Origin of the sequence: Larkinella arboricola, assembly GCF_003259745.1 — a bacterium.
Lineage (GTDB): Bacteria > Bacteroidota > Bacteroidia > Cytophagales > Spirosomataceae > Larkinella > Larkinella arboricola.
On record NZ_QLMC01000006.1, the window covers coordinates 1 to 51249 of the forward strand.

Annotated in this window: 34 protein-coding genes; 12 read left to right on the forward strand and 22 right to left on the reverse strand. The window is 53.0% G+C overall.

Features of this window, described 5'->3' with window-relative positions; translation table 11 throughout:
* Positions 1-263 (reverse strand): IS66 family insertion sequence element accessory protein TnpA (gene tnpA, locus LX87_RS22280; protein WP_146624531.1); only part of this gene is annotated, 263 nt, incomplete at its 3' end.
* A gap of 525 nt (positions 264-788) precedes the next feature.
* On the opposite strand from tnpA, the gene LX87_RS22285 reads away from it, so the two are divergent.
* Positions 789-1361, forward strand: a complete 573-nt coding sequence (locus LX87_RS22285) for a hypothetical protein (RefSeq protein WP_146624532.1) — start codon at positions 789-791, stop codon at positions 1359-1361.
* Positions 1362-1440: 79 nt separating this feature from the next.
* Here the strand turns inward: LX87_RS22285 and LX87_RS22290 are convergent, their stop codons facing one another.
* The 14 genes from LX87_RS22290 to LX87_RS22355 all read right to left on the reverse strand — a co-directional run bounded on the left by LX87_RS22290 (position 1441) and on the right by LX87_RS22355 (position 14601).
* Positions 1441-3693 carry a xanthine dehydrogenase family protein molybdopterin-binding subunit gene (locus LX87_RS22290; RefSeq protein WP_111630520.1) on the reverse strand — a complete coding sequence of 751 codons (2253 nt, stop codon included), beginning with the start codon at positions 3691-3693 and terminating at the stop codon, positions 1441-1443.
* Between the two features lie 10 nt (positions 3694-3703).
* Positions 3704-4183: a (2Fe-2S)-binding protein gene (locus LX87_RS22295; RefSeq protein WP_111630521.1), complete on the reverse strand. Its 480-nt coding sequence runs from the start codon at positions 4181-4183 to the stop codon at positions 3704-3706.
* 38 nt (positions 4184-4221) lie between these two features.
* Positions 4222-5355 (reverse strand): XdhC family protein, encoded by a 1134-nt coding sequence (locus LX87_RS22300; RefSeq protein ID WP_111630522.1) that lies wholly within the window; start codon positions 5353-5355, stop codon positions 4222-4224.
* Between the two features lie 208 nt (positions 5356-5563).
* Entirely contained in the window at positions 5564-5965 is a 402-nt protein-coding gene (locus LX87_RS22305) for a cupin domain-containing protein (protein ID WP_229310771.1), read from the reverse strand.
* Positions 5966-6104: 139 nt separating this feature from the next.
* The gene (locus tag LX87_RS22310) at positions 6105-6830 is read right to left on the reverse strand and encodes a carboxymuconolactone decarboxylase family protein (RefSeq protein WP_229310772.1); all 726 of its coding nucleotides are present in this window, start codon (positions 6828-6830) and stop codon (positions 6105-6107) included.
* Between the two features lie 22 nt (positions 6831-6852).
* Positions 6853-7818 carry an alpha/beta hydrolase gene (locus tag LX87_RS22315; protein WP_229310773.1) on the reverse strand — a complete coding sequence of 322 codons (966 nt, stop codon included), beginning with the start codon at positions 7816-7818 and terminating at the stop codon, positions 6853-6855.
* A gap of 152 nt (positions 7819-7970) precedes the next feature.
* On the reverse strand, positions 7971-8438 hold the full coding sequence (locus LX87_RS22320; protein WP_229310774.1) for a putative quinol monooxygenase: 468 nt from the start codon (positions 8436-8438) through the stop codon (positions 7971-7973).
* 50 nt (positions 8439-8488) lie between these two features.
* On the reverse strand, positions 8489-9472 hold the full coding sequence (locus LX87_RS22325; protein ID WP_111630525.1) for an aldo/keto reductase: 984 nt from the start codon (positions 9470-9472) through the stop codon (positions 8489-8491).
* A 10-nt stretch (positions 9473-9482) separates the two neighbouring features.
* Positions 9483-10133, reverse strand: coding sequence for a flavodoxin (locus tag LX87_RS22330; RefSeq protein WP_111630526.1), 651 nt, complete (start codon positions 10131-10133; stop codon positions 9483-9485).
* Between the two features lie 111 nt (positions 10134-10244).
* Positions 10245-11360 (reverse strand): aldo/keto reductase, encoded by a 1116-nt coding sequence (locus LX87_RS22335; protein ID WP_229310775.1) that lies wholly within the window; start codon positions 11358-11360, stop codon positions 10245-10247.
* A 61-nt stretch (positions 11361-11421) separates the two neighbouring features.
* A complete protein-coding gene (locus LX87_RS22340; protein ID WP_111630528.1) occupies positions 11422-11904 on the reverse strand; it encodes a nuclear transport factor 2 family protein in 483 nt (160 codons plus the stop codon).
* A gap of 48 nt (positions 11905-11952) precedes the next feature.
* A complete protein-coding gene (locus LX87_RS22345; RefSeq protein WP_111630529.1) occupies positions 11953-12414 on the reverse strand; it encodes a cupin domain-containing protein in 462 nt (153 codons plus the stop codon).
* Between the two features lie 104 nt (positions 12415-12518).
* On the reverse strand, positions 12519-13655 hold the full coding sequence (locus LX87_RS22350; RefSeq protein WP_111630530.1) for an alpha/beta hydrolase: 1137 nt from the start codon (positions 13653-13655) through the stop codon (positions 12519-12521).
* A 94-nt stretch (positions 13656-13749) separates the two neighbouring features.
* Positions 13750-14601: an aldo/keto reductase gene (locus LX87_RS22355; RefSeq protein ID WP_111630531.1), complete on the reverse strand. Its 852-nt coding sequence runs from the start codon at positions 14599-14601 to the stop codon at positions 13750-13752.
* A 155-nt stretch (positions 14602-14756) separates the two neighbouring features.
* Here LX87_RS22355 and LX87_RS22360 point away from each other — a divergent pair, with 155 nt between their 5' ends.
* Positions 14757-15659 (forward strand): helix-turn-helix domain-containing protein, encoded by a 903-nt coding sequence (locus LX87_RS22360; RefSeq protein WP_111630532.1) that lies wholly within the window; start codon positions 14757-14759, stop codon positions 15657-15659.
* A gap of 188 nt (positions 15660-15847) precedes the next feature.
* Here LX87_RS22360 and LX87_RS22365 read toward each other — a convergent pair whose 3' ends face one another.
* From LX87_RS22365 to LX87_RS22375, 3 genes are all read right to left on the reverse strand, one after another.
* A complete protein-coding gene (locus tag LX87_RS22365) occupies positions 15848-17110 on the reverse strand; it encodes a PQQ-dependent sugar dehydrogenase (RefSeq protein WP_111630533.1) in 1263 nt (420 codons plus the stop codon).
* Between the two features lie 79 nt (positions 17111-17189).
* The gene (locus tag LX87_RS22370; RefSeq protein ID WP_111630534.1) at positions 17190-18785 is read right to left on the reverse strand and encodes a carboxylesterase/lipase family protein; all 1596 of its coding nucleotides are present in this window, start codon (positions 18783-18785) and stop codon (positions 17190-17192) included.
* Between the two features lie 412 nt (positions 18786-19197).
* Positions 19198-22272: an ATP-binding protein gene (locus LX87_RS22375; RefSeq protein WP_111630535.1), complete on the reverse strand. Its 3075-nt coding sequence runs from the start codon at positions 22270-22272 to the stop codon at positions 19198-19200.
* A 289-nt stretch (positions 22273-22561) separates the two neighbouring features.
* Between LX87_RS22375 and LX87_RS22380 the strand changes: the two genes are divergently transcribed.
* The 3 genes from LX87_RS22380 (at position 22562) to LX87_RS22390 (ending at position 29573) form a co-directional block, all read left to right on the forward strand.
* Positions 22562-23752: a serine hydrolase domain-containing protein gene (locus LX87_RS22380; RefSeq protein ID WP_229310776.1), complete on the forward strand. Its 1191-nt coding sequence runs from the start codon at positions 22562-22564 to the stop codon at positions 23750-23752.
* A gap of 238 nt (positions 23753-23990) precedes the next feature.
* Positions 23991-25562 carry an insecticidal delta-endotoxin domain-containing protein gene (locus LX87_RS22385; RefSeq protein WP_111630537.1) on the forward strand — a complete coding sequence of 524 codons (1572 nt, stop codon included), beginning with the start codon at positions 23991-23993 and terminating at the stop codon, positions 25560-25562.
* 321 nt (positions 25563-25883) lie between these two features.
* Positions 25884-29573: a hypothetical protein gene (locus LX87_RS22390; protein ID WP_146624533.1), complete on the forward strand. Its 3690-nt coding sequence runs from the start codon at positions 25884-25886 to the stop codon at positions 29571-29573.
* 208 nt (positions 29574-29781) lie between these two features.
* On the opposite strand, the gene LX87_RS22395 is transcribed toward LX87_RS22390, so the two are convergent.
* Both LX87_RS22395 and LX87_RS22400 read right to left on the reverse strand, forming a co-directional pair.
* Positions 29782-30117, reverse strand: coding sequence for a T9SS type A sorting domain-containing protein (locus LX87_RS22395; RefSeq protein ID WP_170139423.1), 336 nt, complete (start codon positions 30115-30117; stop codon positions 29782-29784).
* 188 nt (positions 30118-30305) lie between these two features.
* Positions 30306-30758 (reverse strand): DUF6934 family protein, encoded by a 453-nt coding sequence (locus LX87_RS22400; RefSeq protein WP_111630540.1) that lies wholly within the window; start codon positions 30756-30758, stop codon positions 30306-30308.
* Positions 30759-31330: 572 nt separating this feature from the next.
* Between LX87_RS22400 and LX87_RS22405 the strand changes: the two genes are divergently transcribed.
* The 5 genes from LX87_RS22405 to LX87_RS22425 all read left to right on the forward strand — a co-directional run bounded on the left by LX87_RS22405 (position 31331) and on the right by LX87_RS22425 (position 42178).
* Entirely contained in the window at positions 31331-35311 is a 3981-nt protein-coding gene (locus LX87_RS22405) for a hybrid sensor histidine kinase/response regulator transcription factor (RefSeq protein ID WP_111630541.1), read from the forward strand.
* 365 nt (positions 35312-35676) lie between these two features.
* On the forward strand, positions 35677-36255 hold the full coding sequence (locus tag LX87_RS22410; protein ID WP_111630542.1) for a hypothetical protein: 579 nt from the start codon (positions 35677-35679) through the stop codon (positions 36253-36255).
* 283 nt (positions 36256-36538) lie between these two features.
* Positions 36539-37636: a hypothetical protein gene (locus LX87_RS22415; RefSeq protein ID WP_146624534.1), complete on the forward strand. Its 1098-nt coding sequence runs from the start codon at positions 36539-36541 to the stop codon at positions 37634-37636.
* Entirely contained in the window at positions 37633-37854 is a 222-nt protein-coding gene (locus tag LX87_RS22420) for a hypothetical protein (protein WP_111630544.1), read from the forward strand. The genes LX87_RS22415 and LX87_RS22420 overlap by 4 nt, the downstream gene beginning before the upstream one ends.
* Positions 37855-38137: 283 nt before the next feature.
* Positions 38138-42178: a cellulose binding domain-containing protein gene (locus tag LX87_RS22425; protein WP_111630545.1), complete on the forward strand. Its 4041-nt coding sequence runs from the start codon at positions 38138-38140 to the stop codon at positions 42176-42178.
* 459 nt (positions 42179-42637) lie between these two features.
* Here the strand turns inward: LX87_RS22425 and LX87_RS22430 are convergent, their stop codons facing one another.
* Entirely contained in the window at positions 42638-43615 is a 978-nt protein-coding gene (locus LX87_RS22430; protein WP_111630546.1) for an HD domain-containing protein, read from the reverse strand.
* Between the two features lie 468 nt (positions 43616-44083).
* On the opposite strand from LX87_RS22430, the gene LX87_RS22435 reads away from it, so the two are divergent.
* Both LX87_RS22435 and LX87_RS22440 read left to right on the forward strand, forming a co-directional pair.
* Positions 44084-44404 carry an ArsR/SmtB family transcription factor gene (locus tag LX87_RS22435; RefSeq protein WP_111630547.1) on the forward strand — a complete coding sequence of 107 codons (321 nt, stop codon included), beginning with the start codon at positions 44084-44086 and terminating at the stop codon, positions 44402-44404.
* Positions 44401-44889 carry an SRPBCC family protein gene (locus LX87_RS22440; RefSeq protein WP_111630548.1) on the forward strand — a complete coding sequence of 163 codons (489 nt, stop codon included), beginning with the start codon at positions 44401-44403 and terminating at the stop codon, positions 44887-44889. Before LX87_RS22435 ends, LX87_RS22440 begins: the two co-directional genes overlap by 4 nt.
* Before the next feature lie 396 nt (positions 44890-45285).
* On the opposite strand, the gene LX87_RS22445 is transcribed toward LX87_RS22440, so the two are convergent.
* On the reverse strand, positions 45286-51249 hold a 5964-nt coding region (locus tag LX87_RS22445), incomplete at its 5' end, for a putative Ig domain-containing protein (RefSeq protein ID WP_211325354.1).

The following is a 51249-nucleotide window of genomic DNA, read 5'->3' on the forward strand; positions in this document are numbered from 1 at the left end:
CACTTTTTTCCCAGAACCTCCTTAATAATTTCGTTTTGCAGACTCAGCTCGGCATACATCTTCTTCAGCCGGCGATTCTCTTCTTCCAACTCTTTAAGCCGCTTGACTTCCGAAACCTGCATGCCGCCGTATTTGGCCCGCCAATTATAAAACGTGGCCTCACTAATGCCATGCTCCCGGGTAATCTGGGCGACGGTTTGACCGCTATCCTGTTGTTTAAGGATCGCTACAATCTGCGATTCGGTAAATCGATTTGCTTTCATTCCCCTTTTCAATTACAGTGAAAGTTATGTTTTTTACGCTACTTTTCACTGGCTCATTTTTAAGGGTTCAGGACACTACGGTATCAGTATGCAAATCCAAGTTTTATGTCGGTTTTAGGGTTATACCGGTATTGGTCCTTAAAAAGCCAAAACCGGATTTAACGGACCCAAGTAGTTAATAGGTACAAAAGAAGACATTCATAGTTGCTTTTACATCTTCTTCCAATAACTAGCATTTATGACTTAGTTATCGAACCTCCTATCTGGAATGATGATTGTATGGTTCAAAAAGCCATTAAATTTTGGTCTAATAAAGGCATTGCTTATTTCTTCCCCTTTCCAATAATTATAGCTTTTAACAGGACCGGTTCTACTAACTGAGCAGGTCAGTTATTGATCAGAAAGCCAGCCAAATTCTAATTTGAAAAGCTAACGGTCAGCTCATTACGAAAGCATACTTTCAAACTAACAGTTCTGGTTTAGAGTTGAAACAAGTTGACTTGCCTGTTTTAAATTGAATGCCCTATGCAAACAAAGCTCTTCTCATCTCTATTCACACACGCGCTTTTAGCGATTTGTCTTCTGGCCTGCAATTCGACTGACAAATCAGAAAATCAGCCAACCAACCAAACGTCTACTAGCGTCAACCCATCAGACACGACACTCAATACCGAGACGGTGATGGAACATCCCACTCCACCCCCACCGGCGTTGCTTAGTTCGCAAAAAGGCCCTGACGACTCGCAGGTTGATCTACTAAAAGCCCAGGTGAAAGGTAGTATCCTAACCGTGGAGTTGCAATACAAACCGGGATCGGAAGACAAACCAGTCTCGTCAACCTACGCGATTAATCAGGTAAGCGTAACTGATGAAGTGACCACTAAAACCTATAGCGTTATGAAAGATGGGTCTGGTCACTACATGGCCTCCCCGATGCGGACGGATCAGGGAAAGCAACTGATTAATATTGCTATTTCTTCGTACGATAAGCCGGTTGCGGTTTGGTTTAAGTTTCCGGCTCCACCCGTCGACACCAAAACCATTGCCATTAAAATTCCGGACGTTGGCACCTACAAGGGTATACCGATTAGTCGATAACTCCCTGTACTGACTAGAAAGCCAAGAGCCGGAACCAAGTTGATGGGTTCCGGCTCTTATCCTTTGGCACCAGCTTTTCTCAAATTCGTTTGTCCAGTACGGACTTAAACGGTTGATCATACTGGCGTTTACCCGTGGTTTTATACAAGGCGTTAGCCACCGCACCAAAGACAGGAGGAAAAGGAGGTTCCCCTAGTCCGGTCGGGTCAAGATCATTTTCGACAAAGTGAACTTCAATCTTCTTAGGAGCCTCATTATGCCGAATCAGGCGGTAGTTATGAAAGTTGCTTTGCTGGGCCGCACCCGCTTTATGCGTTAAGGACCCGTAAAAGGCATTGCCGATGCCGTCGACCACGGCCCCCTGCACCATATTGGTGGCCGCATCAGGGTTGACGACGATGCCACAGTCCATCGCACTAAATACCCGCTCGACGTAGGGCTGTCCATCGCGGGTGACCATATCGACCACGTGGGCCGCGTACGAGTTATGACAAAAATAAGCCGCCACCCCCCGGTGGTATTTCTCATTGCCAGGCTTGTTCCAGCCCGACTTGTCGCGTACCAACGTCAGTACGCCCGCATACCGGTCCGCATCATACTCATTATTTTTGCCGACCGGGGCCTCTTTGGCCCGTTTCAACAGTTCCAGCCTGAATTCGATGGGGTCTTTCCCCATCGCCTCGGCTACTTCATCCAGGAAAGATTGTTCAGCGGCCGCGTTGAAGTTGGAGCGCGGGGCCCGGAACGCACCAATGGTGATGTTAGAGGGAATCTCCCAGCCTTCGGCCAGGTAGTTCTCCACCGCTCCGGCCGGAAACCGGTTGGCGTGAATGGCATGCTCGGGGATGCCGCCCCCTTTGACATGGAACCCAATCAGATTTTTGTTCGCATCCAAAGCCGCGCGGTACGTCGCCGTGTACATGGGCCGGTAGATGCCGTAGGTCATGTCGTCTTCGCGGGTGTAGATCAGTTTGATCGGTGCTTTGGCTCGTTTGGAAATCAGGGCGGCTTCGATCAGATAATGTCCATACGCCCGGCGGCCAAAGCCGCCCCCCATCCGCGTCATCTGAATCTCGATCTTGTCGGCTGGAAGGCCTAATCGTTTGACCAGCGTCGGCTCCGTCCAGCCCGGTGCCTGCAAGGGGCCCACCAACAAGGCTTTTTCATCGGTCACATGGGCGAAAAAGTTCATCGGCTCCATGCAATTGTGGGCTAAGAAGGGGGCATTATAGGTACGCTCGATCACCTGGGCTGCATTCTTAAACGCCGTTTCGGGGTCCCCGTCTTTTCGTAATTGCTGCGCTGGTTTTTTGGACCATTCCTGCATTTTTTCCAGCTGAGCTGAGGTACTTTCCAGTTCTCCTGGAACCGTGACCTCCCGTTTTCCGCCCCGGCCCGTCATGGTATCTTTCGTATCGCCAGCCGGCTCCCACTCCACCTTTAGCTTTTTACGGGCATTCATGACCTCCCAGGTGGTCTTACCCACCACCACCAGCAAATCGTTGAAGGTACGGGTGTCAAAACCGCCCTGTTCGAAACCGTCTTCGTACAGTTTCAGGCTGAAGACGTCCTTAATACCCGGCATCTTAAGGGTTTGCGAGGCATCGAACGATTTGAGTTTCATGCCGAAGGCCGGTGGATGCTGAATCATGGCGATGAGCATGCCTGGGGCCCGGTAGTCCAGTCCGAAAAGCGGTTTGCCGGTGACGATCTTCGGACCTTCCACATTTTTCTTCGATTTTCTAACAATCGAAAAATCTTTCGGGGCTTTTAATTTGGTGCCTTTGGGCACCGGAAGGGTAGCGGCTTTCGAGGCCATCTCGCCGTATTTGGCCGATTTGCCGCTCGCATGACGCAGTACCCCGGCTTTGGTCGTTACCTCATCGACAGGAACCCCCCAGCTTTGGGCGGCTGCTTCCCGCAGCATTTGCCGGGCGGCCGCCCCGGCTTCCCGCAGGGGTTTCCAGTACATGCGCACGGAATTACTCCCGCCGGTGAACTGCGGCCCTAACTTCGTGTTATCATGTGGCCCCATTTCAACCACAACCCCCTTCCAGTCGACGTCTAATTCTTCGGCGACCATCATGGGCAGGGACGTCATCACATTCTGACCAAATTCAGGATTGGGACAGATCAGTTTGACCAAATTGGTCGCGGTGATCTGAATGTAGCCGTTAAGCTGGCTCCACTGCTCGGGCACGTTCAGGGCCTTGAGTTTGTCGGCGGCTTTGGCGCTGGACAACCAGCTCACACTGAGCATCATGCCACCCCCTGCCAGCAGCGAAGCCTTTAAGAACGAACGCCGGTTATGGGTTGTTTTGTCTGTCGTCATGGTCTGGGAGTCATTTACGGGTTGATGAGCCAGCGGTCTCCTTTGCTGCCGATTTGATCGCTTCTTTAATGAGCAGGTAGGTTCCACAGCGACAGATGTTGCCGCTCATGGCCGCGTCGATGTCTTCGTCGGTCGGCTTGGGATTCTGTTTCAATAACGCAGCCGCCGTCATAATCTGGCCCGCCTGACAGTAGCCACACTGCGCTACATCGTGTTCGATCCACGCCTTCTGGACCGGGTGATCGCCCCTGGCCGACAGGCCTTCGATGGTGGTGATGGCCTGCTTGCCAACGGCCGAAACGGGCAGCTGGCAGGACGGGACGGCAACGCCGTCTACGTGCACCTTGCAGGCTCCGCACTGGGCGATACCACAGCCGTACTTGGTACCGGGTAGGTCCAGATGATCACGTAATACCCACAGCATGGGCGTGGACGGATCGACATTCACCGGCCGGATTTTTCCGTTAATTTTTAGATGATACGTAGCCACAGGGATAGGATTTAATTCGTTCTATAAAGTTAGTCGTTTTAATCTAATACTTGCTGATAATCAATGGGTGATCGCTCATGAATGGGGCCTAATTTGTCGGTCAGAAAACCAGCGTTCCGCCCGCTGAAAAAGGCTTTTATCTCACCCAGAATCGATAGGGCGATTTCATCAGGGGTTTCCGCACCCAAATCCAGCCCAATGGGAGAATGAACACGTCTGAGCGCCTGTTGAGAAAAGAATTGACCCGTCTTGATCCACGCAGCCTGCATTTTCTCGTAGCGTTTACGGGGCCCCAGCAGGCCGATATATGGTACATCCGTCGACAGCAGCCTGGTTAACACGGCCAGATCGTAGTGGTAGTTGTGCGACATGAGCACGGCCGCGGTCCGATCCGTCCAGGAAAGTTTGTCCGTTATTGCCTCGGCATCAGCGTAAAGCAAACAGGTCGCCTGGGGAAAGCGTTTGGGCGCTAAATGAGCGATGCAATCTTCGGTCACGGTAACCCGCCAGCCGATTTCCGTAGCCAGCCGAGTAAGCGGAATTGTATCATAGCCCGCCCCAAAAATAACGAGTTCAATGCCCGAATCCATCCGTTCGATAAACACGTCAACGGCACCGCCGACCAGCCAAATCGTCGTTGTCAGGGGCTTACCGACTTCCATCACCCGCTCCATATCGGGCCGAAGCCAGGCCGGAATTTCGTCCGTTTGCTGCCCTGTGAGTACAAAACGACTCCCCTCCCGCAAGTCTATGCCGGGCGTCTTCCGGCAAATCGTGGCGATGACGCGTCGGTCACGAACCCGGCTGAATTCGCGCAACAAGGTAATGGGATTGACCGGATCAGCGGTATCAATTGGCTCAATAAACACATCGATAATGCCGTTGCAACCCAACCCAACGCCCAGGCTATTGGCCTCATCGTCCATGGTATCGTAGCGCACGACCATCGGTTTACCATTCAGCATAACCTGACGGGCTTTGCGCAGGGCGTCGCCTTCCAAACAGCCACCACTGATGGCCCCTTCCCAGCGGCCGTCGTCACTCACCAGCATGCGGGCACCGGGACGGCGGTAGGCGGAGCCTTCGACGTAAACAACCGTAGCCAACGCCACTTTGCGGTGAGAATGGTCTAGTTGGTCATATATAGCCAGAATACGATTAATCTCTTTCATATTCGTGCGCGCTCAATGGGAGTCATCAAAAAATTGCAAAAGCCAAGCTCAGGCGAGTAACCACCTGCTAGGTCGGGTGTTCTAACAAAGATCCGGTTTATACGTCTATCGGATGGTATACAGATTCCGGATATTACTACCAATATTCCGGATTATATCGGCGTAGACCAGCAATTTACCTGTTACGGATAGACTAGATAGAGTGGAATTATTTATCTAGGCTGTTGTATTCTTTGTCGCTCACCGGTTGTAGCCAGGTCACTCGACCCGTTGCGGTATTGGGCGTAATGGCGACCTGTCTAAATTCGACGGTTGGCGAAGCGCCATGCCAATGCGGCACATTCGGAGGGCATTTTACCGCGTCGCCTTTCCGAAGAATTTGGATGGGTTTTCCCCGCTCCTGGTAGTAGCCAATGCCGCCCAATGCCAGCAAAACTTGGCCACCCGCGTGGCGATGCCAATGGGAGCGTGCCCCTGGTTCAAAGGTTACATAGCCCACCGGGATGTTGAAGGCGCTGTCGGCTTCGATCAACGGCTGCACCCAGACGGTTCCGGTAAAATTACGAGCGGGTGCCCGCTGACCTTTAGGAAAAATAGGGCTCGTATCCATCTTCGTTTTCCCATGGGGTTGGGCGTATAGCTGACAACTGGCAAAACCAATGAGTAGGATAGCTACAAGGCTATGTGCAATTCGTTTATTTTTCATAAAGTTGGCTACGAAGGATTTGTGCTTATGCATCAAAAAGTTTTTACCGCTTTGACGATATAACCTGAGTTAAAACCGTACGACCGGCTTGGGCTTCCGCATTACCAACGGCTGTTTCGATCAGATCAAACGCTTGCTTCAATTGCTCTTCACTCAGACCTACGTGCAAACAAATACCCAGGTGACTTTGCAGCATGGGCTCCACGCCTCCTAGGCTGGTGAGCACCGAAATGGTGGTCAGTTCCCGGTCGGCATAACTCAGCACGTCACGCTCAAAAATGTCGGCAAACAAATGCTCTTTCAGAAACACGTCAATCTCCGGGCTAAAGGCCGAATATCCTCGCTTGGGGCCGGTTTCGGGCTGGCCGGTTAATTGCTGGAGCACTTTTTTACCGCGTTCGTACTTAGGTTCCTGGCTCGTAATGGGCGAAGCTTCCTGACCTACCTGGTCGGTAATACCCCTCTTCTTTCGCTCTTCCAGCACCGTCATCAAGGTCTGTAACCCCCGAATACATCTTGGGAAACCACAGTACGCGTATAAGTGGACCAGCACTTCCTTGATTTCGGCCACCGTCAGGCCTGCGTCTAAGCCGTTGTTGAGGGCGAGCTGTAGTTTTTGCAGATCCCCTTTGGCCGTGAGGCCAGCTATGACAACAATACTCCGTTGCTTAGGCGACAAGGTGGCTGATTGATCCATCGGGCTTTGTGCATTGAGTTGGTTAAAACCGATGAGCCAACTAAGCAGTACACTGCTAAAAAAGAGCCGCATTGATTTGACTGAACGTGTTCGGTTAATCCAAGCCATTGTCTTTTAGAAATTTAGCTAGTAAGTCGGCTATTTCGAGGTTGTTCAGATCGGAAAAGGGAAAATGGGTATTGCCTTTAATGCCAACTTCGGGCAGGTGCACCACCTGGGCATTACCGCCATGTTTGTTGATGGTGGCGGCCCAGATTTTGGCCATCGCAAGCCCGGCCCGCCAATGATCTTTATTCCACACGGTAGACGGCTCTTTCGCAATGTTGTCGCCGTAGTAAACGATAATTGGAATTTTAGTGAGCTTGTTGAAATCCGATACAGAGACCTCTACGCCTTTCAGCTCGCCAAAAAGAGAGGCTGACGGGATGGGCCTTGGCAACTCACCCGGCGGAAATACAAAACTGCTGAAGGGTTCATAGGCGATAACCGCCTTCACGTTGGGGTTTTTGATGGCGGTAAACCAGCCCGGCCCTCCCCCCTGCGAATGCGTAATTAAAATTCCGGCCCCGATTCGATCAAACAAGCGGGAGCAGGCATTGGAGACAATGGTTGGGTCAAAACTCCCTGTGTTCGGCGTCATTTGCCGGAAAAACTGCTCCAAAGAAGCGGTATCGCTGGGGAATTGAACCCCGTCAAAATAATCCGGATAGTTGCCGATTCTGAACTGGGTAAACCAGAACTGTTCGTCAGGCGTCGGCGTGATCGTTGTTGCCACCAGACTTTTTCCTGCTTCGCCCCGTCGGGGTTGGTCGAGTAAATAAACGCCATAACCCCGCCGGAGGAATATCGTTTGAAAACCTTCCCGTCCATCGGGCGTAGACTCCCAGGTCTTTTTGGACTCCCCAGCCCCGTGTAGAAAAATAAGTGGGTATTTACGGGATTGGGGCGGAATCTGATAAAATACATACGCATGATCGCCGTGCAAGGTTTGCCCCTGGGGCTTTAATGCATTCGTCAAATCGAATTGCCCCGGTTCGGCAAGGGTCGTTCCACTGACCATAAAACTACCTTGCTGTTGAATGATTAACGAACCTGTAGGGGTGCTCTTTTTCGTTGATATACAGGCCGTCAGAAGTACAAACGAGACGACCAACAACCGAGCAACGTATCCTTTCGAATTGTTTACCGGATTGGATTGATTAACAAGGCTCCTCATTTTTCTTCGGTTAATTTCCTGAATAGTAAAGGCATTGAAACCGCATCAATTAATCCCATCTCGACTAGCTTCAATGATTTTACCATGTTCAGCGTAGTCGTTTTATACTTCTGGAAGTGGGGTGTTTTCAAGTGCTGCTCGTAAGCAGCTTTGCTGGCGTATATTTCCAAAATCCTCACCAACGCAGGGTTTTCTTTTTGATACATGGGAAAGATGGCAATGACCCCTGGCTCCCGTTTTACCGAGGCCGTTGCTTCTTCCGCCAGAATAGCTTTGTACTTTTCCAAATCAGCCGGGGCTATTTCAATTTCGGCCATACGCACCATCATTTCCGGTTGCTGTGCTGAAGCCAGGTGGTGACTGAGCAAAACGAATACCAGAACTAAAAAAGAAACCAGTTTACCCGTAGCCTGGGCACGGCAAGCGGCGCATTGCTTGTTCATTCTGTGCGGAGATAAGTTCATGGTTTATTAGCTGCTGCCATAAATCAAAGACGCTAATTTAAGGCATCGGCCTAGCGACCCACCCGTTTTTGAAGGTGGGCCGGGTAGCGGTCGCCCTGTATCGGAATTTGGGAAAAGGCCGTATCGATCTGGCTAATATCATCAGCGGAAAGGTTAATAGCCGCTGCCCCGATATTTTCGTCCAACCGATGCAGTTTAGTCGTGCCGGGAATCGGCACAATCCAGGGTTGCTGGGCCAGTAGCCACGCCAAGGCAATCTGGGCGGGTGAAGCCTCTTTTTCTTTGGCAATGTCACCGAGTAAATCGACCAACGCTTGATTGGCTTTCCGGTTCTCTTCTGAGAAGCGAGGAACTACATTTCGAAAATCGGCCTGGTCAAACTGCGTGTTCTCGTCAATTTTTCCGGTCAGAAATCCTTTCCCCAGCGGACTGAACGGAACAAACCCGATGCCTAATTCTTCCAACGTCGGTAGTATCTCTTTTTCCGGCTCCCGCCACCAGAGTGAATACTCGCTTTGCAAGGCGGTGACCGGCTGCACAGCATGGGCTTTTCGAATCGATTCCACACCGGCTTCGCTCAGGCCGAAGTGGTTCACCTTGCCTTCTTGGATTAGCTCCCTGACCGTTCCCGCTACTTCTTCCATCGGCACCGCCGGATCAACCCGGTGTTGGTAAAACAGATCAATCCGGTCGGTTCTTAACCGCTTTAGGGCTTCTTCGGCCACCTGGCGAATCCGTTCGGGGCGGCTGTCCTGCCCTTTGGTGGAATCGCCGTTCTGAAATCCGAATTTAGTGGCGATTACCACCTGATCCCGAAAAGGTTGCAGGGCTTCCCCTAATAGCTCTTCGTTGGTAAAAGGACCGTATGCCTCCGCCGTATCGAAGAAAGTAACGCCTTTTTCAAAGGCGGCACGTATTAATCCAATGGCATCCTGCTTATCGGTTGCCGGACCATAACCATAGCTTAAGCCCATGCAACCCAAGCCCAGTGCCGACACGGGCAGGCCACTTTTTCCTAATCTTCTTGTTTCCATAATCGTTGATTTAGTTTAACAGGTTAAGGGTACGTAACCACTTCACGACGGCCGTTTTGGCTTCTGCTGCCTTATCTTCTTTGATAACCAGCAGTTGACCATCCCGTTCGGAGCCACCCCGCATCGTAAAACCCTCCCGCACGGTGCTGTTAGGGCACAGCTCCTTGACGGTCTGGAAGGTACTGCCAATCCCGTAGCCCCCATTAGTATTGAACGGAATGACCGTTTTACCCCGCAAATCGTACTGGCGCAAAAAGCTTTTCATGGGTGGGGGGAGTTGCATGCCCCAGGTGGGGAAGCCGACGAACACTACTTCGTATTGGCCCATGTTGTCAATTTTTGTCCTTAACGGGGGCAAAAAACCGGTTTCATTTTCTCTCGCTACCTGTTCGACCGTAGCCCGGTAATTTTCGGGATAAGGATTCTCTACTTCAAGGGCCACCAGTCTGCCACCAACCTGATCCTGAATGATTTCCGCGATGGCCTTCGTATTGTTGGTACGCGACAAATACACGATCAATATGGTACTGGAATCCGCGGTAGGGCCACTACCGGTGACGGATGTTGTATCCGTGGCAGGCACGCTCTCCGTAGGCGACGATGAACAAGCCGAAATAAGCAGAAGAAGTGCGGCCAACAGATGGTTCAACGATAATGTCATAGCTATATATTTGTTATGGGACAGGTCTTTCGCGTTGCATCAGAGTAGGTGTTGCCACCCACCTACTTAATCTGACGACTACCAGAGCCAAAAACCCATTGCTTTTCACTATTAATGCCTGGGTGGTGCTTCGACATCAGAGAAAGCAAGCACCATTGCTGGTAGCCGCTCGCCTTTAACCTCGATCTTGGCCAAGTCGGCATTGAATTGCCTTAACTCTTCAGCCGTAAATCGTACGTCAGTGGCACCCGTGTTCTCCAGCAGGTGTCCCAGCTGGGTGGTGCCCGGAATGGGTACAATCCAGGGTTTCTTGGCCAGCAGCCAAGCCAGCGCTATCTGAGCGGGTGTGGCCGGCACTCCGGAGGCTTGTTTCTGCACGGCCCACCGCTTTACCAAATCCACTAAAGCCAGATTGCTGGGTAGATTCTCTGGAGAAAAACGGGATTCCATACCGCGGATGTCGCCGGGCGCGAACCGGGTAGCCGCGTCGATGGCGCCGGTCAGAAAACCCACGCCCAGCGGGCTCCAGGGAACAAAGCCGATGCCCAGTTCTTCGCAGAGCGGAAGGATGACGGCTTCCGGACCCCGCCATAGCAACGAATATTCATTCTGAATAGCCGTAACCGGATGAATGGCGTGGGCTCGTCTGACGGTTTGTGGTCCCGGTTCGGACAGGCCGTAGTGCAAGACTTTGCCTTCGTTAATCAGCTCTTTAATGGCTCCTACCACGTCTTCAATCGGAACTGCCGGATCGACCCGGTGTTGATACACTAAATCAATATGATCGGTGCGAAGCCGTTTCAGCATCCCGGCCACGACTTCCTTGATGTGCTCGGGACGGCTGTTCAAACCGGGTAGCCGCTGACCGGTTTTTTGGTCGATGTTCCAGCCAAACTTCGAGGTGATCACAACCTTCTTTCGGAATGGGGCAATCGCTTCCCCAAGAATCCGCTCACATTCAAACGGGCCATACGCTTCAGCGGTGTCGAAAAACGTAACGCCACGATCATAAGCCGTTCGGATAAGATTGACCATTTCGCTCCGGGAGGGAATCGTCGTTTGATAGGTACGACTCATATTCTGCACGCCCAGACCAAGGCTGGAAACGTCCAGCTTTCCCAGCTTGCGACGGCCCAGCGAGGCGTTGGCCGAAGTATCTTTTTTCGACGTTCCCTGGGTTAATTTCTGAGCATTGGCTGGTGAGGCCAGCAAAGAGCTTGTGGCCAAGCTCAGACTGCTTTTTAAGAGGTTACGACGATTCATAACACGGAAGGGAGTGTAGGAGTAATTATTTAGTAACCTTAACGGGTCTCATCAACCGGGAGAAGGTAAGTGAGCCCAGCTTCCATATGCCGTTTTGGTTGGTATATACCTCCGTCACCATAAATGGGTTGATGACCTCGTTTCCGCCAACGACGGCCACTAAGTCAATGTCATTCAACAGGATAGCCGTGTTGCCAATCCTATTCACCGAAGCCCCGTAGACTTCAGCTTTCTTGTACCAGATGTTTCCGGATTTAATTACATTAAGTTCCTGGTCTTTGCCCCAGCTTCCCCCCATGTGAACAAACACCGATTTTTCATCAAATAAGGTGGCTAAGGAATCGACCTTTTTGTCGGCCATCCAGCGCCACTTGTCTTTGGAGAGTTGGAGGACTTCCTGTTCTGCTTTCGTGGTGGCGGTTGATGTGGTAGTTGGCAGGTTCGCCTGGGCATACGATAGCTGCACACTGGCTAAGCACAAACACAAGCCTAACATTACTTTGGTCATGACGTATAAAGTTTACAGGGTTATTATCCTTACAGGAGTACGAACCGGTTACTTTTTCGCACCGTACTCTTCATCCGTTACCCGTTTAAACCAAATGGTTTTTCCTTTTGCCGGGCTGGTCGCCAGGTAGGTAACGCCACGGGTTGGGGTAGCCCCGTGCCAATGCTCCACACCCGGTTGACATTTTACTAACTCCCCTTTACGGACGGTTTGTCGGGGCTTCCCCCGCTCCTGGTAATAGCCTTCCCCGTCGGTAAACAGAAGGATTTGTCCACCGGGATGGGAATGCCAGTCGAGTCGAGCACCCGGGGCAAAAACGGCCTGCGCAATGCTGAACGTGAAAGTGCTGTCATGACCGCTAACCTCGCTTAGCCAGACATCGCCCACGTGAGTTTTGGTGGTTGCTAATTCCCCTTTGGGAAAGATTGGTGCGTTTTGTGCCATCGCCTGCGACGACAGTACGCTTAGGACCCCAAAAAGGATCAGTTTATGAATACGTCTGATTGTCATTGTCGTGGTGTTTTATAAAGTCTAAGCTGCGCCCCAGCCAGTTGGCCTTCGCCGGGTTGCAGGGATCGACACAAGAGCCCCGCTTCCGTTTCTTGATGGCTTTTTTAGTTGAGGTTCTTGCCGAAAAAATCAGTTAGCTTCGTTACGGCCTGTTCTACGTATGGAGGCTTCCAGTAGCTTTGTATATGGGTGGCTCCGTCAAGGAAGAAAAGTTCTTTACTTTTTGCCCCGGTTGCTTTCCCAAACGCTTCATCGGTCATGTATTTTGTATCGGCTTTGCTGCCAACGATCATCAACAGGGGTTGATTGATCAACTCCATGTTGGTGGTGGCATCCCAACTCATTAAGTCGAGCAGGCTGCTTCGGGTGTAGAGGAACGTTGAATTGGGGTGGGCGTGCGTTCGATAATAGTATACGTAGCCTTCGCGGTAGAGATCGGTGGGCGTTTTCGCAATTTCTTCATCGGTTATGCTGGCTACACCCGCATACAGGATTTCACCACCGGCTGCTTCCTGGGCACGGGCATCCGAGGCTTGCTTTAAGCGTTCCTGGATTGTCGCTACCTGGGAGTTCTGAAAGCCATTGCGTCTAACCTCACCGGAGTTAAACATGCTCAAGGTGGCGACGGCTTTAAAACGCTTGTCCGATTGAGCTGCTGTTAAGGTATACCCACCACCCCCGCAGATACCCAATACCCCTAAACGGCTTGCATCAACTCCGGCATACTGGGTAATAAAGTCAGCCATACCATGAATATCGTCAATGCGGCTGGCGGGTTTATCGGTATGTCGTGGCTCCCCACCGCTGGCTCCCTGGTAGGCAGCATCGGCAGCAAGGGTAATATAACCCGCTTCGGCCAACCGCTGTGCGTACAATCCTGCGGTCTGCTCTTTTATGCCGCCATTCGGATGCGCTATGACTACGGCCGGAAACTTCTTTGACCCATCGTAAGTGGCCGGTGTGTACACATTGGCCGCAATGTCGATCCCGTTGAGTTTATACCTCACCGGGTGGATGGCTACTTTACCGCTTTCATTTTTGGTAATGGCTCCTTGGTACACCAGCGTCCAGGGATTTTGTCCATATCGCTGCTGAACGGATGTTTCTTTTGAAGGGGTTAACTGCTGAACGCCATGGCCATTTTTTGCTATTCCCAGGCGACTTAGGGCTTGTGCTTTCACCGAATTATGGGTGGCTGTTGATAGCGTTAATGCGATTAGTAAGAAGGCTATCGTTTTCATTTTCTTAGGTTTTAATGGGTTACTCCGAAGTCCATTCAGCCCGTTTGGTTGAACGGACTTCGTTACATTTTGCCGACTTGATCTTGAAAGCGCGTTAATCGTCAAGCGTTCTTTCCCCCAGCCATTTGACCATGGCCGGATCACGGTGGTCAAAGAAAAGGCTTGCCTTGGTATCCAGGGTTTTGATGGCTTCCATCTCCTCCGCACTCAACTCAAAATCGAGGCTGTTGAAGTTTTCTTCCATCCGCTGCTTGCGAACGGATTTGGGAATGGCCACCACATTTCGTTGGGTTAGCCAGCGCAGGATGACCTGCGCGATGGATTTATCGTACTTGGCACCGATTGAACCCAGTAGCTCGTTATGGAAGATGTCGTTTTTGCCTTCTGCGAAGGGCCCCCAAGATTCGATCTGTACGCCATTTTCAACCAGAAATTGCTGCGTCTCGACTTGCTGGTGAAACGGATGGGTCTCGATCTGGTTAACCGCCGGAACAATCTCATTGTGAACGATCAGGTCGATGAGCCGGTCGGGATGAAAATTGCTCACACCGATGGCTCGCACCCTACCTTCTTTATATAACTCCTGCATGGCTCGCCACGCCCCGTACACATCCCCCATCGGCTGGTGAATCAGGTAAAGATCCAGGTAATCCAGTTGCAACTTTTTCATTGACATCTCGAAAGCCTTTTTAGTGCCTTTGTAGCCGTCAGTCTGAATCCAGAGCTTAGTGGTGATAAATAACTCCTCACGAGGCACACCACTTTTTTGAATGGCCTGCCCCACCGCTTCTTCATTGCCGTAAGAGGCTGCCGTATCGATCAGCCGATAGCCGGTAGCAATGGCATCCAGTACGCTTCGTTCACATTCCGCCGGATCAGGCACCTGAAACACCCCAAATCCGAGGAGGGGCATTTGAACGCCGTTGTTTAAAATAACTTGTTGCATAAGTAATTAACGTTGACAGGACAAAGGTCCCCCTATTTCTTCGCCCAAATGGTATACAGATTACGGGAGTTACTACCAATATTCCTGATTTGGATCTATCCAACTGGCAGAGTAGTAGGAAAGCGGTATTTTTGAATAGATAAACCAAGCGCACTATGGATACGCTGCGACGATTTGAGACCATCAGCGATTACAACGCCTTCAATAACAATGAAACCCTACATCCCCTGGTTAGTGTAGTGGATTTGTCCAAGGCGGCTCCCCGCCAGGGTTCCCGTATGTATTTTGGCTTTTACACCGTCTTCTTAAAAGAGGTAAAATGCGGGGATTTAGTGTATGGCCGGCATACGTATGATTACCAGGAAGGAACGCTGGTTTTTCTGGCACCGGGCCAGGTAGCGGGCATGAATAGCAATGGCGAAACCTATCAGCCCAAAGGCTACGCACTGGTCTTTCACCCCGATTTGATTCATGGTACGGCCCTGGGGCGGCATATTCAGGACTATACGTTCTTCGGATACCAATCCTTCGAGGCCCTGCACCTATCAAGCCGCGAACGGGACATTGTGCTGGATTGCTTTGCCAAGATTCAATACGAGCTGGAACACGCCATTGACAAGCATAGCAAACGGTTGATTGTATCCAACATCGAACTATTTCTGAACTACTGCACCCGGTTTTACGACCGCCAGTTTATCACCCGTAATCATGTACATGAGGGGGTTTTGGAGCGGTTTGAGCAGTTGCTCAACGAGTACTTTCAGTCGGACAAACCGCAGCTGATCGGGTTACCTTCGGTAGCCTATTGTGCCGGGGAGTTAAACCTGTCAGCCAATTACTTTGGCGATCTGGTCAAAAAAGAAACTGGCAAAACAGCGCAGGAATACATTCAGGCGAAAGTCATCGATGTGGCGAAAGAACGAATCTTCGATCAAAGCAAATCCGTTAGCCAAATCGCCTATGAGTTAGGATTTAAGTATCCCCAGCACTTCAATCGCTTATTTAAACAACGCGTTGGCGAATCGCCTAATGAGTACCGGATGCTGCATAACAATTAATCACCTGTAGTTTTCCGGTAAATAGTACTTGTTGCCTAAGCCAATCATCTATGATGAAAAGAATGATTTCACCCGCTAAGTACGCTGGTCGATTTCGGCTGATTTGGGGCTGACATGAATGGGTCCTGCTAAGCAAAAAAGTGCTTAGCAGGACCCATTCATATTTTAGGTAACGGAGAACTTGGCCCCTATCGTCTATCAATCCGATATAACCTACCGCCGTCGGTAATGGCGTACAAAGCTCCATCCGACCCCTGCGTTATATCCCGAAAACGCTGACCCTCACCCACGAGCAGTCGTTCTTCACCGACAACGCGGTTATTTTCGATCACCAGCCGAACAATGTGCATGCCACTCAATGCACCGATAAAGAGGTTATTTCGCCATTCGGGAATTCGATCACTGCTATAGAAGGTCATGCCACTGGGTGATACAACCGGGTCCCAGTAATAAACGGGTTGCTCGAGCCCTTCCCCTTGTTGAATCCCTTCTCCTACCCGGCTTCCACTGTATTCAAGACCATACGTGATAGTTGGCCAGCCGTAGTTGGCTCCGGGTTGAATGCGATTGAGTTCATCTCCCCCTCGTGGGCCATGTTCGCTTTGCCACACCTCTCCCGTCACTGGATGAATGGCCAGCCCCTGCGGGTTTCGGTGTCCATAGGTATACAATTCAGGGCGAGCGCCCGCCTGGGTGGCGAGGGGATTGTCAGCAACGGGCAAACCCTCATTGGTAATGCGAACAATTTTACCCAGCCCGGAACTAAGCGATTGCGCCTGAAACCGGATCGCGTTATCGGCCCTCTCCCCCGTGCTAATCAAGAGGTATCCCGCCGGATCGATAACAAGGCGACCGCCATAATGCGCCGTGCCCCGGTAAGCCGGTAAAGCGCGGTGGATGACCCTTACGGCTTCGAACCGGGTTTCATCCGGCGACAGTTGTCCTTTGGCCACCGCCGTTAGATTGCCTTCCGAAGTGGATTCCGAAAATACCCAGTAAATGGTTCGGTTGGTCGCAAATGCCGGATCAACGCGCACGCCCAACAGCCCGCCCTGGCCCGCTGGATTAACGGTCAGAATACCGGAGATGGGTTCTCCCAGTTGCCCCGTTGTGGTGGCAATGCGCATAGTACCGGCTTTTTCCGTGATCAGCAGTCGGCCATCTGGCATATTGGTGATGCCCCAGGGACTTCTGAGTGCTGTCGTCAGGACGCGGCTCTCATAGTCGGTGGTGGTGCGGACCCCAGCCGTTCGGGTTTGTCCCGCAAAAGCAGGGCTATAATTGGTATTGGGTGGACTGGCTTCGACGGGGGACGTACCGGTGGTCGGTGTACCACTACCGGGAGGCGTTGTACCGGTAGTGGGAGACGTTGGCGTATCCATTACATTCGATTTACAGGAAGCCAGTGACAGCACCGTGCTGGCGATACTAATCAGCAGTTGATTTTTCATAGCCCGTGTATGGTTAGCGTCTATTAATTGGTATTACGCTGAAGTAGCGTCTCAAGCTAGTATGGCTGCATACGTTCCGTTAATTGGTCTTGGCTGGCTGAGCGGCTTTCTCCATCACATCCAACCTGGCTTTTCGTCCATCGGAGGTATTAGCCGCCGATCCATCTTGTTTAAACTCGAAGACCTCATTCTTTTTTGGGTCAAAAACGGGCCAGATCGGGAGTCCCTGGCCATTAGGATCGCCGGTCTTGGCAAAGTTTACCCAGTAAGTGTTTATGATCTTAGCCACCTCTTTGTCTTTCGGGGTGGCCGTGAAACCATTTCGGTCGACAAGGTTGTCGAACACGTACGGAATTTCCGATGCGTGCGCTGCCCCAAACCGCATCCTTTCCTGCATGGAAGGGGAAACATAGGAAAAAAGATATAGGTAGGCGGGAGCACCTTTGGCGACAAAGGCTTTGGCCGTAAAACGGGCTGGCTCGGCCCATACTTTATCGGTGTTAATCAGGGTGAGCGTTTTGGCAAAATCCGTGTTTCCATCCAGATCATAGGCTGCCTTTAGCTTGTCCTTCACTCTTTCGTACTGGGCAAGCAATTCGTCCTTCGAGCGGGCATTGACAAAACCCGCCGGCACTTCGGCACTGTTGGATCCAATAATTAACGGAATCCGCGGTGCCTTTCCATTGGTATAAGCTCTCTCGGCCGTCTCTACCACCAATTTTCCATCGAGAATTGGGCCCGGATACGTTGGGAGACCTCCGGGTCCCGCCGTTTCCTGCCCGTCATCCACAATTTCAGCGGCACTCAGCGCCCGCAGTTTGGCCAGTGCAGCGACATCAGTCCCCTCGATGGCATAGCGCCGGGCGAAGTTGACGCCGATGGTTTGAGCCGAAACGGGATAGTTTGCATCCGTATTGTCTTTGCTCATCGGTCGCCCGGTAAGCACACCATCCCGACCGCCACCGGATTCGATAATCGCTTTATGGAAGAGCCCTTTTGCTGCGGGGATGGTCAGCAGCGATTGAACCGAGACACCACCCGCCGATTCCCCAAACAAGGTTACGTTGCTCGCATCGCCCCCAAACTGAGCAATGTTTTGCTGAATCCATTGCAGGGCAGCGATCTGATCTAAGTAGGCATAGTTACCCTTAGGCTCAGCCGGATTCTCCTGAGTCAGGGCGGGGAAGGCGAAAAAACCCAGACGTCCCAACCGGTAGTTAATGGACACGAGTAGAACGCCTTGTTTTGCAAACGCAGCTCCTGAAAAATCGGGACCACCCCCACTACCGAACACGAAGGCCCCACCGTGAATCCAAACCATCACCGGAAGTTTTGATCCCACGCTGGCACTAGCCGGTCGCCATACATTCAGAAATAGGCAATCCTCAGACGAGTTTTTTGACATGCCGGAGCCGCGAGGAAAGCCCGCCTGCGGGCAATCCGCACAAAATTTCGTGGCGTCGCGTTCGCCGGTCCAGGCGGCCACCGGTTGGGGTGGCCGCCAACGATTGGCCCCAACCGGTGGCGCAGCATACGGAATACCTCTGAAGATGGAGACATCTCCTTCCGTTACCCCGCGCACGACACCGGAAGCGGTACGAACTACAGGTGCTGTTGGCTGTGCCTGCAAAGCGTGGGTGATCAGGAAGGCAATTCCCAGAATTATTTTTTTCACGGTGCTCCAGTTTAGATGAGTTCGTTGTTGTAGGCAAACACAATTCACGCCGATAAGCCCTTAATAAGCCATACCTGTTTAGACTTAAACGGCCGATTATGCTCCTTAACAAAGGTCCCGTGTATTGGTGTATTGAAGGGTATACAGATTACGGGAGTTACTACCATTATTACTGATCGCGTCGGGCAATTCACACTGTTTACTCTTAAAATCTTCTTACATCTGGAGTACAGCTACGCTACATTAATTAACGCTATTTGTTTATAACTGATCGAATTTTTGAACGGTCATGTTGACCCTTTACAGGGTGTGAATGGGGAGGGAAAAATTGTTGGATCAGAAAGCCATGCTTTTGTGACAAATTTAGTTGAGAAGGTAATAATAAGAAGCAAATTGGCTGGCTCAACCTACTTTAAAGCGCATTGTGTTTACTGGGCGGATAACCATAGTGTTCCTGGAACAGCTTGCTGAAGTAGGATTGCGAGTTATAACCCAACGCTTGGGCAACCTGAGCCACGTTCAACTTGCCTTCCTGTAGTAAAACCACGGCCTGGCTCATTCGCACACTATGAATAAAACTCGTGGTATTCATGTTGGTTAAAGCCGTCAGTTTACGGTGGAGTTGCGCCCGGCTCATGCCAGCCTGCTGGCTCAACCAGTCGACATCTACCTGCTCGTCGGTTAGATGGGCCAGAATCTGGGTTCGTAGCCGGGCCAAGAAACGCTCTTCTTTCTCCAGCCGCGGATTGGGCGATTGTTCCGCCTGACCCGTCTTCTTTTCCGACGTGAGCTGCCGTTGCCAGTTCTGACGGGTACGCAGCGAGTTGCCAATACGCAGGATGAGTTCTTCTACGCTAAAGGGTTTGCTCAGGTAGTCGTCGGCCCCAGCGCCGAGTCCTTTCAGTCGGCTATCATAGGAAGACCGGGCTGTCAGCAGTACGATCGGAATGTGGCTCGTTCGCTCGTCCGCTTTTAACCGCTCAACCAGTTCGTAGCCGTCTAACTCGGGCATCATCACATCACTCACAATCAGGTCAGGCACTTCTGCCAGGGCTTGCTCCAAACCCTGCCGACCGTTATCAGCCGTGATCACCCGGTAATGAGCCATGAGCGATTCTTTCAAAAACAGGCGTAGTTCGGGGTTGTCTTCTACAACCAGCACTAAGGGCCAGCTTGCTTCCTGGGGAAAAGCCTGGTCGGGGATTGCTTTCAGCACCGGAGGAGTGGCGGGTAATGAAGTCTGCTGAAAGAACCCGTTTGGCTCATCCACGGTTGCCTGGTCAGCCTCTGTGGCTGGGATGAGCGGTAGCGTTAGGGTGAACACGCTACCCCGACCCACCGAACTCTCCACCTCAATGGTGCCCCCCAGCCACTGGGTCAGTTCTTTCACGAGCGCCAGCCCAATGCCCGTGCCCGAGTAAGCACGGGTGGAGGAGCTGTCGACCTGGTAGAAACGGTCAAATAAGCGCGCCAAATGCTCGGCTGGAATACCCATTCCCGTATCCGCTACCCGAAGCCACAGTACGTGCTGGTCGGTCATCCAACAGTCAATCCGAACGACTCCTTCGGCGGAGGTAAACTTAAGGGCATTCGAGAGCAGGTTATACGTAATCTTGCCGAGACTATCAGCATCAAAGCGGTAAAGTGACGAGTTCTCCGATTGTGTTATCCAATCGAGGTTAATTTGTCGATGTTGCGCCAGCCCCCTAAACTGGTCGACCACCTGCCCCACAAAGGCTACCGGGTCACCAACCTGCTCGCGGTGGTCGAGTTTTCCAGCATCAAGTTTGGCCATATCGAGCGTTTGATTAATCAACCGCATCAACTGGTGGGCATTATTCCGGATCGACTGGAGGCGATTCTGGTCCGATTCCGCCAGGCGAGAGGGGTTTATGTGCTCAGCAGCATTGAGAATAAGGGTCAAAGGGGTGCGCAGTTCGTGGGTGATGTTGGTAAAGAAACGGCTTTTTAATTCATCGAGCTCACGCAGCGTAGCGGCTTCGAACTCCCGGCGGGAGAGTTCCCGTCGAAGTTTTTGCCGTCTCCTCCCACCTTGCAGGAGTGTTCCGCTCACCAGCCCCACCACCGCCAGCACCAATACCCAGAACCAGCCGGTTTTCCAGAACAACGGCCGGACGATAATAGTCATCGTTGACACATGCCTGGCCCAGCCCGATGGTTTTGTATATGCATTGAGTACCAGCGTATAGCGGCCAGCCGACAGTTGATAGGCCACCTGGTTAACCGCGTCCTCGACAACGTTCCAGTTTTGATCATGGCCTTCCAGCCGTATCCGGAAGGCATGTGCCAAGGATTGGATAAAGGGCGAAACCCGCAAGCTGATTAAATCCCCGTCCTGCACCGTCAAGGTAGGGTGACCCAGCGAATCCCGGACCAGATAATGGTTCGTACTTGCTTCTTCCAGCCGGTCCTGATTGACGACTACATCGATGAGATTTAACGATGGAATCGCGTGAATCCGCGTTAGATCGTAGGCCAGTAGGGTTTGACCAGCCGTTACCCAGAGCCGATGATCCCGTCCGGGATACAGGAAATAAACCCGGTGGCGAAGGTCACTGAATTCCAGTTGCTGTAACTGGCCCTGTCGCGTGTAGCGAAAGCAGCTGGTATGATTTTTAAAATAGGTATTGCCCTGCCCGTCGTCGAAGAAATCGCGTACTGTCTGGTCGGCATGAAACCGGGAGGGCGTCAATACCAGTCGATCGATGTGGCCGCTAGCCGGGTGAATTACATCAACTTCGCTGGGCAATCCGACCAGGATGCTCCCATCCGCCCGGGCATGAATGCCAATCGCACGCAGCTCTTTCGAAACGGGTCCGGGCGGACCCAGCCCCTCCCGGTAACGCTTCAGTCGCCGGGTAGGAGGATCATAAGCATACACGGCCAGGTTGGTGGTGAACCAGATGGTTCCCTGGCGGTCCTGGGTTATCCAGCGAACTCCCTCACCTTCCTGGCTGAAAACTTGCTCGACGGCGTAAGTGCGCGGATTGAAGTGCAGCAGGCCCGTTCCCCGTTGACCGATCCAAAGGGTCGAATCGGCGGCAGCAAATAGGTAGTTACTGCTGCGGACGGCCAGAAACTCCCGAACGACCCGGGTGGTGTCGGGGATCCGAATGATTTTATCCTGCTGGGGGTCGATATAGGACAGCCCATTACCCCGACCGAGTTTGCACCAGATGCGACCATCGGGTGAGGGAACAACGTGAAAGTAATCATCCCCCTGCTTAAAGACCGGATCATGAAAAACTTTAAAATACCGCCCGTCGAAGCGCACCACCCCATCGTTGGTGGCAAACCAGAGGTTTCCACGGTGATCCTGCGTAGCTCCAAATGTATTGAAATTGATGTTTGCCGGCGGGGTATACTGCTCAAGTCGGGCTGGCATGATTTGCTGGGCCCGAAGCGATGCGCCACTCAACAGAGCAAACAGCAGACAATTCCGAAGGACAGAGCATATAGATGACATAGGTTCATAATGGAAAGGCCATATTTCACCATAATACCTTAAAATGCAACAATACTACCAACAATGCAACAATAGTGATAGACTTTACCCTCCGCTGTTCTTCACCTTTGTGTGCGAAAGGCGACCGCCATGACAAGCGGTCGCCGACTTACTTATCCTACTTAAACGTATGCAAACTTCGTTACCATCTCCAGTTGCTTTGCTCTTCAGCCGAATCGCGTTATCAATCCGCCGATCCCTCTGGCGGCCGTGGCTCGTCCAGGCTAGTTTACTTTATCTGATTAGTTTCGTGATATCTTGTACGGATCACCGGGAGCCGAATCCTGATGAGCCGAATCAACTCCGCGTCCAGGCGGCTGTGGACAGCGTCCGCCGGGTCCTGGAAGATAGTCTGGGTAATGGGGTGCCTTCCCTCAGCGTGCTGATCCAGACCCCCAACCACACCTATTTCGCGTCGTCGGTACTCGCTGGCAAGTCCCCCATCACCCCGCAGACGTACTTCCGCTTTGCCAGCAACACCAAGAACTTTACGGCCACGGCTATTCTGAATATGCACGAAGATGGCTGGCTGGATTATAAAGCCCACATCACGGATCTGATACCGGGTACTAATCAGCCCTATGTCCCGGCAACGGCGGATTGGAACTTTCCGAACAAGGGGCAGATCACCATTGAGCACCTTTTGCAGCACAGTGCGGGCGTGTATGATTCCGACAATGACACTATACCCGGTCTGAATGGGGAAACCTATACGAATTATAGACAATCCCGGGACTCGACCCATCAGTTTACCACCGAAGAACTGATAAAACCGCTCATTAATCATCAGCTCAAGTACCCCTTCCCTCCGGGGGCAGGCTATCACTACAGCAATACCGGATATGCCATCCTGAGCCGGATCATTGAGCGCGTCTATTCGGCCAAAAGCGGTAGTGCGAAGACCTACGCCGACTATCTCCACAACTACATAACCGGTCCGGCCAGCCGGGTGCCCATCGCTGTTTCGTTTCCCTACCGGGCGGATGACCAGGCACTACCTCAGCCAAATGTCACCAGTCTGATCCGGCAGTCGCCTTTGTGGGGGGTAGGCTTTGGCCCGGTTAATATGAGCGCCCACGTGGCAGAAGGCAACGGGTATGGCACCATGGCCGCCTTGAATACCTACATCCGCTCGCTGATGCGGGGGGAGAACGTGCTCAGCCCCCAATCGGTGCAATTGATGCAAACCAACACCTCGCCAGCCAACCCCGACTACGGATTAGGGTCTGACCGGTTCACCAACTTAGGCTATGGTCATAACGGGGCCATTGCGGGCTACCTGTCGTTGATGGCCTATGACCCAGCCACGGACGTATCGATCGTGGCGATGCTGCCACTCTGGGACTTTTCCAGGGGTGAAGCTTCCTTCTTAACCTGTTTCCGGCACATGTACTATGCTGGCTATGCGGCCAAAGGCGCACTGGGCTATCCGATTAAGTAAGTAGGCTATCGCTTTTTCGACCAAATGGTGCGTTTTATCTGACTTCGTAATGAGAGCACACTGATTTCCTTAATGGCCACATACGAGGTCAGCGTGCAGGCTAATATCCGCCAATCAACAAAAAATAGTGTCTGAAAGAGGCTACGGAGCAGTGGCTAACGCGTGTATGTAAGCCATTGACGCCCTCTTGGGCCAGCGATGCAGCATCAACTTTATCAAAGATTCAACCCCAAACTTTATGTTGTTACAAACGGGTATAACCAATCGCCGACAATTTCTGGAGCGCACGGCCCTGGGTGCGGGCAGTGTGCTTTTTTTACCAGAACTGCTAGTAAGCTGCACCGACCACCGTATCCCTGATCCCGGCGATCCCCCCATCGTTACGCCGGTGGGGGATTATAGTATTGATTGGAATGACAAATCCAAAACATTGATCGTAGCCTCACTTAAGGCTATACCTGAGGTGGGTGAACTCCTATCAGTTTTGTTTGAACTCTTTTGGCCCAGTCCCCAGGAAGACGTGTGGGCTGAGGTGAGAGATCAGGTGGAAACCTTAATAGATAAGAAAATTAGTGAATCTGTCTATCAGCAGGTGAAAGACGATCTGCAGGGCCTAAATAACTCGACGATTCTTTACCTGCATGAACTCAAAAACGGAAATGTAGGGAGTATTCAAGAGCAATGGATTGTAACCAGAAATTCGTTTGCCCAAGCACTGCCTCATTTTCAATCCGAGGGGTATGAGTTGCCGCTGTTGGGCTTGTTTGCCCAGTTTGCCAACCTGCACCTGGCGCTATTACGCGATGGGGTAGCCTTTGGGGAAAGCTGGGGTAGGAGCCAAGCCGACCAGCAACAGGATCTTCTCGATCTCCAGACGACGATAACTAATTATCAATACTACGCTTATCACTGGGCCTACGGAGAAGGCCTTGTAGATGCACTTGTTAAGGGTGGAAACAATGGTGGAAGTAATGCTTGCGAACCTGCCACAACGGTTGACCGCTATCTTCGGGAGATAAGCTTAACTGTACTTGACTATAGGGACATGTGGCCGTATTATGATGTGAGTCTTTACCGTAATGGACCAAGAATACCGATAAAACGCGCCGTCTACTCGGGCAAGATTGGCTATTGCGTGGGATACGATTTTTTAGCTAAATACGGTTATCCAACAAGTCCCAGTTTTTACCCGGACTTCAACCTGTGGCCAACCCAGGGTCCTACTCAGATAACCATATGGGGCGGGGAATTCATTGATGGAATGCAGGTAACGTATCCGCAAGGTGGCGGACCCTACAGTAATACGCAGACGCCCCGGATGGGACTGGATGGTTGGACCGGAGGTAGTACGCAGCCGCCCCGTGGTGGCGTATTTCCTATATCGCCCGCCAACCCCATCGTCGAGGCCCGACTTAGTTTCAACAAGTACCCGCCCAACTACGACGATAATCTTGGCGTATCGGCGATTCAGTTTGTCTACAAGGACGGGGCCACTACCCCCTGGACCGGCACTCGGGGTAGTTCAGATATTATTGATGTAAAAGCGCCTTTCGGTCAGTTTATATCGAGTATATACTTCACCGGCCATCTGGTGGTGTTTGGCTTCCAGTATATAAACTTCGAGGCACCTATCACCACGGAAGCAATCCGTGCCGTTTATAGGACAAGCCCTAAAGAGCGAACAGAGAATGAATTTGTCCAGGCCTTCCCGTCTCTTGGCCTTACGTCGGCGTTGATCACCGACGATTTGAAAATGGCTCGCCAGGCTTACTGGGCCTCCATCAAGGCACGAGCGGAAGCCCTTAAATAAGGGTGGCTGCTTTTCTGGAATGGGCTTGTGGTGTAACCGCACACCGCCTTGTGGCGGCCCAAGTAAGGGACTTACTAACCGGAGAACGGCAATCCGGTAACGCACAACTCGAGCTGTAGCCACGGAGCCATCGCGGAATAGCACTCGGTGATGGCCTATAATCCGGCATACGTACTACGCCGGGTACGCGGCCAAAGGCGTCTTGGCTACCCTGTAGCGGTATGGACCACGGCTGGTCTGGCTGCCTATTGCGTTTTATTCAATTAACCTGTACTACCGGCCAAGACAGATGGTCTTCGCCGTATTGACTCTCATACTGGTATGTCAACATTTATTTTCCAGCTAAGTGCTAAGCGAATGCTCAGGCAGGTGATCGTTACCTCTTTATTCGTGCTTCAATGGCTATTTTGCCTGTGTCTGATGGGTCTGCAGCCTAGTTGGGGGCATACTGGACCGATTGGTTTTGCTAGCGAAATTCGTAAAGACCGATACGGCGTCTACCGGGGAGATGAGGGCGGGTTTGGTAGCTTTGGTGATGGCTCCTGTCCGACAATCGTCATCACCCAACAGCCGATCAGTAGAACCGCCTGCTCGGGCAACGGGATCAAATACAGTGTGCAGGTAGATGGAACGAACTTAACCTACGACTGGGAGTTTATAGACCCTGGTATGACTAACTGGCTGCCGCTGAGTAGGTATCCCAGCTTTTATCCGGGATATAATACGGCTACGCTGACCACCAATGGGGAGGAAGCCGATGGCCGCCAGTATCGAGTGCAAATTAACAACGGGTCCTGCTCGGCCACTTCTCAACCCGCCACCTTCACCAAGCTGGCTTCCCCGATCATCACCCAACAGCCGGCCGACCACATCGCCTGTTCAAGCATAGGACTTGACTATAGGGTACAGGTCAAGCAGGAAGAGAACTTGAGCTACGACTGGGAATATAAAGACAGTAATAGCAGTGACTGGTACTCCCTGAGCGCCAACCCCAACGCGTATCAGGGCTACGACACTGGCGTCTTGATTACCAACGGGGATGAACCCAGTGGCCGCCAGTACCGGGTGAAAGTTAACAACGGGTATTGCCCCATCTACTCCAATCCGGTCACTTTCACGAAACTGAGAGAAATAGTCATCACTCGACAGCCGATCAGCCATACCGTCTGCTCGGGTAATGGGCATGGGCTTACATACAGCGTGCAGGCCGACGGAGATGACTTAGCCTACGAGTGGGAATTTAAAGACCCTACTATGACGGACTGGGTATCGTTTAGTGATTTTGCTAATACTTATCCGGATTATACTACCGCTACGCTGACCGCCAACGGGGTGGAGACCCCCGGCCGCAAATACCGGGTGAAGATCATCAACGACTGTGGTACCATCTACTCCGACTCGGCCACCTTTACGGTTCCCACTTCGGTAATTACCCAACAGCCGACCAGCCGAACCGCCTGCTTGGCTAGCAACAATGGACTTAAGTACACGGTGGTGGTCGAGAGCACTGGCCAAGTGATCTATGACTGGGAATTTAAAGACCCTAATACGACGGACTGGGTGTCGTTGGGTGGTAGTTATGCCCAACTATATCCGGGTTATGACACTCCTACCCTAACAACCAATGGCAATGAAGCCAACGGCCGCCAGTACCGTGTAAAAATTATGAATAGTTGTGGCACTCCGCTTTATTCCCAATCGGCTACCTTCACCCTAGCGACAACTCCTCCGGTGATTACCCAACAGCCCATCAGCCGAACCGCCTGCTCGGCTAACAACAATGGACTTAAGTACACAGTGGTGGTTGAGAGTACTGACCAAGTGATCTATGACTGGGAATTTAAAGACCCTGACATAGATAAATGGAAGCCGTTGAGTGATTTTGCCGAGTTTTATCCGGGCTACAACACGGCTACGCTAACTACTAATGGTATTGAAACCCCCGGCCGCCAGTACCGAGTGAAAATTAATAACGGTTGTGCCTATTCTGAATCTGCTACGTTCACGCTCGCACCGACGCCCAGCATCACCCAACAGCCCGTCAGCCGGACCGCCTGCTCAGGCAAGAACCTCCAGTATGAGGTGAAAGCGGAGGGAACTGACTTAACCTATGATTGGGAATATAATGATGGCGGTGGATGGGCTTCCCTGAGTTTCGATAGTAGTGTATATCCAGGTTACAACTCGGCCACCCTAACCACCAACGGTGATGAACCGACTGGTCGTCAGTACCGGGTGAAAGTTACGAACGGTTCCTGCACGGTGTATTCTCAACCCGCTACCTACACTCAGATCCAGTGCACGCCAACGCTGACAAACTTCTCGGCCGCTCCTAAGTCGGTAGCAATGGGCCAGTCCATTGAGTTCTCGGCTACAGTGGGTAGCGTGACCGGGCCTTACAACTATACGCTCACCAACGGCGCAGGAAGCACTCAGACGGGTACGGCCAGCGGTCCGAGCTTCAGCCAGCGCCTGACCGCGCAGGGAACCGGTATACAGACCTATACGCTCACCATTGGAAATTCCCTCTACGCCGTCACCGGTACGGTATCGGTCACGGTTGCGTCCTTTGCTATCACCGGTTTGAAGGCCCGGGCGAACCACGTAAAATCAGGCCAGTCAGTCGAGTTCACGGCCACCCTGACGGGGCTGGTCGACGCCGACATCTACAGCTACACCCTGACCAATGGTCAGGAAGAGACGCCCCTGACGGGAGACTACCACGGCCCAGACTACCGCGAGAGCGTGACGGCTCAGGGTAGCGGCTCCCAGACGTATACCCTGACGGTGACGACTCAAAAGGGAACCGCCACGGCCGCCGTATCCGTCACGGTTATCGGGGAAGATGTTGGTTCGGAGCGCTTCGCTATTTCAGGAGTGAGGGCTGAGAGCTGTGAAACCCTCAGCGGGAATCAACGGCAGGTGCGTTTTACGCCCCAGTACGTGGGGATCAACGGCGAGCCCATTAGCTTCTCGGTGGTCAATGAGCTAGGGCCCACTACCCAACCCGGTCCGTACACGCTGCACTTATACACCGATAACCCCACCATCACCCTGGTGGCCCAGCAGGGAAGCCGGAACGAGGTACGCTTTGTCTATAAGTGGCTGGCCGCTTGCACCAATGGTAGCGTTCAAGCCCAGCCGCCCACCACCAGTGGCATCCCCAGTCAGACGCTGGGGGTCGGTCAGTCCTACCAATTGGGACTAACCGACTACATCACCGACCCCGATGGTCAGATGCCCCGGTTTGCGGCCCAGAGCCTGCCTCAGGGGTTGAGCCTGTTAGAGAGTGTCATCAGTGGCATACCGTCAGTAACGGGCACCTACCCGGTGAGTGTGACGGCGACAGATCCAGGCGGTCTCTCAATCATCGTTACCTTCCAGTTGACAATTACTCCCACTATGAGCACATCCCCGGACTTTAGCATTGGCGGTGTCAGCCCGGTAAGCTGTGCGCTGGTGGATTCGGTTAAGCAGGGCTATCAGGTCCGCTTCATGCCCCAGTACGGGGGGCTGAACGGTCAGCCGATTAGCTTCTCGGTGGTCAATGAGCTAGGGCCCACTACCCAACCCGGTCCGTACACGCTGCGACTGTACGCCGACAATCCCAGCATCACCCTGGTCGCTCAGCAGGGTAACTACCAAACGCAATACACTTACAATTGGACGGACGATTGTCAAGCTACCAGCAGCGGAGCCCGTAAGGCATTGGTTGAAGAGATTGGCGCAGGTCTGCAGGTTAAACTACTAGGCAACCCGATTACCAACCATCAGATTTGGGTGGAAGTGAAAGGAGTGGAAGGACAGTCAGTAGATCTGACGCTTTCAGATCTCAACGGGCGACATTTGACCAGCGAACGCATTGAGCGAGCGGGTCAGGTTGAACAACACAATCTAGAAGTAAGTCCTGACTGGGGCGGTGTATTACTGTTGCGTGTCCGTGTTGTCTCGCCCACCAGGACTCAGCAGCAAACCGTCAAGGTCATTCAGGGATGTATTACACTGAAATAACCTTATAACAATTACAGTGAATTAATCCCCCTTGTTGAACCGATTTGTTGCTACTGGATAAGACCTTTGTTGGCTTAGAGAAATTGGTGGTTTAGAAAGCTATGAATTGGTGATCGGAGCTCCATTTTCTTCTTCCCTTCCCCTTAAAAACGTTAGCCCGGTGAAGCTCACCGGGCTGTTAAAAATCCCTCTCGTCAGGTTGATCAGATCAGGGAATCTTCAAGAGTTTCCGACGTTGAACATTAGCGCCTTCTCCTACCTGCAAAAAGTATACCCCTGGCGCTAAGTCCGGACTCGGCTGGATGGCTTGTTCGGGCTGCACCGTGGATAATTCCAGCACCTTGTGGCTTGAGACATCATACAGCAATAGAGGCCCTTTGACCGGGCTTTTGAGCCGAAACGACCCCTGGAACGGATTGGGATATACCCGCACCTCTTCGGCATCGACTTCGGTGCTCAGTCTTGCCCCTGGCGATTGATTGACGACCCGAAAGTTCAGGGTTAAGGGCGTACCGGTGAGCCCGTTGCACCTGTGCTCCGCCATCACCGCCATAGCCCCGCTGGCCATTGCCGGCCACTGTGCGAATGATGCCCTGGGGGGTTACTTTACGAATCCTTTGATTACCCAAATCGGAGATATACAGGTTGCCGCAAGCAGTCACCACTGAAGAAGACCCGACTAGGTTTCATTTTAACGGCTTTAGATTAATCAGTTAACGGCTGCTCACCGGCTTACTCTACGGGCGTTAGTCGTTTGGCTACCAGAATGGACTCATAGTCTATCCCAGGCTGGTAAGCATCCCAAGTTTGATCGGACTGAATTCCATAAAAGAGGTAATGACTGTTTTTGGCCGGTAGCTGAGTGGTTAAAAAACGGTGATACAACCGCCGATGTTTCGCCGATGCCCCCTTAATCCAGACCCACTGATCCGGGTGCTCGTTAAAGAAGCAGACCATCGATTCAATGACTGTGCTCATCACCCGGTAAACATCCCCGTTATTGGTGGGCGGAAGGGTTAAATCCGACTCGCCATTGGCCAGCCGGTCAGTTAAACCCAGTTGATGTATTTGCTCATGCACCGGAGAAAACTCAATCAGTTTCGGGATGCGTCCTTTGGGCCCAGCGCTGGTGAAGTCAAACTTTTTGCGATCACCGGAAATCGTATAAGAATACGGCTCAAGCATAGCAGGATATGGATGGATTACCAATGGGTTACAAAAGGATCAGCTTAGTCAACCTAAAACGGCTGGTTGACTAAGCTGGAAGAACTGCCACTCATCAACGGATTATGGAAATAACAGCGCTGATGATGGACTGCTTTTCCCGTTCAGCTCTTTCTTTATTAACATCATTAAGATTAGGAACGCGAAGCGATTTCATACGTGTAAAATAAGGTTGAAAGACAATGCCTACTCTGTTGGCGGTTTTCGGCTTACCCGACAGCAGCACGGGTTCAACCTAGGTTTGGCTCGTGCTGTACTGTGTTGCAAAGGTGGCCGATCCTGTCCCCAGCGTGTTAGCTCTAATTGGCCATTTTACTTGTCCAAAATGGCCAAATTGCGCACAAATCATCTTATTTTGCCCATAATTATAATTAAATATTTGTTTTATATAACTTTTCCAACTACGAACCAGAATTTAAATACGAACTGACTCACCCAGTCCGTGTCGTATGGAGCGACAGGGAATGTAACCATTTGTTTTCTTACGCCGATAGTCGTATGTTTATGTGTCTGACATTCTTTCCTAAGCCTTTGTGAAAACCGGCCTTTGGCTTTTTTTTCTGATCGTTGTCCTGACCGGCAGGCTGCTGGCCCAGCCCTTTACCAGCCGCTCGCTGAGTATTCAACACGGCTTACCCGAATATTACGTTTCCGGATTAATTCAGGACAAGGCTGGCTTTATTTGGGTTGCCACCCGCGATGGGCTGGCCCGCTACGACGGACGGCAGTTCAAGGTGTTCCGGCATCAGCCCTTCGGCAGCCGCTCGCTGGCCAGCAATGTCATCTTATCCATGCAATCCATTTCGGATACGACGGTGCTACTGCATCTGGAGAGCGGAGATCTGCAACTATTTAACCCCATCACCGAACAGTTTACCGACTTAGTATCGGCCAAACAGCTCGCCCAGAGGCAGATCAAACTGGCCGGAGCCACCCGCACCGGCAATGAACAGCAGGTCTGGGGAAGGCGCGAAACCCAGCTTTTCCGGTTTGACCGGGCAACCCGGCAATTCAAGCTCTATACGCTTCCGTCATTTCCCAATCCGGGCAACCATTTTCTGGGTAATTCGCTTCTGCTGACGGCTCAGAAACGGATATATATGCCCGCTCCGGGCCATTTGCTTGAGTTCGACACCCAAACCGGCGCGTTTCGCTCCTGGGACCACCCGCTGGTGGGCCTTCCCGGTCAGACGGCCAACTATTATAACACGCTGCTTTTCCAGCGGTCCAACGGCGAGATTCTTATCAGTGCGGCACAGCAACTGCTGGTTTTCAATCCGAATACCCACCGCTTTCGCTCCATTCCCATTTCCAGCCCGGTTCATACCCAGGCTGGACTCATCTACGAAGCCCCGGATGGCAACGTGTATTTCACCCACGGCCTGACGGTCTATCGGTTGTCCCTCGATAACCAGATCACGTCGGTCTGGACGGGGTCCCGTCCGGATTATCAGAACTATTTCCACGCCCTGCTGGTCGACCGCTCCGGTGTGCTGTGGATCGGCACCAACGGGGACGGTATCCAGCAGATTGACCTGAGGGCGTTACCCTTCAAAACGTACCCGTACCGGCTCAATTTTGTAAACGATCTCTTGTCGCTCGAGCAGGGCATCGATATGCCCAACTGGTCCCAATCGAATATACACATTTACCGGCTACGGCTGGGCGGGACAGCCCCTTATATTTCCGTCGGGTTCGATGGTGATTCGTACCAGTTACTCCGCAGTGATCCCAAAAACCGCCGGTTACAACGCCTGCTGGCCGTACCTCGAACAACGCCAATCCCCGGGGTTGAAGGGGGGAATGGAATCCGGGTGTTACCCAATGGCATCATTTGGTTGTACGACCCGTATCAGGGCCTGTATAAAGCCGATTCGACGGGGCGGTTGCTTGATACGTTTGCCTGTCCGGTGAACTGGGTCAGTACGATTTATCCGATGGGCGACTGGGTCTGGCTGGCCTCCGAAACCGATGGCCTTTATGCGTATGATACGAAAAAACGGCGCCTGGTGCGGCACCTACGTTACCAGCCGACGGATTCGACTTCCCTTATTTCCAATCATATTCTGTGCCTGGCAGCCGACCCGACCCACCCGGCCCGGCTCTGGGTGGGGACGCAGGAGGGCTTGGGCCGCCTGGATACCCGGACGATGCGCTTTCAAAACTGGACCCAAAAGCAGGGCTTACCCAGTACCACCATCCAGACCTTGCTGACCGACCGGCAGGGTAATTTATGGTTTAGTACCGTAAAAGGCATTAGCCGGCTGGACCCCCGCACGGGTCAGATGCGGCATTTCACCACCGCGGATGGGCTGCTGGATATTGAGTACCGCCACAACCACGCGGTTCAACTACCCGATGGTCGGCTGGCTTTCGGAGGAGGTACGGGCATAACGCTATTTGACCCGCTGGCTCTTAAGGAGATGAAGTCACCCATCCCCACCGTTTTGACGGGTCTGCGCATCGCCAACGTTCTCGTTGAACCGGGTCAGGAAGGCTCCCCCCTATCGCTGCCGGTCAACGCGACGACCACGCTACGGTTGAAGCCCACAGAGAACTTTTTAAGCCTGGAGTTTGCAGGTTTGCAGTACAACAAACCCAGCAGCCTGCGCTACCGCTACCAACTGGTGGGCATCGACCCCGACTGGGTGCAGTCCGGTAATCAAACCATCGCCAACTACACCCAACTGCCTCCGGGCGAGTACGAATTCCGGGTCCATGCCGCCGATGCGGGTGGTCATTGGAGCCCGCTGATCAAAACGATCGGAATTATCATTGATCCGCCCTGGTGGCAAACCGGGTGGGCCTACGCCTTGTACGGGCTGTTGCTGGCGGGGCTGATCAGGGCCTACATTCAATACCGGATCAACCGGGCGCATCTTCAGCAGGAAATACTGCTCAAGGAGCAGGAGGCCCGCCTGATCAAACAGAACGCCGACTGGCAGACGCGCTTCTTCACCAACATCACCCACGAGTTCCGAACGCCCTTAACGCTGATCCTGGGTCCGCTGGAGCGGCTGATGGAACCGGCCCCGCTGCCCTCACGGGCCAGTTTGCAGCAGCAGTTGGGTGTCATGCACCGCAATGCCCGCCGGCTCTTGCGGTTGATCAATCAACTCCTGGACCTGGCCAAGCTCGAAGCCGGGCAAATGGGTAGGGTCGAATCCCGGGGCAACCTGGTCAGCTTCTTTGGGGAAGTGGTGGATTCGTTTCGCCTGCGGGCCGAGCGAAAAGGAATTGAGCTAACCTACGAAGCGACCGGCCCTGCTGCCGAAGCGCTGTTTGATGCCCATAAACTGGAAACCATCGGGTACAACCTGCTGGCCAATGCACTGAAATTTACCCCTGAAGGTGGCCACATCCGGGTGCTTCTGCAGGAAACGGAGTGGGCAGACAACCCCGGGTTTCGTTTGCAGGTCATCGACTCGGGCGTGGGGATTCCGCCCGAGCAACTCACCCGAATCTTTGACCGGTTCTTTCAGGGCCGTGACCCCGAGGTGAGCCTGGGCGGAGGAACGGGCATCGGCCTGTTTCTGGTAGCGGAATTCACCCGGTTGCTGGGCGGTCAGGTAACTGTAAATAGCCAGGTCGGCGAGGGAACCATGTTCACGGTTACCCTACCGCTGAAGGACCCTACCGGTGTGTTAGCCGCGTTGGAAACGCGGCCCGACCCGCCCGGTCTCAACGTTGCCGCTCCCGTAGCGGATAGTGCCCAACTGACCGCCGTTTCTGCCGAAGCACCGCTGGTGCTGGTGGTGGAAGACAACGACGAACTGCGCGAGTTCATCGCGCAGGAACTGGCGGGCACCTACCGGGTTCTGACGGCGGCCAATGGACAGGAAGGCTGGCAGGTGTGTTTGCGGGAGCTGCCCGAGCTGGTCATCTCCGACGTGATGATGCCTCTCATGGATGGCTTTACGTTGGTCGAACACATCAAAACCACACCCCTGACGGCCCACATCGCCGTGATGCTGCTAACGGCCAAAACCCTGACCGATGCCCGCATCAAAGGCCTTACGGCAGGCGCTAATGACTACCTGACCAAGCCATTTAATGTGCAGGAACTGCACCTACGGATTGGCAACCTGCTGCGCCATCAGCACCAGTTGCGGCAGCATTGGCAGCAGCAGATTGGGCAGTTGGGGGGTGTTCAGGTACCCGTGCCGGTCGCCGGGCTTTCCGCCGACGACCCTTTTCTGCTCAAACTCTATGAGGTGCTGGACGGGCAACTGACCAATTCGGCCTTCAGCGTCGAACAACTGGCCGACGAACTGGCCGTCAGCCCGCGGACGCTTCACCGCAAACTGAGCACGCTGACGGGAAGCAATGCCAATGAGCTAATGCGATCCTACCGGCTACGAAAGGCGGCTGTTTTTTTGCAGCAAGGCTGTTCGGTCACAGAAGCGGCCGAGCGGGCGGGCTTCGAAGGACTTTCCTATTTCTCCAAATCGTTTAAGGCGCAATTTGCCGTTTCTCCCTCGGCCTATCTGCAGATGCAGAAAAAGAATGGATGAAGTGATCGGGTTTCCGGCCAGGCCGGGACTGATCCTTGCTCCCTCTCTTTTTCATCCTCTTCCGCGCCCTCAAGGGCTGGCTTTGCCTCAGCCTGGCCGTGGAGAAGGCGCATAGGCAATCAAATGGGCATTTTTGTGATAATTGACGCCAAATTGGCCAATTTGGTCAAGTCAATTGGCCGATTTGTGCTAACCCTTCGGATGCCCCGGCTCCTACTTTTGCCTCATCAAACCAACACCGCCGAACTACAGTAACCAGTCCTGTAAGCTACGAGCGGGATCGGTTAAAAACAGAGCAACCGTTCGTTTTTAACTGCCCTAACTAAAAACCCCTTTACGGAATCATTATCCTTCATAACTCTACTATGCTGTCTTCCCGAATCATTACCCAGGCCGATGAACAGGTTCTTTTTAGCTGTATTTCCTATCGACTCAGTTTCGGAACAGCAGCTGAACTGGACTATTTGCATCATTCGTCCATCCGGGTCTTTTATCACCCCGACGCTTCGGACACGTTCCTGGCGGGTTATACCATTAACAGTCAGGGACCCTTTCGGTATCTATCGGTCCTGGAAAGCATGGGTCTGGCGGAGACAACACTGGCCAAAACGGATATTTCGCCCACGAATGTGGCCGAAATTGGTTGCCTCTGGATGGAAAAATCCGGCCTGAATGCTTCGGACTGTATCCAGATTTACACCATGGCGCTGGCCGACCTGCTACAGACGGGCAAGAACTGGTTGATGGCCGGTAGTCTGATTCACAAATACCAGGTGATGCTGGAATGGTTTTTTACGACCACTTTGTTCAGTGGCCCGGTGCAGGTTCGCACCCAGACGGATGAGGCAAAGATCTACGCCATCGAGCGAAGCGAGGTGCTAGGGCGGTTTCTCAAATCCATGGTTCGCCTGCTGATCCGCTCCCGGAAAAGAAGAAAGCGCTGACGGACGGAGCCTTTTCGATGGCGGTTAAGATTTGGTTCATCAGGTATCCTCCATCCAGCACCCTGTTCATTATCCGTTCTTTTTGCGGTTTAGCAACCCGGTCCGCTACAAGGCAAGCAGTTCATTCAGCAAAAACCGACTTGATGGAGAGAGTGGCTCTCCATCAAACGCAGTATCTAATCACTAACATCTGATTTTTCAAATGCATCTTACTATGAAAAAGTACACGCTCCTTCTGGCTTTGATAACCTCCCTTTTTTTGTCGAACTGTAAACAAGATAAGATGGATCCGCTCTTGCCCAGCAGCCATCGGCCATCCGCTGCCCGTGTTGGCATCGAAGCGGCTCCGGCCAAGCAATGGGATTTGACAAAAGGGGGCACCGGCCAGGATATGATCACTTCCACAACGACCTGGTGGAATGGAAACATTATACTGGGCGGCTACTCCGACTCCCCCGCAACGGGCGATAAACAATCTAATCCTGCTTATGGGGGACTGGATTACTGGATTATCCAACTCGAGCCCAACGGAACACTGTTGGGACGGAAAACCTTGGGCGGCTCCGGCGATGATTACTTAACGGCCGTCGCCACCGGTACCGACCGGGGGTTATTAGTGGGCGGCTATTCCAACTCTTCCTTTTCGCAGTACAAAAGTGAACCCTGTAGAGGCTCTATGGATTATTATATTGTCAAGTTGTCGGCAGGGGGCATGGTTCAATGGAACCGGACACTTGGCGGCTCTAAACAGGATGTCTTAAGCTCCATCGTGGCCACCAGCGATGGCGGATTCCTGCTGGCAGGCTCGTCGGCTTCTCCCGCAGGTGGCGATAAAACCCAGAACAGCCAGGGTGGGCTGGATTACTGGGTTGTCAAAATCGACGCGAAGGGCAACAAACAATGGGACAAAACCATTGGTGGTCCCAACGATGACCATTTAACCTCCTTAGTAGCCACAAACGATGGTGGATTTTTATTAGGTGGGTATTCTCTATCGGGTCTGGGTGGGGATAAAAGCCGGCCCGGTAATGGTCGGCAGGATGTCTGGTTCGTCAAGATTGATGCCAACGGGCGTAAACTGTGGGACAAGAGCTTTGGAGGAGATGGCGCTGATATGATCGCCGAGAACTCCATCGTAAAAACGGCAGATGGGGGCTTTGTGTTAGGTGGGTATACACACATAGAGAACGATCCATACCAGGGGGCATTAAACCTGTGCTGGGTGTATCGTATCGACGCCAATGGAAACGAAGTGTGGCTGCAAGGCTTGGGGCAGGGAACATGGTTCAGCTTACTTCGCTTATTGCCGCACCTGACGGGGGTTTTCTGGCGGGAGGTTCGATGCCCGTCAGTGGCAACAACCTGGATTATTGGATCATGAAGCTCGACGATGGCGGGAATCATCAATGGCACAAAACAGTAGGCGGCAAAGGTCAGGATCTGTTAGCCAGCCTGACGCTTACCCGCGATAACGGAATTGTCGCGGCAGGGTCTTCGACCTCCCCCATCAGTGGGGATAAAAGCAGTGCTCCCCGGCAGCGTAACGCAGACGGTTTGGTTTATTCGGAAATGGATTACTGGATTATCAAGCTGCTATAAGGTGCTACCAGGACCAGCCTCCCTGACCCATATACGGAATGCGGAGCATCACTATACATGCCCGTTTTTAAGCCCTTTTCACTCTACTCCTGACGTTCGACTACAAGGAAAGCCGTTTAGCTGGCAAAAACCGCCTTCGCGGAGTAAAATGGCCAATTTGTGCCAGTGAATTGGCCAATCGGTGCTAACCCTTCAAAGGCTCCTGCTCCTAGTTTTGCCCCATACTCCGGTGGCCTTAAACCCACAGGAGGTCTTCTTTCATCCTTTTTCGTTCTACAAACCAATGCCACTCTCTTTACACGTAAAATCTCTTTTCAATCGACTGCGGCAAAGCGGTCTGCTCGGCTGGGCCCTGGTTCTGGCCGCCACCAGCAGTCTGAGCTATGCCCATGTTCCGGTCAGCAACCCCGGAGACCAGCCTATCGGTAGCTATGCGCCTGACCGGCGGGCACACGACGCTGACTTGGTCCCGGCAGAAGATAACACGGCGGAAGGTCCCAGTTACAGCCGCTTCACCAACCGCACTCTGGCCAATTTTAGAGTGTATGGGGTATACGCCCAGGGCAATACCGTCTATGCCGCGACCAGTGGGGGGCTAAGCATCTCGACCAATGGTGGACAACACTTCACTAACCGCACCACCGATCACGGATTAGGCCATAATAGAGTGTATGGAGTATATACCCAGGGCAACACCGTCTATGCTGCGACCTATCGGGGGCTGAGCATCTCGACCGATGGCGGGCAACACTTTACTACCCGCACCACCGCCGACGGATTAGGCTATAAAAGAGTGTATGGAGTATATGCCCAGGGCAACACCATCTATGCCGCGACGGAGGGGGGGCTGAGCATCTCGACCGATGGGGGGCAACGCTTCACTAACTACACCACCGCCGACGGATTAGGCCGAAATGTAGTGCTAGGGGTATACGTCCAGGACAACACCGTCTATGCCGCGACTGAGGGGGGGCTTTCGCTGGGAATGCCCAGTCCTACGCTGACCGACCTGACGGCCAGCCCCGGCAGCGTCTGCGCCGGTCAGCCGATCCGCTTCTCGGCCAGCATGAGCCACACCAGTGGCCCCTACAGCTACACGCTGGCCGGGGGCGGCTCCTCCCTCAGCGGCACCAGCAGTTCTGGCGACTTCAACCAGACGCTGACAGCGGTCAACGCAGGCCAGCAAACCTTCACGCTAACCGTCCAAGCCAGCACCGGCTCGGCGGTGGCCACTACTTCGCTGACGGTGGGCAGTCACCCCGACTACCAGCCCCTGGTGGATCTTTACAACAGCACCAACGGACCGGGCTGGACCAACCAGACCAACTGGCTCAGTGGCTGTGATCCCTGCAATGGCTGGTATGGGGTGAAGTGCTCCGGGGGACGCGTGACGGAATTAAGTTTATCCAAAAATGGATTGGATGGCCGGATTCCGGAGAGTATCGGCAATCTGACCAATCTGCAAAGATTAAGCTTCTACATCAATCAGTTAAGTGGTACTATCCCCGCCAGTTTAAGCAAGCTGACCAACCTGCAAACATTAATGCTTAGCTATAATCAGCTGAGTGGCAGTATTCCAGAAAGTGTCGGCAAGCTGACCAACCTGCAAAGTTTACAGCTCGAGCATAACCAGTTAAGTGGCCCGATCCCTTCGAGCCTGGGCAATCTGATCAACGTGACTTATCTACGCTTAGACCACAATCAACTCAGTGGCCCTATTCCCGAGAGTCTGGGTAGTTTGGGTAGTAAGACCCGCGTACATACGATAGACCTCAGCAACAATCAACTCAGTGGCTGCTACCCGGCCAGCCTGTCGGCTTTTTGCCGCGCTACCGATAAATTTTTTTATAACAATGCGGGCCTGCCGGATGGGGGGAGTATGGAAGGTTTCCGAACCTTCTGTGCAACCGGAAATGGCATCCACCCCGACTACCAGCCTCTGGTAGATCTTTACAACAGCACCAACGGACCGGGCTGGACCAACCAGACCAACTGGCTCAGTGGCTGTGATCCCTGCCGCTGGCAGGGCGTCACCTGCTCAGAAGGGCGTGTTACGGGCTTAAGCTTACGGGGCAATGGAATAAGCGGGACGATCCCCGAGAGCCTGAGCAGTCTGACCAACCTGCAACAGTTGCTGCTGGACAACAACCAATTAAGTGGCAGTATCCCCACCAGCCTAGGTAACCTGACTCAGTTGCAATCGCTGCTGCTCAACAACAACCAGTTCACCGGCAGCATCCCCACCAGTTTGGGCAATTTGACTAACCTGGAGTACCTCTACCTCTACGGCAATCAGCTCAGTGGGAGCATCCCCGAGAGTCTGGGTAATCTGACCCGGTTGCAGTATCTGATGCTGGACCGAAATCAGCTCAGTGGCCCGATCCCTGCGAGTCTGGCCAATCTGACCCGTCTGAAAGAGCTACTGCTGCAAAATAATCAATTGAGTGGCTGTTATCCAGCTAGTCTAACGGCACTGTGTGGGATTCAAACCAAGAATTTCAGCGGCAATGTGGGCTTACCGGATAAAGGGAGTGAAGCCGGTTTCTCAGCTTTCTGTGCGACGGGAAAAGGCAGTGATGCTTTTGTGCCCACCGCAACGGCCAGTGTCTCCTCCCTCTGTGTGGGAGGGGTTGTCAGCCTGAGCACAACCGGAGGAAGCACCTATAGCTGGACAGCACCTACGGGAGCGGTACTGACCGGCAGTGCCAGCAGTTCAGTCGTCTCGGCCAGTCTGACAGCACCAGGTGAGCAGACCTTCACGGTGGTTGTGAACCAAGGTGGGACCTGTAGCCAGACGGCCACCGTCACGGTGACAGCCGACAGCCAGCCGCCAATGGCGAGTCTAACCACCAGCGGGGAGATCAGTTGTACCAATCCCTCGATTACGTTAACGGCTATGCCTGCTACCGGTTTTACGTATGCCTTTAGCTCAGGAACCACCCAGCTTGATGGTGGTAACACCGCAAAAGTCACTCAGGCGGGCGCTTACTCGGTCGTACTCACCTCGCCGAATGGCTGTACGGCCACGGCTTCGGTAGAGGTGACGGGTAGTTGTGTGCCGACCCTTGCTAAGCTCAGCGTCTGGCACCAGGATGGTGACAACAACCAGCCCCAGAATAATACCATCAAACCCACTCTGCAACTGGTCAACGAAGGCACCGCTCCCATTCCCTACTCCGAGATCACCCTGCGCTACTGGCTGACGGTGGAGGACTTTGCTCCTCTGACCAACCTGACGGTTTACAGCGCCCCGCTGGGCACCGATAAAGTCCGGATGAAGTATGTTCAATTGGATCAGCCTCGCCAGGGGGCCCTGGGCTATGTTGAGTACAGCTTTGATGCCTCGGCTGGTCATCTGGCTGCGGGTGCTAGCTCAGGGCCGATTCAAAGCGGCATCGGCAAACAGAATTTGACGTATCTCAACGAGTCGGATGACTACTCTTACAGCAAGAACACCAGCTTGACCAAAACCCAGAAGATCACCCTCTACTTAAACGGTAAGCTGCTTGGAGGGCAGGAGCCACCGACCGTCAGTCCGGTCCAGAAGCTGAAGGTGGCTTCCCAGAACCGTAGCGCGGCCACCACTAACTCGATCAATACGTACGTGAAGCTCTACAACGAAGGCAACCGGCCCATCTCCTACCAGTACCTGACAATCGTTTACTGGCTGACGGCCGACAGTCCCGCCCCGTTGAACTTCCTGCTGGATTATGCCTGGCTGGGTCAGGCCAACCTAAAGGGCAAGCTGGTGCGGATTCCCAATGCCCTGGAAGCGGCCGACAGCTACCTGGAGATCAGCTTCGATGCGGGCCTGGGTCAGCTATATCCCTTCAGCAACACGGGGGACATCCAGTACCGGCTGACCAAATCCGACGGCAGCGTGTTCTACCAGCCGGGGGATTACTCTTACCAGTCGGCCAATTCGATGCTCGACAACAGCCGTATGAGCGTGTATCTGGATGGGGTTCGGGTGTATGGCTCCGAACCGCCCTTCCCCTCCTCGCCCTACTCCCCGCCCTCGCCGGCCTCTCCTAAAGCCCGGCTGGCAGCAGACGAGTCAGGGCAGGAGTTGAAGGTAACGGTCCTGGGTAACCCGATTCAGGGAGATGATCTGGTGGTGGAGGTCGAAGGCGCCCAGGGGCAGCCCTTACGCCTGCTGCTAACCGATCTGCAAGGGCGCATCATTGGGCAGCACCAGGTGATGGGACAATCCGCCAAGGAGCGTCATGTGCTGTCAGTGGCGGGTCAATCACCGGGTACACTACTGCTCCGGGTGAGCACGCCCACCCAGTTTCAAACCCTCAAAGTGATTAAAGTTCAATAGTCCTTACCATGATCAGCGTTCGCAATGAATCCGTTGCGAACGCTGATCAACCGGTTTTCAACCCGATCGCCCTGCTGGCATGAACGCTCCCTTCAAGTGCTCGGATTCAGCTGATGGATGTCGTGTATTACCCTGAAATACCCTTACAGCATTGAGTCAAGTTCTGCTCCGTGATTGATCGAAACCGGCTCATGGAACAGGTTTGGGGGAGGGAGCCGTCTGAATGTGTTTGTTTCTCGCCTACGAAAAAGCTCCAGCCAGCCTCCACAGTACGCATTGTCAATAGTCACGGAAGAAGGTATAAGCTGGAAATCGACTCGCCCAAAGGCCAGGGCAGGATGGCTGATTAGACAGCTGTAGGCACCGATAGATAGCAGAATCGTGTACAAGATATCATCTCACAAAAGGCTCCCGCTTGAGACAAACTATTCTTGTGGTTTCGGGATGAAAAGTGAAACGTCAATGAGCTATGGCTAGCGATAAGACACCTTGTCTGCGCTGTTTGTAAACAGCCAAATCATGAGCAAAGGCGGCATCCAAATCAGTTAGCCACACGCCTTTCCCGTTTATCCATACCTTAGGGTTGAGGGTTCGAATTTTGGGGGTCACTTCGCGCCAAGGGTTTATTTTCTCTTCCACAAAACGAACCGGTCTACGGAGTTGAGCCAATTGACGTTGTATATCTGTCTCTGGTGAATTAGAAAGTTTGTCCCATAGTTTCTGATCCGTCAGCCAGACATCCGCTTCGCAGATGGCCGAAAGCTGTAAGCCAGTTTGAATCAACTGGGCCATTAATTCATATAAGCCAATAGCTTGTCTATTCGACCAACACTGCTCATCGGCTCGCATATAGGTATAGCCTAACCATTGAGCAGTTGAGATGTCATCAACACAGATCTGGTTATCCTGCACCGTCAAATGGCTGATTGCCTGGCTCACTTCGGCAGCGGTCAGTAAGCCCAAAGCCATGCCGTCGCGGAAAAAGTAGTCAAGACGGTCAGTGCAAAGGGCTGGAGCGGGTTGTTCTAAAATTGGGTACGCTTCTTCATGGACAAACTCATGCCAGTTGTAGCCATACTTGGCTAAAATGGGTGGGATATCCGACTGTTGCAGATACTGCTCTTTCATTCGCTCATGATAGCTCTGACCGGTAGGTTCCCGGAAGACGTGATCAATCACATGTGAAAAAGCGGTGTGGCTGATATCATGCAGTAAGGCCGCAATCTGCTCCTTTAGGGGCGCATTCAGCTTCTGGCTGAGCAGCATCACTCCAACTGAATGCTGGAAGCGGGTGATGGGCGGAGTGATCTTTAAAAAGCCTGTGATACCATGTTGCAAGATCTGGTTCAGGCGTTGAAAGGCTTGGGTGTTGATCAGCTCAAGCAGGACGGGTTCTTGGATGAAAACCTGTCCGTACACAGAATCCTGGTCGTGCATTGGCAATAAGCGGGAAATTTCGCAATTCGTTGGTGCGCAAAACTAAGCTATTTAGGCACTACCATCCAATGGAAGTTGTCAATATGTTGAGCCATCGTGGAGCGTTTCGGAGGAACAACGAAACGAGGTGCCAAATGATACCCTAGATTTCAAGCAGTAGTTTTTGGTTTCAATAAATGCTCTTAGCTTTTACGATCCTGATACGATGATCGGTGCCCAATCCATCCCAACTTTCAGACGTTTAATGAATTGAATAATACAAAAGCAGTTACCCGCGTAATACGGCCCTTCTATGAACCCAAATTGAATAGGTTTGCTTGAATTCCTTTTTGATCGTCTCCAGTTTATCGCTATTGCGGGCGATCAGCGCCCGATCTTGCTTTTCTTTCAACCTGAAAAATTTGCGAAACCGAATGGTTGCGCCTATATTTGCAACCATTCGGTTTCGCAAAATGAAAATTCAATCCCATGAGACGAGATATTTTTCAGGCAATAGCCGACCCCACAAGGCGGGCAATTATCGCCCTGCTTGCCTGGCAGGCAATGACACCCAACGCCATTGCGGAAAACTTCAACACGACCCGACAAGCTGTTTCCAAACACCTTCGCATCCTCACCGAATGTGAACTGGTGAAGCCGCAACAGCAAGGCCGGGAGATCTACTATTCACTCGAAGTTGAAAAAATAAAAGAGATCGATCAGTGGATAAACCAATTCAGGAAAATTTGGGAAACTCGGTTTAATCAACTGGACGACGTATTAGCAACCCTCAAAACACAATCAAAATGAATGATTTCACCGTTGACAAAACAACAAAAACAGTAACCTTTTCCCGAGAATTTGATGCCGAGCTTTCGTTGGTATGGGATGCGTACACGAAGCCCGAAATTCTTGATCAATGGTGGGCGCCCAAACCCTGGACCTCAAAAACAAAATTTATGGATTTTGAAGTGGGCGGCCGACGGTTTTATGCGATGGTAAGCCCGGAAGGAGAAGAGCGGTGGGCAATTCAAAAATATACGTCCATTAGTCCCAAAACCAACTTTAAATTGTTGAATGCTTTTGCCGACAAAGATGAAAACCCAGCATTGCCCGGTTCGGAGTGGGATTTAACGTTCAGCGAGCAAAACAGGAAGACAACCGTACGGATCCGTATTTATAATGAATCGCTTGTCCGCTTAGAGAAGATGCTTGAAATGGGTTTTAAAGAAGGAACGGCTATGACAATGAAAAACCTGGACGAGTTATTGGCAACGTTATCGCAACAAAAGTAAAGCGTATGCTTTATGGTTGAGTTTGTCAGCTATTTAATATGACCCGATCAGATTAGAAACCTAAAACGTGGATTCTCAATAAACCCTCCTGCTTGAGACGAAGACGACTTTCAGTGGACGTGCAACAGTATACTGGAGATTTTTTCAAGCACTCATTTGAGAGGTGTAACAATACGATTCCTGTTGAGCAGGAGTTCGGTAATTCAAGCTTGCATGTCTCCGCCGACGATTATACCGCCGGAAAGTCAGCATGGTTATTTTAGGATTTATTCCCAAATGTGCTAAAATCCGTATCCAGTCAATTGTAGCAAGTCCATTCCTCTTTTCCCCTAAAAAAACAAACCCGGTGAAGCTCACCGGGCTGTTCTCGTTGTTTGCTTGCCTTACGTTATTCACTTATGGAACTTTCAGTAGTTTCCGGCGCTGGATGCGGAGCCCCTCCCCTACTTCAAGCAGGTACAATCCGGGTGCTAAATCAGGGCCTGGTTTAATAAGTTGCCTCGACTCAACATCTTTTAACTCAAAGACCTTCCGGCCCATGCCGTCATAAAGTACCACCGGAAGTAGGCCCTGTCTACCGGTCTCCAGCGTAAATGAGCTTTGAAAGGGATTGGGATACACTACCGGCAGCACGTTATCAGCCGATTCGGGGCTTTGCTGCACCGTTAAGCGGGCTGCCGGTGCCTGATTCACCACAGAGAAGTTGATGGTCAACGGTGTACCAGCGGTTCCAGCAGCCCCCGCCCCCGTGTAGGGCGTGACCGTCAGGCTGTAACTGCCCAGCGCCGGGATCCAGGGCTTGTAGTCTCCATTGGTATCCCCAAACAGGGCATAGGGCGCCCCCGTCTCAGTCTGTGTACGGCTTTGCTTGCCACTGAGCACCATCTTGACCGAACCCACCGTCACCGGGTTGGTGTTGGCCCGGATGTTGAGATTCTTGGTGGGCAGACTGGCCAGGTTGAGCACCTCACCCGGTGTGAGCAGCTTGATCTCCTGATCGTTGTCGGCATTCATCAGACTCAGACTCACCACGCTCTGGGGCACGACTGGTGCGGGGAGAACCGTTACCCCCATGACCTCCTGAGCCACTAAAGCCGGTGTGCCGCTGTCGGTCACTTTGACCGTCAGGCTATACGTTCCCGTGGTGGTGGGCGTCCAGCTAAAAGCACCACTGCTGGCATTGATGCTGGCCCCACCGGCACCCGTCACGCTGTAGGTCAGCGTCTGGGCAGGTACATCGCTGTCGGTGGCCTGGGCCGTGAAGCTCAGGGGCTGTCCGACGGTGACTGTCTTGCTGCCAATGGACGATAAGACCGGGGCCGTGTTGACCACGGGTGTGGTGATGGTCAGCACGAAGCTGCCACTGACACTGCCGCCTTTGCCATCACTGGCCGTTACCTGCACCGTCAGGCTGGCGGGACTACCACCAGGCGGTGTGCCGCTGAAGCTGCGGGTGGAAGCCGTAAAGCTCAACCAGGCTGGCAAAGCCGCATTGGTGGCCAGCGAAGCAGTGTAGGTGAGAGCATCTCCATCGGGGTCGGTGAAACTGGCAGCGTCAAAACTATAAGTAAAGCCACTGCCAACCGGGGCCTTCTGGTCCACTAAGGCTTTGGCTAGCACCGGCGGGCGGTTGGCAGATGGCGCCTGACTAACCACAGAGAAGTTGATGGTCAACGGTGTACCAGCGGTTCCAGCAGCCCCCGCCCCCGTGTAGGGCGTGACCGTCAGGCTGTAACTGCCCAGCGCCGGGATCCAGGGCTTGTAGTCTCCATTGGTATCCCCAAACAGGGCATAGGGCGCCCCCGTCTCGGTCTGCGTCCGGCTTTGCTTACCACTGAGCACCATCTTGACCGAACCCACCGTCACCGGGTTGGTGTTGGCCCGGATGTTGAGATTCTTGGTGGGCAGACTGGCCAGATTAAGCACCTCACCCGGTGTGAGCAGCTTGATCTCCTGATCGTTGTCGGCATTCATCAGACTCAGACTCACCACGCTCTGGGGCACGACTGGTGCGGGGAGAACCGTTACCCCCATGACCTCCTGAGCCACTAAAGCCGGTGTGCCGCTGTCGGTCACTTTGACCGTCAGGCTATACGTTCCCGTGGTGGTGGGCGTCCAGCTAAAAGCACCACTGCTGGCATTGATGCTGGCCCCACCGGCACCCGTCACGCTGTAGGTCAGCGTCTGGGCAGGTACATCGCTGTCGGTGGCCTGGGCCGTGAAGCTCAGGGGCTGCCCCACCGTGGCGGTTTTGCTGCCAATAGCTGATAAGACCGGGGCCGTGTTGGCGCCTACGGCTTGCCCACTCAGTGCGATACTGGTGCTTCCACCCGAACCCGAGTGGGTCAGCGTTAAGGTTGCCGTTTTACTGCCGACCGTCACTGGCTTGAACCCTATATTGAGTACCACCTGTTGGCCAACTGGCAGTACAAAGGGCAACGGAAAAGGAGACTGGAATGTAAATTCATTACTGCCGGAGAGGGCGATATTTGTGATCAGCAGCGCCTGATTTCCTGTCGTATTGGTTAACGTAAAAGAACTGCTTTGGGTCGTTGCGATCACCGCCGTTCCTACATTAACTGTCGGAGGTGCGCTCAATTGGCTTTGCGTCAACGGTGTTCCGGTAGGCGTGGTAGCTCCCGCTTTAAAAAACGCTTCCTGTGAACTCAAGACAGGAGAGCCACCCTGAGCACCCGAACCCGCCACAATATAAATGCCTCCGTTGTTAACAATTGCCTGCGTTGCCTGCCGGGCCTGTTGCAGGTCAGCAAACCGTTGCCATTTTCCTGTCGTTGGATTCAACGCTTCGGTTTCCCCATGCGCTGCTGGTCGATTACTTTCTCCACCAATGACGACAATTTCCCCATCCAGGACGACGGTTGTTGTCCCCGCCCGCTGGGTGGGAATCGGATCGGCGGTGGTAGACCACTGCCCGGTAGTGAAATTGTAAATATCTACCTCTGCGACTGTTAACATGAATGTCTGCCCGGTGTTGTGTGACGTACGACGCCCCCCGGCGGCATAGAATTTGTCTCCAATGACGGCGGCCTGAAAATGATCGCGAGCATGAGGAGCATCGGGCAGTATTCTCCAGGTGTTGGTAGCTGGATCATATTCATCAAACCAGGCAACGTACCCGTTGTCATGTCCTTTGGTATTTCCCCCGGCCAGATAAAGCTTGTTGTTATAGGCCGCTAATGCCGCCGTGCCCCGGCGTCGGGCGACCGGTATTTCTGGGCCCTGGAACCACTGATTAGCATTGGGGTCATAAATATAAATATGAGGAATGAACGGTTCGGTTGGGTAATTTCCCGTTAAAGCCCCAATTACATAAATGAGTCCCTCTAACGTAACGCCCTGGAAATGGTGCATTTCGATAGGTGTCGGAGCCGCATTCGTCCAGCTACGGGTTACTGGATTGTAGAGTTGTACCGGTTTTATCCCCCGGCCTCCGAGGAGGACAAACCGGTCGCCAGCTTGTACATACGCGGCCTCCTGCCGAGCGGTGGGTTGCCCGGAGGTGGGTAAAATGGTCTGCCAGTTGCCGATGGTAATGGTAATCACAAAGCTATCACTTATGGTTCCCCCCTTACCATCATTGGCCGTGACCTTCACTGTCAGGCTGGCTGCACCGGAAGGAGTTCCGTTGAACGTGCGGCTGTTACTGTCAAAACTTAACCAACCCGGCAACGCCGAATTATCCTCCAGACTGGCGCTGAACGTCAGCGTGTCCCCGTCCGGATCAGAAAAAGCCGTGCTGCTAACCTGACAACTAAATCCAGTACCTACCGTCGCTTTATGATCGGGCAAGGCACTGGCCACTATCGGTGGGCTATTGGGTGAGGAAGGATTAACCGTCACCAAAATGACCTCCTGGGCGGTTAAAGCGGGAGAACCGTTATCCATCACAGTAACGGTCAAACTGAACGTGCCGGTGGTGGTGGGCGTCCAGCTGAATAGACCCGAACTGGCGTTGATGGTAGCCGAAGCCGGACCCACGATGCTGTACGTCAGGGTTTGCGCCGGACTGTCACTATCGGTAGCCTGAGCGGTAAACGTCAGCGGCTGCCCCACCGTCGCGGTTTTACTACCAATGACCGACAGGACTGGAGATGTGTTGACGGTCTCCGGGGTTACACGGATAAAATCCCAGGTTGCCGTGAAGGATGTCGAATTTAGAGATGTGCACACGAGTCCCACCGCCAACGCCCGTATGCCCTGAAGGGACTCCCGCAAAAGGCCCCCAACTGCGATGGGAGGACCTAGATTCACCAGTGCTCCTCCATCTTTCGCATACCGGGGCTGCACAAGCCCCGTCACCTTGTCTACCGACAGATATACGTCCAGCGTTCCCATTGGTAACCCTCCGGGTAATGAATAGGTGTTACTTGTTGCTACTCCGTTATTTTCATATGTCACTTCAATACCGCCCATTCCCCCATCGGCTGCCAGTGCTATTTTCAGGTAATTGTCCTGATCACCTACGCCTATGTATAAGCCCTGCGATTGGTGATACTGCGGAGTCCGGTTATTGAAGAAAGGTCCTAGCAAGCGGGTTTGCACCCTAAACGGACCCGGTGTACTGTTGGTATTGATGCCAAACTGAAAACCGTTTTCCTGCGTATTTACGGCCTGGTGAGGGTCGCCCGCGGTGGCATCAACCACCGAAAAAGCACCAACCGCTCCGCCAGCTACCAGGTTCTGATCGTCAAACAGGTCCAGGTAATCAATTCCCGTCACCTTTGGTAGCATCAGACCCGTGAAGCCCAAGCCAAACAAACCCGTGCCCGGATCGTTGTTAAATAATTCATAGTTGATCGGCAGCGTGGTAGTCATCCCATTGCTGGCATCCAGCGGGAAGTAGTCCGCATCGTCTGCCAGCGAATCATTGTCATCATCGGGATCGTTTAAGTCCGACACCTTATCACCGTCCGCATCACTGGGCCGACTTGAGGCCGAACAGGGGTTGGAAGCATTATCGATCTCATCGGCATTGCTGTAACCATCCCCATCATCGTCAAATGCCGTGCTGTAAGCCGCCACGCACTCCCCTCCGCCCCCGCTATTTTGGGGTTCAAAGACATAAATCTGGCTTTGCAGGTAACACACCACCCAGACCGTACCGGGGAAAATGTCGTTATCGCCCTGAGCGGTGATGTCCAGTGGCTGTGAGCCAAAGTTGGAAGCAAACGGCAGGTCCAGGTTTTTCTTCTTGGCTCCCAGGCTGTTGGTCACCCCCGTACCACTGGCATTCAGGGTGATCTTCTGTACCGTACCGTCGAAAGACGCCAGCAGTAAATGACCTTTTAATGTATTATTGAAACTGGAAGCCGTATACTCGGTAATCCCGTTGGTGGATACCGTATAGGTCAGTAAGGCGTTGTCTTTTTCACCCGGATTCTGAAAATCGCCTTCAATGGGATGGGCCATGCTGACCGGCACTGGCGGCCAGTCCGAAGGCAGCGGATTAGGGCCGCTCGTGCTGGTGCGCCATACCCCACTCGTACCATTGTGGGTGTACAAACCCGCCCCCGCCGGGTTGGCCCGGATCGGGTGCGGGTGGCCCCCGTAGAAACTGCCCGGAATGTAATTATTCAGATCTCCCACATAGTGAAAGTTGTCCAGGTTGTTGACCTTGGGATCATTCGGACCCGAACCCGTCGAACCCGGCTCGCCCGTCACATAGTTGTTGGTGGCCGTACCCACCCCCTCACTGGCTGGATGACCACCCCAGCCCGGGTTGGCCCCGTTGTCGGTCACATACATCTTGCGGGCTTTGGTGATCACCAGATCAAACGCATTGCGAAACCCTGTGGCAAACACCTGCACCGGACCACCCGCTACCAGCTTAGCCTGGTTCAAGCCGTCGTTGCCCCCAAAGGGATCATTGGCATCGGGGTTGCCCGCCCGGTCGGGATCATCCAGGGTGGGCAGATCATACTTGTAAGCCGTGTTGCCACTGCCCCGCGTGGGCAGTGCTTCAATCACCGCCAAGTCAATCGAGAGCACACAGGCCGCCAGGGCATACTCGGGTGTATAGGCAAAGTTGGTTGAGGGGCTACCCGCATTGGTGTGGCCCCCCACCACCAGGTAGAGCTTGTTGCCATCCAGTTGCAGGCCATTGGTGGCATGGTTCTCCTCCGAGCGGGGCAGCCCCCGGACCAGGTCCACTTTCTGCCAGCCGGTGGGGGTTTTGGTCAGTTTGGAGACGATGCCCGAGTTGGTGTCCAGGTTCAGATCACCCTCGGGTCCGCCCATGCGGCTATCGCTGGAGCTGACGTAGAGGATGGGGTTGGTGGCGGTACCGGTGACCAGCAGACCAGTGACCTGTCGGGTGGTGACGGAGGGAGCCAGGGAGCC

Coding starts and splice junctions, on each gene's coding strand:
- LX87_RS22285 (WP_146624532.1), top strand. CDS start 789: ATGCAAACAAAGCTCTTCTCATCTCTATTCACACACGCGCTTTTAGCG.
- LX87_RS22290 (WP_111630520.1), bottom strand. CDS start 3,693: ATGACGACAGACAAAACAACCCATAACCGGCGTTCGTTCTTAAAGGCT.
- LX87_RS22300 (WP_111630522.1), bottom strand. CDS start 5,355: ATGAAAGAGATTAATCGTATTCTGGCTATATATGACCAACTAGACCAT.
- LX87_RS22305 (WP_229310771.1), bottom strand. CDS start 5,965: ATGGATACGAGCCCTATTTTTCCTAAAGGTCAGCGGGCACCCGCTCGT.
- LX87_RS22310 (WP_229310772.1), bottom strand. CDS start 6,830: ATGCGGCTCTTTTTTAGCAGTGTACTGCTTAGTTGGCTCATCGGTTTT.
- LX87_RS22315 (WP_229310773.1), bottom strand. CDS start 7,818: ATGGTCAGTGGAACGACCCTTGCCGAACCGGGGCAATTCGATTTGACG.
- LX87_RS22320 (WP_229310774.1), bottom strand. CDS start 8,438: ATGAACTTATCTCCGCACAGAATGAACAAGCAATGCGCCGCTTGCCGT.
- LX87_RS22325 (WP_111630525.1), bottom strand. CDS start 9,472: ATGGAAACAAGAAGATTAGGAAAAAGTGGCCTGCCCGTGTCGGCACTG.
- LX87_RS22330 (WP_111630526.1), bottom strand. CDS start 10,133: ATGACATTATCGTTGAACCATCTGTTGGCCGCACTTCTTCTGCTTATT.
- LX87_RS22340 (WP_111630528.1), bottom strand. CDS start 11,904: ATGACCAAAGTAATGTTAGGCTTGTGTTTGTGCTTAGCCAGTGTGCAG.
- LX87_RS22345 (WP_111630529.1), bottom strand. CDS start 12,414: ATGACAATCAGACGTATTCATAAACTGATCCTTTTTGGGGTCCTAAGC.
- LX87_RS22350 (WP_111630530.1), bottom strand. CDS start 13,655: ATGAAAACGATAGCCTTCTTACTAATCGCATTAACGCTATCAACAGCC.
- LX87_RS22355 (WP_111630531.1), bottom strand. CDS start 14,601: ATGCAACAAGTTATTTTAAACAACGGCGTTCAAATGCCCCTCCTCGGA.
- LX87_RS22360 (WP_111630532.1), top strand. CDS start 14,757: ATGGATACGCTGCGACGATTTGAGACCATCAGCGATTACAACGCCTTC.
- LX87_RS22365 (WP_111630533.1), bottom strand. CDS start 17,110: ATGAAAAATCAACTGCTGATTAGTATCGCCAGCACGGTGCTGTCACTG.
- LX87_RS22375 (WP_111630535.1), bottom strand. CDS start 22,272: ATGTCATCTATATGCTCTGTCCTTCGGAATTGTCTGCTGTTTGCTCTG.
- LX87_RS22385 (WP_111630537.1), top strand. CDS start 23,991: ATGTTGTTACAAACGGGTATAACCAATCGCCGACAATTTCTGGAGCGC.
- LX87_RS22390 (WP_146624533.1), top strand. CDS start 25,884: ATGTCAACATTTATTTTCCAGCTAAGTGCTAAGCGAATGCTCAGGCAG.
- LX87_RS22395 (WP_170139423.1), bottom strand. CDS start 30,117: ATGGCGGAGCACAGGTGCAACGGGCTCACCGGTACGCCCTTAACCCTG.
- LX87_RS22400 (WP_111630540.1), bottom strand. CDS start 30,758: ATGCTTGAGCCGTATTCTTATACGATTTCCGGTGATCGCAAAAAGTTT.
- LX87_RS22410 (WP_111630542.1), top strand. CDS start 35,677: ATGCTGTCTTCCCGAATCATTACCCAGGCCGATGAACAGGTTCTTTTT.
- LX87_RS22415 (WP_146624534.1), top strand. CDS start 36,539: ATGGATCCGCTCTTGCCCAGCAGCCATCGGCCATCCGCTGCCCGTGTT.
- LX87_RS22420 (WP_111630544.1), top strand. CDS start 37,633: ATGAAGCTCGACGATGGCGGGAATCATCAATGGCACAAAACAGTAGGC.
- LX87_RS22425 (WP_111630545.1), top strand. CDS start 38,138: ATGCCACTCTCTTTACACGTAAAATCTCTTTTCAATCGACTGCGGCAA.
- LX87_RS22430 (WP_111630546.1), bottom strand. CDS start 43,615: ATGCACGACCAGGATTCTGTGTACGGACAGGTTTTCATCCAAGAACCC.
- LX87_RS22435 (WP_111630547.1), top strand. CDS start 44,084: ATGAGACGAGATATTTTTCAGGCAATAGCCGACCCCACAAGGCGGGCA.
- LX87_RS22440 (WP_111630548.1), top strand. CDS start 44,401: ATGAATGATTTCACCGTTGACAAAACAACAAAAACAGTAACCTTTTCC.